Consider the following 54,769-nt stretch of genomic DNA (forward strand, 5'->3'; position numbering starts at 1 on the left):
GGCGTATTCATCCCTTGCCCCCTTTCTGGCTGGCATCCTTGCGACCGATCCGGATCGTCTGCACCACGGGTTCCGGCACATGGCGGCGCAGATCGACGTGCAGAAGCCCGTTCTCCATCGTGGCCCCCGCAACCTCGACCCCATCCGCCAGCACGAAACTGCGCTGAAAGGCCCGGGACGCGATCCCGCGATGCAGGAACACCCTCTCGCCCGCGTCATCCGCCTGGCGGCCGCGCACGACAAGCTGCCGGTCCTCGACGGTGATCGACAGGTCCTCCTCGCGGAAGCCCGCCACCGCGAGGGTGATCCGATAGGCGTTGTCGGCCACCGCCTCGATGTTGAACGGAGGGTAGCCCTCGGCCCCCGATTTCGCGGTGCGTTCGACCAGCCGTTCCAGCTGCTCGAACCCCAGAAGATACGGGTGGGCCCCAAAGCTCAGTTTCGTCATCGGACAGTCCTTGGCATAAGCGACGGTTCGGTTTTCGCGGCCCTGTCACAGGCACCGCTGCGGCTGAATATGGGGCCGGCGGCTGCGCCCCGCAAGCCCCGGAGGGGCCGGGAAATCCGGCGATTTCCACGCGAATTCGCGCAGAAACCTTCACGCTGGAACCCGGCTTCCTATATTCTGTCCGAAAGGCAGAAACCGATTCGTCACAGCCATGAACGCCCCCACCGAACTCAGCCATGAAGAGATGCTGGGCATCCGTCTGGAAGTCTTGCGTCGCGAACACCGCGACCTGGACGAGGCCATTCATGCCCTGGAACAGACCGGCCGCCCCGATCAGCTGACCCTGCGCCGCCTGAAAAAGCAGAAACTGGCGCTGAAGGACCAGATCGTGAAGATCGAGGACATGCTGATCCCCGACATCATCGCCTGAGGCTTGCCCCTGTCCTCTGTTCCCGGTAATCGCGCCTGAAACCAGGGGGGCGCGCATGGCGGTATCCGTCGGACTCATCATGGGGTCGCAAAGCGACTGGCCCACCATGAAGGCCGCCGCCGAGATCCTCGACGACCTCGGCATCCCCTACGAGACGAAGATCGTCAGCGCCCACCGCACCCCGGACCGCCTGTGGGACTATGGCAGGACTGCCGTCGCAAGGGGCCTCAAGGTCATCATCGCGGGCGCGGGCGGGGCGGCGCATCTGCCGGGCATGATGGCCTCGAAGACCCGGCTGCCCGTGATCGGCGTGCCGGTCCAGACCAAGGCGCTGGCGGGCGTCGATTCGCTCTATTCGATCCTCCAGATGCCCAAGGGCTACCCCGTCGCCACCATGGCCATCGGCGGCGCGGCCAATGCAGGCCTGATGGCGGCGGCGATCCTGGCCACCTCCGACCCCGCCGTGGCCGCCCGCCTTGACGCCTGGCGCGAGGCGCTCTCTGCCTCGATCCCCGAGGAGCCTTCGGATGACTGACCTGCCGCAGGGCGCGACCATCGGCATCCTCGGCGGCGGGCAGCTCGGCCGGATGCTTTCGGTCGCCGCCAGCCGCCTGGGCTACCGCTGCCACATCTTTGAACCCGGCGCCGCGCCTGCGGGCGATGTGGCCTTTGCCGTGACGACCGCCCCCTACGAGGACGAAGCCGCCTTGCGCGCCTTCGCCGCCAGCGTCGATGCCATCACCTACGAATTCGAGAACGTCCCCACCTCCGCTCTCGACCTGCTGGAAGCGCTCAAACCCATCCGCCCGAACCGCCGCGCCCTTGCGATCAGCCAGGACCGCATCGCCGAGAAGTCCTTCCTGAACGACCTCGGGTTGCAGACCGCGCCGTGGGCCGCAGTGAACTCCGAGGCCGACCTGCGCGTCGCCGCCGACCGCCTTGGCCTGCCCGCGATCCTCAAGACGACGCGGCTGGGATATGACGGCAAGGGTCAGGTCAAGCTGGAGGACGTGGCCGCCATCCCCGCCGCCTGGGCCGCCATGAACGGCGCCGCCTGCATCCTGGAAGCCTTCGTCGCCTTCGACCGTGAGGTCAGCGTCATCGCCGCGCGCGGCCTTGACGGACAGGTCGCCTGCTACGACCCCGGCGAGAATACGCACCGCGAGGGCATCCTGCGCACGACCACGGTGCCCGCGCGCCTGACCCCCGGCCAACGCTCCGACGCCGTCCTGATCGCCGCCCGCATCCTGAACGCGCTGGACTATGTCGGCGTGATGGGGGTGGAGCTGTTCGTCACCCCGCGCGGCCTTCTGGTGAACGAGATCGCCCCCCGCGTCCACAACTCCGGCCACTGGACGCAACAGGGCTGCACCGTGGACCAGTTCGAACAGCACATCCGCGCCGTGGCGGGCCTGCCCCTGGGCGAAGGCAACCGGTACGCCGATGTGGTGATGGAGAACCTGATCGGCGACGATGTGCTGAAGGTCCCCGACCTTTTGAAAGCCCGCGACACCGCTGTCCACCTCTACGGCAAGGGCGCGCCCAGACCGGGGCGCAAGATGGGCCATGTGAACCGGATCATCCGGGGATAGCCCCGTCTTCGGTTTCCCGGCGAGCGGCCCCTATCTCTCGAACCGCCCGTGCCGCAGGAAGTGGATCACCTGCCGGATCACCGTCGGGTTGACCATCATCCAGGTATGGCTGACCGGAAGCTCCAGATGATCCGTCATCCCCTCCAGCCGCGTCGAGGCCACCGTCACCTTGCCATCATCCGGCCCCGGCAACAGCTGGCTGAACCAGGGGCTGACCGACCGCGTCCCGGCGATGATCCCCAGCGGATAGTCCGCGGGTGGCAGACGGTTCGGCCAGCTGTCCGGTCCGGTGCCCAGGCTCATCCCCGCCGGGCCGTTCACCATCTCGAACACCTTCCAGTCGCCCAGCCGGTCCACCAGTTCCGATCCATGGTTCGGCGGCGCCAGCATCACCACGCGGCCCAGCCCCGGCGGATGCCCCCGCGCCAGCAGGTCCCGCACCAGGATGCCGCCCATCGAATGGGTCACGAAATGCGTCCTCCCCGCGAAGGGCACCGCGACCGCCTCGGCCACATGGGCCACCAGCTGATCCGGCGTCAGCGTCGTCGAAGGATAGGCCGCATGGCTGACCGCATAGCCCGCGCCGCGCAGGGCCAGCCCCAGCGCCGCCAGCGATCGCGCCGACCGGGCCAGCCCGTGGACGAGGATCACCCTCTCGGACGGGACCCCGCCGGTGGCGGCATCGGGCGGGGCAGGGAACGGCAGGCGCAAGCGGATCATGCCGCGATCATCGCGTGGGCCGCAGGGCATGGAAAGGGTCGCCTTCCCTGACCTTGCGTCACGACCCCGGCCTTACGCGTCGGGCACGTCGGTGTCGGGCAGACCCTGCGCCTGCCGGTCCCGCGCCTCGCGCGCGAGCCTTTCGTACCGTGCCCGGAAACCTTCCAGCATCTTCTCGTCCAGTTCCTCCAGGTCCAGAAGCGCATTATGCGCCCCCTGGGTCGCCCGGATCAGTTCGTCCAGCTTCAGCTGGATCGCGGCCGTGTCGCGGTTCTGGGTGTTCTGGATCAGGAACACCATCAGAAAGGTGACGATCGTCGTGCCGGTGTTGATGACCAGCTGCCAGGTGTCGGAAAAGCCGAAAAGCGGTCCGGTCACGATCCAGACCAGGATCACCCCCAGCGCCAGAAGAAAGGTCGTCGGCCGCCCGCACCAGCTCGACACCCGTTTCGCCACCTCGCCGTAAGCCATCGCAGCCTCCCCTGTTCGTCCGCACTCTGGACAAAGCCGCCCGCCCCGCGCAACCCTGCCTGGGCCATGGCCCGCTTAAAACCCCGCATCGCCGCCCGCGCGCTGATCCTGCATCAGGACCGGCTTCTTCTGGTCAACGCCTATCCCGGTGCGCGGCTTGGCCTCTGGTGCGCCCCGGGTGGCGGCTGCGAGGCGGGGCAGTCGCTTCCCGACAACCTCGCCCGCGAGGTGAGGGAGGAGACAGGCCTTTCCATCTCCGTCGGCCCCCCGGCGCTGGTGAACGAATTCCACGACCCCGACAGCGGGTTCCACCAGATCGACATCTTCTTCCGCTGCACGCTTGTGTCCGGCGACCTCGACCCCCACTGGACCGACCCCGAAGGCGTCGTCACCGACCGCCGCTTCTTCAGCCGCGCCGACCTCGCCACGATCCGCTTCAAGCCCGACAGCCTGCTAAAGGCCGCCTGGGGCACCGGGGCCGCGCTCTACGACCCGCTGGAAGTGATCCTGAAATGAGCCGCGCCTTCGTCAACGAGGATGCCGGGGCCGACCGCCCCGACCTGCCGGAGCTTCCCGTTCCTCCCGGCCCGAACATCGTCACCCCGCGGGGCCTTGCCGACCTGCAAGCCCGGATCGCCCGGCGCAAGGCCGATCTTGCGGCCCTGAAAGCCCGCGCCGACCGGCTGGACAAGCTCCCCGAAGCCGCCGCTGAGCGGGACTTGCGCTGGCTGGAAGCCCGCCTCAAGGCTGCCGTTGTGATCGACCCTTCGACTCACGACCTTACCGAAGTCGCCTTCGGCCTGGCCGTCACCGTCGCCGACGAGGACGGGCGCGAGACCACCTACGAAATCGTCGGCGAGGACGAGGCCGACGCCAGCCGAAACCGAATCGCGCCGAACTCTCCCCTTGCCCGCGCCCTTCTCGGCGCGCGGGTCGGCGATGTCGTGACCTGGCGCCGCCCCGCCGGGGCCGTCGATCTGGAAATCCTAAGGATCGCCCATGCGGATCCGTGAGCTTTTCCCCTCCGAAACCGCCCTTGTCGCGCAATTCTACCGCGAGGCGCCGGACTACTGGCTTCTGGCCGAGGGCCGCTGCGACCCCGCCGCCCAGGCGCAGGACTTCTTTACCGACGCGCCGCCGAACTGCGACCCGGCGACCAGCGACCGGCTGGGACTGTTCCTCAACCACCGCCTCTCCGGCGTGGCCGAGGTCTCCTACGGCTTCCCCGACCCTTCCGACGCCTATCTCGGCCTGATGATCCTTGGCCCCTGGGCGCAAGGCGCGGGGCACGGTCGGGCCTTCCTTGCCCATGTGGAAACCCTCGCCCGCAAGCGCCACGCCCCCCGGCTGTATCTCGCCGTCCTCGACGTGAACCCCCGCGGGCGGGCGTTCTGGGAACGGGAAGGCTTCTCCGGCACCGGCCTGACCCGCCGTGACGCGATCACGGGTCACCTGATCGAACGGCTGGTGAAACCCCTGTAAGGCAGGCTCGCCAGCGCCACGCCGCCCAGCACCAGCACTGCCGCCAGCCAGAAGCGCAGGCCCGGCATCTCTGCCAGCAGCACCGCCCCGCCCAGGGCCGCGATCACCGGCACGGTCAGCTGCGCCACCGCCGCCCGCGCTGCCCCCAGGCGGGGCAGGATCGCATACCACAGCGCATAGCCCAGCCCCGAGGTGACTGCCCCGGACATCACGGCCAGCAGCGCGCCCATCCCGTCCGGCGCCGCCACCCCGGCCAGCAGCCCCAGCGGCAGCACCAGCGGCACCGACAGAAGGAAGTTCCACGCCGTCGCGGCGAGGGGGTCCACCGCGCCCCGGCCGGCCAGCGAATAGACGCCCCAGCCGACACCCGCGCAGGCCATCAGCAGCAGCGGACCCAGGGCGGTCGCTCCGGGTGCCGCAATCAGCGCAAGGCCAACCAGCGCCAGCCCCGCCCCTGCCCAGCGCCGGGGGGGCACGACCTCGCGCGAGACAAGCGCGCCTGCGAACATCGTGACCTGCACTGTCCCGAACAGCACCAGCGCCCCCGTCCCGGCATCCAGACCGCGATAGGCCAGCGAGAACCCAAGAAGATAGGCCGCAAGCCCAGCCACCCCGGCGACCCGGTCCCTGCCTCCGGCCCAGGCCAACCCGCCCCGCTGCCAGAGAACCAGCGCCGCCAGCGTCACCGCCCCTGCCGCCAGCCTCAGCATCGCAAACTCCACCGCGCCGATATGCCCCGGCCCCACCGCCCAGCGGTTCAGCACGGAATTGGCCGCGAAGGCCAGCATGGTCAGGGAGGTCAGCAGGAAAAGGCGCATGGGTCGCACCATGACTGCCCCCGGTAGGGTGGGCAATACTGCCCACCCTACGAACGGAAGTGAAAAAGGGCGCCCGAAGGCGCCCTTTCCCGTAAAGCGACAGGCGTGGATCAGAAGTCCATCCCGCCCATGCCGCCGCCGCCCGGCATCGCCGGAGCAGCTTTCGGCTCGGGACGGTCCGCGATCATCGCCTCGGTGGTGATCAGCAGCGAAGCCACCGATGCCGCATCTTCCAGCGCGGTCCGCGTCACCTTGGCCGGGTCGATCACGCCGAACTTGAACATGTCGCCATATTCTTCGGTCTGGGCGTTGAAGCCGAACGAAGTGTCCTTCGACTCGCGCACCTTGCCGGCCACGACAGCGCCGTCCACGCCGGCGTTCTCGGCGATCTGGCGCAGCGGGGCTTCCAGAGCACGGCGGACGATGGCGATACCGGCGTCCTGATCGGGGTTGGCCCCCTTCAGCCCGTCCAGAGCCTTCGAAGCCTGGATCAGCGCCACGCCACCGCCGACGACGATGCCTTCCTGCACGGCCGCACGGGTCGCGTTCAGAGCGTCGTCAACACGGTCCTTGCGCTCTTTCACTTCGACTTCGGTCATGCCGCCGACGCGGATGACGGCCACGCCACCGGCGAGTTTGGCCACACGCTCCTGCAGCTTCTCGCGGTCGTAGTCCGAGGTGGTCTCCTCGATCTGCGTGCGGATCTGGGCCACGCGAGCCTCGATCTCCTTCTTGTCGCCGGCGCCGTCGATGATCGTGGTGTCATCCTTCTTGATGACGACCTTCTTGGCGCGGCCCAGCATGTCAAGGCCGACATTCTCCAGCTTCATGCCCAGATCGTCGCTAATGACCTGGCCGCCGGTGAGGATGGCGATGTCCTGGAGCATGGCCTTGCGGCGGTCGCCGAAGCCGGGGGCCTTGACGGCGGCGATCTTCAGGCCACCGCGCAGCTTGTTGACAACCAGCGTCGCCAGAGCCTCGCCTTCCACGTCCTCGGCCACGATGACCAGCGGTTTCTGCGACTGGATGACGGCTTCCAGCAGCGGGACCATCGGTTGCAGCGACGAGAGCTTCTTCTCGTGCAGCAGGATGTAGGCGTCTTCCAGTTCCGCGACCATCTTGTCGGCGTTGGTCACGAAATAGGGCGACAGGTAGCCACGGTCGAACTGCATGCCTTCGACGACAGTGGTTTCCGTCTCGAGGCCCTTGTTCTCTTCGACGGTGATGACACCCTCGTTGCCGACCTTCTGCATCGCTTCGGCGATCTGACGGCCGATTTCCGCCTCGCCGTTGGCCGAGATGGTGCCGACCTGCGCGACTTCGGCGCTGTCCTTCACGGGGCGGGCCATCGCCTTGATCTGCTCGACGACCTTGGTGGTCGCCAGGTCGATCCCGCGCTTGAGGTCCATCGGGTTCAGACCGGCGGCCACCGACTTCATGCCCTCGCGGATGATGGCCTGGGCCAGCACGGTCGCGGTGGTGGTGCCGTCACCGGCTTCGTCGTTGGTGCGGGAAGCGACTTCCTTCACCATCTGCGCGCCCATGTTCTCGAACTTGTCGGCCAGTTCGATTTCCTTGGCGACGGTGACGCCGTCCTTGGTGATGCGCGGGGCGCCGAACGACTTGTCGATCACCACGTTGCGGCCTTTCGGACCGAGCGTGACCTTCACGGCGTCGGCCAGAATGTTGACGCCGCGCAGCATGCGGTCGCGGGCGTCGGTGTCGAACTTGACGTCTTTAGCAGCCATTATGATAGCTCCTTGAATGGGTTGATGTCAGGAAAGGCTTGGGCCGGGGTTCGGCCCCACTGCGCCTCAGGAGATGATCCCGAGGATGTCGCTTTCCTTCATGATCAGCATCTCTTCGCCGTTCAGCGTCACTTCGGTGCCCGACCATTTGCCGAACAGGACGCGATCGCCGGCCTTGACCGACGGTGCGATCAGTTCACCCGAATCCTTGCGTGCGCCCTCGCCCACGGCGACGATCTCGCCCTCGGCCGGTTTTTCCTTGGCGGTGTCGGGGATGATGAGCCCGCCCTTGGTCTTTTCGTCCGAGGCGATACGCTTGACCAGAACACGGTCATGCAGCGGTTTGAAAGCCATCTGGGGTACTCCCTTGAGTTTCCAGGTTTGATCTCGATTAGCACTCAGCCTGCCCGAGTGCTAACGGCTTTTCAGGTAGGCGATGCCCCCGCGCGAGTCAACACCCGCGACCCGGCTTTTCGCTTTGCCTTTTGCCGGTGCGATGCCACGATGGGGCGAACCGTTCCAATTCCGCAAGGTCGCATGTCCCGCCTTCTCTCCGCCATCGCCTCCCTCACCCTGTCCCTGATCCTTGCCTTCCCCGTGACCGCCGCCTGTGCCGGCCGCAATCTCTTCGACACGATGGAACCGGCGCGGCTGGCCGAGATCAGGGCCGCCGCCGCCGCCGTCCCCTTTGCCAGCGGCAATTTCTGGCGCGCGACGCGCGGGGACGAGGTCATCACCCTTGCCGGGACCTACCACTTCGACGACCCGCGCCACGCCGCCAACATCGCCGCGCTGACGCCATATATCACGGCCGCCAGCACCGTCCTTGTCGAAGCGGGCCCCGAAGAGGAAGCGGCGCTGATGCGGAAGATCGCCGACGACCCCTCGGCCATGGTCATCACCCAAGGCCCCACGCTGAACCAGCGCCTCCCTCCCGAAGTCTGGGCGCCGCTGAAGGATGCCCTGTCTGCCCGCGGCATCCCCGCCTTCATGGCCGCCAAGTTCCAGCCCTGGTATGTCCTCACCCTCCTCTCCATCCCGCCCTGCGCGATGACGTCGATGGCGGAACAGCCGAAGGGCCTGGATGGCGCGGTCATCGACACCGCGCTTGCGGCGGGCATTCCCGTGCGCGGGCTTGAACCGTTCGACACGCTTTTCGGCATCTTCGACGCCATGACGCCCGAAGAGCTGACCGAGATGCTGATCTCTACCCTCGCCATCGAGGACATGAGCGAGGACTACTTCACCACCCTCGTCGACAGCTACTTTGCCGGAGAAAGCCGCCTCGCCTGGGAACTCATGCGCTTTGCCGCCTATGACATGCCCGGCTACACCCGCGCCCGGATCGACGCCGACTTCGCGCGGATGGAGGACCTCGTCGCGTCCCGCCGCAACCGGGCGTGGATCCCGGTCCTGACCGAGGCTTCGGCCAAGGGCCCGGTGTTCAGCGCCTTCGGCGCCCTGCATCTGTCGGGCGAGGATGGCGTGCTGAACCTGCTGAAGAAGGAAGGCTTCACTGTAGAGGAGCTGCCCCTGTGATCCTTCCCGGCAGACTTGAACGGCTCTACATCCTTGACCTCGGCCTGTTCGACGTCCGCAACGGGGAACGGATCATCGGCATCCCGGGCTATCTGATGCAGACCGACCGTGGCCAGAACATCCTGTTCGACACCGGCTTTCCGCCCGACTACCTGACCGACCCCGACCGCCCGGCCCGGGACGGCCTGCCCCGCTTTGGCCGCCTGATCGACTTCCGCCCCGACCAGACCGCCGAAGGGGCCCTCGCCCTCCTCGGCCTGGCACCCGGGGACATCGACCTTGTGATCCTGTCGCACGGCCACATCGACCACGTCGGCTCGCTGCCGCTTTTCGCCCACGCCCCCATCGTCCTGACCGCCCGCGAACGGGCCGAGCCGGCACCGCTTTATTTCGGCAGCGTCCGCCCGATCGTCTGGCCCGACGCCACCTATCACCGGATCGACACCGACACGCCCGTCTGCGAGGGCCTGACCCTGATCCCCACCCCCGGCCACACACCCGGCCATCTCTCGGCCCTTGTCACCCTGCCCGACGGCCGTCGGGTGATCCTGGCCGCCGACGCGATCAACCGCGCCTCGGAACCGGCCGAGGCTTTCGCCGATTCGATGGACCCAGCCGCCTCGCAGGCTTCGGCCAACTACCTTCTGTCGCTGGCCGATCCTGACGCCGTGCTGATCTACGGTCACGAACCCGCGCAATGGCCGCTCCTGCCCAAGGCGCCCCGGCCATGGTAGGCAGCCGCCACCGCGCCCCCGCGTGACAATCGCCGCGCCCTCGCCTATACCGCCCGCGAACCGCGAAACCTTTCAAGGGCATCCCATGACCACCCTCGTCTTCGGCCACAAATCCCCTGACACCGATTCCACCGGCTCGCCGATCATCTGGGCCTGGTATCTGAATGAAACCGGCACCCCGGCGAAACCCGTCCTTCTGGGCGAACCCAACACCGAAACCGCCTTCGTGCTGCGCCACTGGGGCCTGGAAAAGCCCGAGATCATTTCGGACGTCACCGCCGAGGACAAGGTGGTGATCGTAGATACCAACAACCCGGCGGAACTGCCGCCTTCCATCAACGAGGCCAGGATCCAGGGCATCATCGACCACCACCTTCTGGTCGGCGGCCTCAGGACGAAAAACCCGATCGACATCACCATCCGCCCGCTGGCCTGCACCGCCACGATCCTGCACGACCTGATGGGCGATGCCGTGGCCAAGGCGCCGAAGCACATCAAGGGCGCGATGCTGTCCTGCATCCTGTCCGACACGCTGGAGTTCCGCAGCCCCACCACCACCCCGCACGACCGCGCGGTGGCCGAGAAACTGGCCGCCGACCTTGGGGTCAACATCAACGAACTGGCCACCAGGATGTTCGAGGCGAAATCCGACGTCTCCGCCTTCTCGGATGCCGAACTTCTGAGGATGGACTCCAAGGAATACACCGTCGCCGGCAAGGAACTGCGCGTCTCGGTGCTGGAGACCACCGCGCCCAAGGTCGTCCTTGACCGCAAGGACAGCCTGATGCGATCCATGGTGGAAGTGGCGAAAGAGGACGGCGCCGATCAGGTGCTCCTGTTCGTCGTGGACATCCTGAAGGAAGAGGCGACGCTTCTGGTTCCGAACGATCTGGTCAAGCAGCTTGCCGAAGCCTCCTTCGGCGTGAAGGTCACCGGCGACACGGTCGTCCTGCCCGGGATCATGAGCCGCAAGAAGCAGATCATCCCCGCGCTGAAGCTCTGATTTCAGCCGCCGTTGCGCAACCGTCCGTGCATGCGCGCGTATGCATGGACGGGCTCTGCGACGCAAACGGGTTGCAGACCGCCGTTCCAGTCCCGAAAGGACCCCAGAATGACCCAGATCATCCGCGCGCTTGCTGATCTGACAGGCCGATACGACGCCGTTTTCTGCGATCTCTGGGGCTGCCTGCACAACGGGAAAGCCGCCTATCCGGCCGCCGTTGCGGCCCTGCAAGGCTTTCGCGCAACGGGTGGGAAGGTCGTTCTTCTGACCAACGCGCCTCGGCCGAAATCCAGCGTCATCGATCAGTTGGATGGCCTTGGCGTGCCCCGCGACGCCTATGATCTGGTGGTCACCTCGGGCGATGCGGCGCAGATGGGGATGCTCTCGGGCGCCGTGGGCCGCCGCGTCCACCACATCGGCGCGCCGAAGGATGAGGTTTTCTTCACCGATTTCGCCGAGGATCTCGCCGCCTACGCCGCCACGCAGCCCCCGATCACCCGCGTCCCGCTACAGGAAGCCGAGGGGATCGTCTGCACCGGCCTGCGCGACGACCTGACCGAAACCCCGGAGGATTACCGCGCAAGCCTGCTTCTTGGAAAGACCCTTGGCCTGCCCATGCTTTGCGCCAACCCGGACATCGTTGTCGACATGGGCGACAAGCGGCTCTACTGCGCCGGGGCGCTGGCCAAGGCCTACGAGGACATGGGCGGCACCGCGCTTTACTTCGGCAAGCCGCACCCCCCGATCTACGACCTCGCCCGCCGCCGCCTGGCCCAGACCGGGCTGACCGACGCGCAGATCCTCTGCATCGGCGACGGAATTTTCACGGATATTCAAGGCGGTATCGGTGAGGGCCTCGATACCCTGTTCATCACCGGGGGGCTTGAGGCCGACCGCTTCGGCCCCGACGTCGAAAACCCCGATCCGGCGCGTCTTGACGCCTGGCTTGGGGCGAAGGAACTGTCGCCGACCTTCGCCATGGGCCGCCTGCGCTGATCCGCGCGGTAATTTTCAGTCTCATACTATCGTCTACTTGAACTATTCTTGCGCAAACGATTGTGCCGCAGCGCAGCATGTGCTAGCGTTTCGCCACGCAAGGTAGGGAATCGAAAACCATGCTGGACAACATGCCCCGTGGGACGATCTGCATCGAGGACATCGAAATCGGCATGTCCCGTCATCTGATGAAGGTCGTAACCGACCGGGATATCGAGCTTTTTGCCGAGGTCTCTACCGACCGCAACCCCGTCCATCTGGATGAACAATACGCCCGGGACACGATCTTCGAGGGCCGCATCGCCCACGGCATGCTGACCGCGGGCCTCATCTCCGCCGTCATCGGCGAGCAACTGCCCGGCCACGGCACCGTCTATCTGGGCCAATCCTTGCGCTTCATGGCCCCCGTCCGCCCCGGCGACATGGTCCGGGCCGAGGTCACCGTCACCGCCATCGACCATGCCAAGCGCCGAGTCACCCTTGAAACCCTCGCCTCGGTCGGTAAAACCGTTGTGGTGAAGGGTGAGGCGCTGGTTCTTGCGCCCAGCCGCAAGTTCGACTGACGGGGCAGACGCCCCCTTGAAGGGCGCGGATGCAGATTCATCAGGATTTCCAGTGGCTTGACCCCTCTGCCCGGGGTGCATCCTGCGCGATGGGCAATTTTGACGGCGTTCATCTCGGCCACGCTTCCGTCATCGACCTCGCGCGTGGCCGTGGCCCGTTGGGCGTCATCACCTTCGAACCCCATCCGCGCCAGTTCTTCGCCCCCGACGCCCCGCCCTTCCGCCTGATGAACGCCGAAGCGCGGGCGAACCGGCTGGCCAAGCTGGGGGTCGAGCACCTGTTCCAGCTGCCCTTCAACCGCGCGCTCGCCGCCCTGACGCCCGAGGAATTCGCCCGCGACGTGCTGGCCGAAGGTCTTGGCATCTCTCATGTCGTGGTCGGCGCCGACTTCTGCTTCGGCAAGGGCCGCTCGGGCACGGCCCATGACCTCCGCGCCCTGGGCGAACGCTTCGGCTTTGCCACCACCATCGCGCCGCTGGTGCAGATCGCCGGGCGCGAGGTCTCCTCGACCGCCATCCGCCAGGCCTTGACCGAAGGCCGCCCGCGCGACGCCGCCGCCATGCTGGGTCACCTCCACCGGATCGAGGGAGAGGTGATCCATGGCGAAAAGCGGGGCCGCGAACTTGGCTATCCCACGGCAAACATGGCCCTTTCCGGCCTGCACCTGCCACGCTTCGGCGTCTATGCCGTCAAGGTCGATGTCCTTACCGGCCCCCACACCGGGGCCTACATGGGCGCCGCCAGCCTTGGAGTGCGGCCCATGTTCAACGGCGAGGTGCCGAACCTGGAAACCTTCCTCCTCGACTTCAAGGGCGACCTTTACGGCCACCACCTGTCGGTCGCGCTGGTCGAATTCCTGCGGCCCGAGATGAAATTCGACGGCCTTCCCGCCCTCATCGCCCAGATGGAGGCCGACTGCGCCCAGGCTCGCGCAATCCTGGCGACCGCATGACGCTCCGCCCCCGGTTCTGGGAAACCGTCCCCCTGTCGAAGATGACGCAAGCCGAATGGGAGGCGCTGTGCGACGGCTGCGGCAAGTGCTGCCTGAACAAGCTGGAATATGAGGACACCGGCGAGGTCGCCTATACCCGCATTGCCTGTCGCCTGTTCGACGGCGACACCTGCCGGTGCCGCGACTATCCGAACCGCAAGCTGCACGTCCCGGAATGTGTGGTCCTGACGCCGAAGACCCTGCCGAAGATCGCCTACTGGATGCCCGCGACCTGCGCCTACAAGCTGCTGTTCCAGAAGAAGAAACTGCCCGACTGGCACCCGTTGTTGACCGGCGACCCGGACAGCACGCACAAGGCGGGCGCGTCGATCAGGGGGTTGACGCTCTCGGAAGCCGACATCCCCGAGGACGACTGGGAAGACTACCTGATCGAGGAAACCCCCTGATGCGCTTTGCCTCCGACAACACCTCGGGTGCGGCCCCCGAGATCATGGCCGCGATCCTGAAGGCCAATGAAGGCTATGAGCGCAGCTATGGCGCCGATGCGGCGATGGCGCGCGTGACCGATCTGGTGCGCGAGATCTTCGAAGCGCCAGAAGCCGAGGTCCGCCTTGTCGCCACAGGCACTGCCGCCAATGCGCTGGCCATCGCGACCCATGTCCAGCCCTGGGACGGCGTGTTCTGCCACCAGCACGCCCATATTGCCGAGGACGAATGCAATGCGCCAGAGTTCTACTCCGGCGCCAAGCTGGTCCTGATCCCGGGCGAACACGGCAAGATCACGCCTGACGCCCTGGCCGAGGCCCTTGCCACCACCGGCGAAAGCGGCGTCCACGGCGTGCAGAGGGGCATGCTGTCGCTGACCAATGTGACCGAGGCCGGCACCGTCTACACCCCCGCCGAGATCGCGGCCCTGACCGCGCTTGCCAAGGCAAAGGGCATCCCCTGCCACCTGGATGGCGCCCGGTTCGCCAATGCCCTGGTCGCCACCGGGGCAAGTCCGGCCGAGATGACCTGGAAAGCGGGGATCGACGTCCTGTCGCTGGGCGGGACGAAGAACGGCTGCCTGGGGGTCGAGGGCGTGGTCCTTTTCAACCCGGCAAAGGCCTGGGAGCTGGAGCTGCGGCGCAAGCGGGGCGGGCACCTGTTCTCCAAGCACCGCTTCCTGTCGGCGCAGATGGAGGCTTACCTCACCGACGGTCTCTGGCTGCGGCTGGCAGCGCAGGCCAATGCGATGGGTCAGCGCCTGGTGCAGGGGCTGCGTGACCGGCAGGCGCATGTTCCCCCTGCCGACGCCAACATGCTGTTCCCCGAATGGCCCACCGGCCACCACGACCGGCTGGAGGCTGCGGGCGCGCATTACTACCGCTTTCCCGCCCCACAAGGCCGCGAGAGGGCGCGCCTTGTCGCGTCGTGGTCCACGACCGAGGCCGATGTCGACGCCTTCCTGAACGCCTTCTGAACAGTGGATTTCGCGGCCTCTCACCTCGCGCCGGGTTGCATTCGCTTGGCCGGGTGATAAGCGGTGCCCATCCCGAATCCGCTGCCCGGAGCCGCCATGCCCGCTGTCACCGAACCGAAGCTCATCGCCGGTAACGCCAATCTTCCCCTTGCCAAGGCCATCGCCCGGCGGATGTCGATGCACCGGGGGATGAGCGTGAACCTCGTGGACGCGCGGGTCGAACGGTTCAACGATCAGGAAATCTTCGTCGAAGTGTTCGAAAACGTCCGGGGCGAGGACATGTATGTCATCCAGCCGACCTCGAACCCGGCGAACGACAATCTGATGGAACTGCTCATCATGGTCGATGCGCTGCGCCGGTCCAGCGCCAGCCGCATCACCGCCGTGATCCCCTATTTCGGCTATGCCCGCCAGGACCGCCGCGCCAAGGCCCGCACGCCGATCAGCGCCAAGCTGGTGGCGAACCTGATCGAGACCGCCGGGGTGGACCGCGTCCTGACGCTGGACCTGCACGCCGCGCAGATCCAGGGCTTCTTCGACATCCCGGTGGACAACCTTTACGCCGCACCGGTCTTTGCGCTGGACATCGAGCACCACTTCAAGGGCGCGATGGACGACATCATGATCGTCTCGCCCGACGTGGGCGGCGTGGCGCGCGCGCGGGAACTGGCCAAGCGGATCAACGCGCCCCTCGCCATCGTGGACAAGCGGCGCGAGAAGGCGGGCGAGGTCGCGGGCATGACCGTGATCGGCGATGTGAGGGGCCACAAGTGCATCATCGTCGACGACATCTGCGACACGGCCGGAACGCTGTGCAAGGCGGCCGAAACGCTGATGGAGGCCGGCGCGACCGAGGTGCACAGCTACATCACCCACGGCGTGCTGTCCGGCCCGGCGGTGGAACGCGTCGCTAATTCGGTGATGAAGTCCCTGGTCATCACCGATTCCATCGCCCCGACCGAGGCGGTGAAGGCCGCCAGGAACATCCGCATCGTGCCCACCGCGCCGATGTTTGCCCAGGCGATCCTGAACATCTGGGGCGGCATGTCGGTGTCCTCGCTGTTCGAGACCGACACCCTGGTCCCGATCTACGAGGGACTCTATCAGCGCAGCTGACGCGAAACGGCGCGGCGATTGCCATAAAGTCAGCCCAATTTGCGGCTAAGGCTGCGATTGTTGCGGGCCTGCGTCAGAATCTGGGCCCGGGTCGGTATGGGCGGGCGTCTGATGTGGTCAAAGGCCGAGATGGTGGGACAGGGGTCGAACCGGCTGGTCCGGGTGTTGCCGACCGAGGCACGGCTCCTGTGGTTCATCGGCTTCGTCGGAGTGCTTGCGGTTGGGCTGGCCATCGCCATGCAACGGCAGGTGAACTGGCCGCCGTTCCTTGGCGGCTATGCCGCGACGCTGGGACTGGCCGCCATCGGTGCCTATGTGCGGCAGGCAAAGACGGCCCCCAGGGTGGCGCTGGCGCTTATCGGCACGGCGATCTTCACCGGCTTTACCGCAGTATCCTCGCTGTTCATCTTCGTGCTGTTTCCTCTGCCGAACCCGCTGATCGACCCCCTGCTCATCCAGGTCGACGCGGTTCTCGGATATCACTGGCCCTCGGCCGTGGCGCTTTTGGCCCGGTATCCCGCCTTTGCGGCTGTGCTGGGCTACATCTATCATTCCTCGCTGGCGCAGATCCTGCTGACCATCGTGCTGCTGGCCGCCCTGTCGCGCGACCTGGTCCTGCACCGCTTTCTGGTGGTCGGGATCATCACCCTGATCTTCGCCGTCGCGATCTGGTGGATCATCCCCAGCGTCGGCCCCTCGGCCTTCCAGTCCATCCCCGAGGCAGATCGGCTGGCGACCGGGCTCTACTTCAACCCGGCCTATGGCGCGCATCTGAAGAACCTGGCAGAGATCGGCCCGCGCCGGATCAGCCCCGAGGTCATCACCGGCGTCGTCGCCTTTCCGTCCTACCACATGATAATGGCACTGATGGTGGTCTGGTTCCTGCGCGGCACCTTTGCCTTCCTGCCCGCAGCCGCCATCAACACCGCCATGATCCCCGCCACGCTGACCCATGGCGGCCACCATCTGGTTGATCTCTTCGGCGGCCTCGCGGTCTTTGTGCTGTCGGTCTGGATCGCGAACCGTCTGATCCGGCCGCCGCAGGGTGCCCAGGGCACATCCCGGAAGTCCTCGGCGCGCGCCTGACCCGCCGCCAGCCAATCGGCCCGGATGCGCGCGATCCGGGTGTCGGCTCGGGTGCGGAACACGATCTCGAACCAGGTGGCGGTGATCGACCCGGCGCTGATGTCGACGCGAAGGTTCGTCTTTTGGTCGATGTCCCGCCCCGAAATGCCCGCGCTCACGGCTGGCGAGGCCGGAAACGGCTTTTTCAGCAGCTGCGCCCGCCGGACTTGGCACCACCCTTGGCCCGTCCACATCGCGCAGTCATGCGCAAAATCCGAAAACAGGATCGTCGGGCCCTGCTCGTTGCCGACAACGCCAGAAATCCGCAGCGTGATATGACGAACAGCGCCCTTCGGACCAGATCATGCCGGTTCCTGTCGCCTTGAGCCAGAAAAATGCGGTTCGGCGGCTTCTAGCCGACCGAGGCGCGCCGAATCGGCAGGTCGGCGCAGGGGTAGGGATCGTCCCACTTCGCGCGTTGGTCGATTCGGTGTAGCTTCATGCCACCTGTGGTCGCGCGCCCTTTTTGATGGCACGCAAGATACAGGCGCATTTTCCGACACATTCATTCCCTGGAGATTTTCATGGACAAGAACACCATTTCCATCAGCGACCTGCCCTGCTGCCCCGAAGTCACGAAGGAACCCTGCTGCGAGCGGCTTCGGTTTTCCTACCGCCTGACCAACCGGCTGCACGACGTCCCGGTCGAGATCACCATCGTGGCCGAGCTGGAACGCTGCCCCGGACCGCTGTCGCTGGGCGACGTGGTCTATTCCACCACGCTGCTCCCGGGCGAAAAGGTCCGGCTTTTCACCTCGACCCGCAACACGCGGTTCACCTACGACTCGGAGTCTAAGGTCAGCTACCGGCACGAACAGTCGTCGGAAGAAACCTACTACATGCGGGCGATGGACCGCTATGCCTCGGACCTCACGGCCACCGACCGGGGGTCGTCTGCCTCCACCTCGCATTCCGACTTCGAGACGGATGTCGACGCCTCCTACGCCTCGATCGGCTTTGCCGGGGGCGGCAGCGTCAATGTCGAGGGCAACTTCAACTCGCGCAGCGCCTCGTCCTTCATGCGCGAACTGTCCAGCCATGTGCGCACCTCGCACGACCGCTCGGTGCAGGCCACCCGGGCGGCGAACGCGGTGCAGATCGGCGAGGTGCAAAGCCGGACCCATACGACCGGCGAAAGCGAGGACGCCTACGAGGCCTCGACCCGCACCTTCGAGAACAGGAACGACTGCCACGCCGTCACCTACTTCGCCTATCAGCTGGTCAAGCAGCAGACGCTGAAATTCCGCATCGTGTCGGTCCTGCGCCGGATCGTCGATCCTGCGGGCGACAGCTCGGTCGAGGCGCGGCCGGTGCGACCGGCCACCGGGGTAAAGGTGCTGCCTGCGGGCATCCTTGCCACCCAGGCCGGGCGGATCAACGTCCAGGCCGAAGCGCGCACCGCGGCGGTCGCCCAGCAGGCGAACGTGCTGGGCAACGCGGGCGTTATCGGCAACGCGGGCGGCTTCGCGGGCGGCTTCGCGGGCGCGTTCTCGCCGGTGCTCAGCCCGATGCGCTTTGCGGTCAGCGCCCAGCCGGTGCCCGCCGAGACGCAGGACGCGGTGATGAAGAAGGTCGATGCCGAACTGGTGCGGGACGGGGTTCTGGCCCAGGTCGGGTCTGACGCCGTGGGGGCCAGACTTGCGGCCGAGCTGAACTTCGAACGCACCTTCTGTCTGCCGACGCAAGGGATCGTGGTGAAGGGCTGCCTCGACAAGTGCAGCACCTGCGAGGAGAGCCGCGAAAAGGCGATCGCGCTCGACCTGGAGCGCAAGGCGCTGGAGAACAAACTTCTGGCCCGGCAGATCGACCTGCTGGACAAGAGCCAGGAATACCGCTGCTGCCCGGTGGGCGAGGCCGAGCCGGTCGACGCCTGAACAGTCGGCCCTGAAAAGCGCAAAGGCCCCGGGTAGATCCGGGGCCTTTGTCAAGGAACCAGGCCAGAGGCGGTCAGATGCCCGCAGCGGCCCGCATCGCGTAAAGGTCGGCAACCGCCTTGTCCGCCGCATCCTTGTCCGAGTTGACGGCTGCGGCTTCACACGCATCGGCCACCAGCGCATCCAGCGTCGCCGCGGTCAGCTCGTTCAGCGGCACGGCCTGTTCTGCCAGGACCGACACGCCGGTTGCGCTGATCTCGGCGAAGCCGCCGGTCACGATGAAGGACTTCTCGCCATCGGCCGCGACCACACGCAGGACGCCCGGCCGCAAGGAGGTGATGGTGGCCGCATGACCCTCCATCGCCGTCATGTCGCCGTCCGCGCCGGGGATCTGGACCTCGGTCGCCGCGAACGACGCAAGGCGCCGCTCCGGGCTGACGAGGTCGAATTGAACCGTGCTGGCCATGTCGCCCCCTTACGCCGCAGCTGCCGCGAGTTTGGCTGCCTTGGCTTTCACTTCCTCGATGTCGCCGACCATGTAGAAGGCGGCTTCCGGCAGGTGGTCGTATTCACCGTTCACCACCGCCTTGAACGAGGCGATGGTCTTTTCCAGCGGAACCTGCACACCGTCCGAGCCGGTGAAGACCTTCGCAACGTCGAACGGCTGCGACAGGAAGCGCTGGATCTTCCGGGCGCGGGCCACGGTCAGCTTGTCCTCTTCGCTCAGTTCGTCCATGCCCAGGATGGCGATGATGTCCTGCAGCGACTTGTAGCGTTGCAGGATACCCTGCACGGCCCGGGCGACGTTGTAGTGCTCTTCCCCGATGACCGCCGGGTCCAGAAGACGCGAGGTCGAGTCGAGCGGGTCCACCGCCGGGTAGATGCCAAGCTCCGAGATCGCGCGCGACAGAACCGTGGTCGCGTCGAGGTGGGCGAAGGACGTCGCAGGCGCCGGGTCGGTCAGGTCGTCGGCCGGAACGTAGATCGCCTGCACCGAGGTGATCGAGCCCGCCTTGGTCGAGGTGATGCGTTCCTGAAGCGCGCCCATGTCGGTCGCCAGCGTCGGCTGGTAGCCCACGGCCGAGGGGATACGGCCGAGGAGAGCCGACACTTCCGAACCCGCCTGGGTAAAGCGGAAGATGTTGTCCACGAAGAACAGAACGTCGGTCCCGGACTGGTCACGGAACTGCTCGGCCAGCGTCAGGCCGGTCAGGGCCACGCGGGCACGGGCCCCCGGGGGTTCGTTCATCTGGCCATAGACCAGCGCCACCTTCGAGGCGGTCAGGTCGTCGATCTTGATGACGCCCGATTCGATCATCTCGTGGTAAAGGTCGTTGCCCTCACGGGTCCGTTCGCCCACACCGGCGAAGACCGAATAGCCCGAGTGCACCTTGGCGATGTTGTTGATCAGTTCCATGATGAGAACCGTCTTGCCCACGCCGGCGCCGCCGAACAGGCCGATCTTCCCGCCCTTGGCGTAAGGCGCCAGCAGGTCGATGACCTTGATGCCGGTGACCAGAACCTGCGACTCGGTCGCCTGCTCGCTGAACGACGGCGCAGGCTGGTGGATCGGGCGCATTTCCTTGGCCACGACCGGGCCCTTTTCGTCCACCGGCTCGCCGATGACGTTCAGGATGCGGCCCAGCGTCGCGTCACCCACGGGAACGCTGATCGGCGCGCCCAGGTCCTTGACCGCGGCACCGCGCACGAGGCCCTCGGTCGCGTCCATCGCGATGCAGCGGACGGTGTTTTCGCCAAGGTGCTGGGCCACTTCCAGGACCAGACGCTTGCCGTTGTTGTCGGTCTCCAGCGCGTTCAGGATCGCGGGAAGCGCGCCGTCGAACTGCACGTCGACGACCGCGCCGATGACCTGGGTCACCTTGCCAGCGCCAGCAGAGGCTTTCGGGGCTTTTGCCATTGTTGTCTACTCCGGGTTCGTCAGAGCGCCTCGGCGCCCGAAATGATTTCGATAAGCTCTTTGGTGATCGCGGCCTGACGGCTCCGGTTGTACTGGATCGTCAGCCGGTTGATCATGTCGCCTGCGTTGCGGGTGGCGTTGTCCATCGCGGACATCCGCGCGCCCTGCTCGCTGGCGCCGTTTTCCAGAAGGGCGGTGAAGATCTGCGTGGCAACCCCGCGCGGCAGAAGGTCGGCAAGGATCGCCTCCTCGCTGGGTTCGTAGTCATACAGCGCAGTCGCGCCGGTGGCTTCGAACCTGGCCGGGATCACCTGCTGTTCGGTCGGGATCTGGCTGATGACCGACTGGAAGCGGTTGTAGAAGATCGTGACCACATCCGCCTCGCCCGCCTCGAAGGCCGCCATGACTTCGCGCGCGATGTTCTGAGCATTGGCATAGCCGATGCGCTTCACTTCGCTCAGGTCGACATGGCCGACGAAGGCATGGCCCCAGTCGCGGCGCAGCTGCTCTCGGCCCTTCTTGCCGACGGTGAGGATCTTCACCGTCTTGCCCGCCGCCACCAGTTCGTTGGCGCGCGTGCGCGCCAGCTTGACGATCGACGAGTTGAAGCCGCCGCAAAGGCCGCGTTCGCTGGTCATGACCACCAGAAGATGCACCTGATCCTTGCCGTTCCCGGCCAGAAGTTTCGGCGCACCCTCTCCGGTGCCCACGCCCGCCGCCAGCGCCGACATGACCGCCGTCATGCGTTCGGCGAACGGACGGGCGGCCTCGGCAGCTTCCTGCGCACGGCGCAGTTTCGCCGCCGCGACCATCTGCATGGCCTTGGTGATCTTCCGCGTGTTCTTCACGCTTCCGATCCGGTTCTTGAGGTCCTTCAGGCTGGGCATCTGCCTACTCCTTCAGGGGGCTCAAGCGAAGGTCTTGGCGAAGGCGTCAAGTTCCGCGCGGATCGCTTTCTCCAGATCGCCCGCCACCTTGCGGTCGTTCTTGGTGATGTCCTCCAGAAGCGCCTTCCCATGGGTGCGCAGATGCTTCAGCAGCCCCTGCTCGAAGCGGCCCACGTCCTTGACCGGGATCTTGTCGAGATAGCCGTTGGTGCCGGCATAGATCACGCAGACGATTTCCGCGTTGGTCAGCGGCGAATACTGCGGCTGCTTCATCAGCTCCGTCAGGCGCGCGCCGCGGTTCAGCAGGGCTTGCGTCGAGGCATCGAGGTCGGACCCGAACTGCGCAAACGCCGCCATCTCACGATATTGCGCCAGTTCCAGCTTCACCTTGCCCGCCACCGACTTCATCGCCGACGTCTGGGCCGAGGAGCCCACGCGCGACACCGACAGACCGGTGTTCACGGCCGGACGGATGCCCTGGTAGAACAGTTCGGTTTCCAGGAAGATCTGCCCGTCGGTGATCGAGATCACGTTCGTCGGGATGAAGGCCGACACGTCGCCGCCCTGCGTCTCGATGATCGGCAGCGCCGTCAGCGACCCGGCACCGAAATCCTCGTTCAGCTTCGACGACCGCTCCAGCAGGCGCGAGTGCAGATAGAACACGTCGCCCGGATAGGCCTCGCGCCCCGGCGGACGGCGCAGAAGCAGCGACATCTGGCGGTAGGCCACGGCCTGCTTGGACAGGTCATCATAGATGATGAGGGCATGACGGCCATTGTCGCGGAAATACTCCGCCATCGCGGTCGCGGCATAGGGCGCCAGGAACTGCAGCGGCGCCGGGTCCGAAGCGGTCGCGGCGACGACGATGGTATAGGCGTCGGCGCCGGTTTCCTGCAGCTTCTTCACCAGCTGCGCCACGGTGGACCGCTTCTGCCCGATGGCGACATAGACGCAGTACAGCTTCTTCGATTCGTCCGAACCGGCCGCGTCATTGTAGGACTTCTGGTTCAGGATCGTGTCCAGCGCCACGGCGGTCTTGCCGGTCTGGCGGTCGCCGATGATCAGCTCGCGCTGGCCGCGGCCAACGGGGATCATCGCGTCCACGGCCTTCAGGCCGGTCGCCATGGGTTCATGCACCGACTTGCGCGGGATGATGCCCGGAGCCTTCTGGTCGGCGATCCGACGCTCGGTCGTCACGATCGGGCCCTTGCCGTCGATCGGGTTGCCCAGGCCGTCCACGACCCGGCCCAGAAGGGCGTCGCCCACCGGCACGTCCACGATGGACTTGGTGCGCTTGACGATGTCGCCTTCCTTGATGTCGCGGTCATCGCCGAAGATCACGATACCGACGTTGTCGATTTCCAGGTTCAGCGCCATGCCCCGGATGCCGCCGGGGAACTCGACCATCTCGCCGGCCTGCACGTTGTCAAGGCCATGCACACGGGCAATCCCGTCGCCGACCGACAGCACGCGGCCGACTTCGGCCACTTCCGCGTCCTTGCCGAAGTTCTTGATCTGCTCCTTCAGGATCGCAGAGATCTCAGCAGCCTGGATTCCCATCACCCAACCTCTTTCATTGCATTTTGCAGGGCCGCGAGCTTTGCCTTGACCGAGGTGTCGATCATGGTCGAGCCCAGCTTGACGACAAGACCGCCGATGAGGCTCTCATCGACGGTCGTTTTCAGTTTCACGGTCTTGCCGACGCGGGCCTTCAGCGTCTCGGCAAGTTTCTTGGACTGGGCCGCCGACAGGGCGCGGGCGGCGGTGACCTCGGCGGTCACTTCGCCCTTCTCGGTCGCGATCATGTCGGTCAGCGACGCCAGAAGCTGCGGCAGAACGAACAGGCGGCGCTTGTCGGCCATCAGGGCCAGGGTGTTCGACATCAGCGTGCTCAGGCCCATCTTCGCGGCGATCGCCCGCATGGCGTTGGCCTGATCCTCGCGGCTGACCATCGGGGACGCGATCATCTCGCGCAGGTCCGCGCTGCCGGCAAGTGCCTCGGAAAGCGCCGAAGTATCGGATTCCAGTGCCTTCAGCGCACCGTCTTCCTTCGCCAGCTCAAACAGGGCCGAAGCGTAACGCGACGCTATGCCCAGAGAGATCGAAGCAGATTCTGACACGTCAACCCTTCCGCTGTCTTGTGCCCCGGGCTCTTCACGAACCGGGCGTCCCTTCGGCGCAGACCTCGACAATCGTCTGGGCGGCACCATCCGTCGCGGGGTCCTTAGCAGAGGCTTTCCCACCCCGCAACCGGGTTGCACACGCTTTCTTTACCTGCGCAAGCGGCCAGAATGTCGCTGTTGGCGCAAACGTCGTCGCGGGGCCCGCAACCGGCCCCCTGCCCTCTCACGCCCGACGGGGAACCGGTCAGCTCCGGCCGCGTTGCCCGGACGGCACGCCCGAGAGATTCGCGGGCTCACGGCAGGTCACATGGCCGTCAGCCCGCGCCGCTGCCGGTTGCGCCGGGCGCCCTGCGGCGGAATACGGGGGCGGCAGAACAGAAGAAAGCAGGCACATGACGCTCACCAGACGCGGACTTCTTGGCGCAGCCCTCGGCGCGCCCTTCCTGACCTCGGCGGCGTTTTCCAACGGGGCCGCGGTGCGCAGCAACATTTCCAGCTTCGCAATGCAGGATTGGCGCGACCACTTCGACGGGCTGGGCCGCGCGATGATCGTCGCCGACACCGTCTCGCGCGCGCTGCATTACTGGAACGCCGAAGGTGCAGACCATCGCATCTATCCGACCTCGGTGCCGATTTCGGACGAACTGACCAGGCGCGGCTATACCGAGATCGTCCGCAAGAAGGTCGGCCCCAGCTGGACGCCCACGCCGTCACAGATGCAACGCTACCCCGACTGGAAGCCGATCGGCCCCGGCCCGGACAATCCGCTTGGCACCCATGCGATGTATCTCGGCTGGCCCGCCTACATCATCCACGGCACCCACGACACGCGGAAGATCGGGCGACGCTCCTCGGACGGCTGCATCGGCCTTTACAACGAGAACATCGCCGAGCTGTTCGCGCTCTGCCCCATCGGCACCCGGGTCCGCGTGATCTGACGCCGGACGGCCCGGCACCCGATCGGCCCCCCTGGTCTTGCTCTTTTCCCAAATACTCCCGCCGGAGGCATCGACAGCGGCCGCAGGGCGCCGCCGTTGCGCGGGGGCGCGCTATTCCCGGTTCATCGCCGGTTCCGGTGCGCCCTTGCCCACGCCTTCCAGCACCCGCAACGGCTTTTTCACTGCGGCCCGCAACCCCCCTTGCGTCGGCGCATAGACCTGCTTCGAGGCCTCGACCATCAGCACGCCCCCGGCCAGCCAGGGCATTTTTCGCCCGAAGGCTTCCCAGAAATCCGCCGAGCGCAGCCAGAACCGCGTCCCCAAGGGCGGGGCGAACAGCACCGAACAGTTGCGTTCGGGGGTGAACCCGTGCCGCTTCAGCTGCGCCTCGAGCTGCGCCACCGAATAGGGTCTGCCATAGCCGAACGGGGTTTCGTCCCGCCGGGACCACAGACCGCCCCGGTTCGGCACGATGAACAGCGCCCGCCCCCCCGGCCCCAGCACGCGATGCGCTTCTTCCAACACGGCCGAGGGGTTCTCCGAGGTCTCCAGCCCGTGCATCAGCACCAGCCGGTCGACCAGCCCCGTGGGCAAGGGCCAGGCCGTGTCCTCGCACAACACGCTGACATTCTCCATTCCCGCGGGCCAGGGCATCACCCCCTGCGGCCCCGGCATCAGCCCGATCACCCGCCGCGCCTCGCTCAGGTACGGGCGCAGAAGCGGCACCGCAAAGCCGAAGCCCACCACCGTCTCGCCCGTTTTCGGCGGCCACAGCCGCACGACCTGATCCCGGATCGCCCGCTGCGCCACCCGGCCCAGCTGGGTGCGATAGTAGAAATTCCTCAGGTCCAGCACATCAAGGTGCATTGCAGCGCCGCGTCCTTCCAGTCAGGCTGTTCCAACCTAGTCGCTCGAAGGCCGAAAAACCATGGCGCTGACCCTCGTCACCATCCCCTGCCTGGCCGACAACTATGCCTATCTGGTCCACGACACGGACAGCGCCCAGACCGCCGTGATCGACGTGCCAGAGCCCGGCCCGATCCTCGCCGCGCTCGAGGCGCAGCAGTGGCGGCTGACCGACATCCTCATCACCCACCACCACAACGACCACATCCAGGGCGTCGAGGCGCTGCGGGCCCACACCGGCGCCCGCGTCCATGGCGCCCTCGCGGATGCCCACCGCCTGCCCCCGCTGGATCAGAGCCACGGCGAAGGCAGCCGGTTTCCCCTTGGCGCAACCGAGGTCCGGGTGATCGAGGTCCCCGGCCACACCATCGGTCATGTCGCCTATCTGATGCCCGGCCTTGCCTTCACCGCCGACAGCCTGATGGCCGGAGGCTGCGGCCGCCTGTTCGAAGGCACCGCCCGCCAGATGCACGCCTCGCTGCAGAAGCTGGCCGCGCTGCCACCCGACACGCTCATCTGTTCGGGCCATGAATATACTGCCGCGAACCTGCGCTTTGCAGCCACCCTTGAACCCGACAATCCACAGCTTATCTCTCGCATGTCCGAAGCCGCCGAGAGGCGCGCCAAGGGCCTTCCGACCGTCCCCGTTCCCCTTGCGAAGGAATTGGCGACGAACCCCTACCTGCGGGCCCACCTGCCCGCGATCAAGACAGCTGTCGGCCTCCCAGATGCCGACGATGTCACGGTTTTCGCCGAAATCCGGGCCAGAAAAGACAAGTTCTAGGCGTCCCGTATCACAATCGGCGTGAGACTTCGGGGGAAACCCCAAAATCTGGAAAATTGCGCTTGAAGTGCGGGAAAGAAAACCGAACTTTAAGCATATGAGGCCACGGTCGGCATGGGGCCACACCCCTCCCGGCCCGCAGGACAGGAGCACGCACCGTGCCATCGTTTTCGACCACGCTTGAACAGGCCATCCACAGCGCGCTGGCCCTTGCAAACTCCCGCCGCCACGAACTGGCGACGCTGGAGCATCTGCTGCTGGCGCTGATCGACGAACCCGACGCGGCCCGCGTGATGAAGGCCTGCGCGGTGAACCTCGACGAATTGCGCAAGACGCTGACCGATTTCATCGACGACGATCTGTCCACTCTGGTGACGGATGTCGAGGGGAGCGAGGCCGTTCCCACCGCCGCCTTCCAGCGCGTGATCCAGCGCGCGGCGATCCACGTCCAATCCTCGGGCCGCACCGAAGTCACCGGCGCGAACGTGCTGGTGGCGATCTTCGCCGAACGGGAATCGAACGCCGCCTATTTCCTCCAGGAACAGGACATGACCCGCTATGACGCGGTAAACTTCATCGCGCATGGCGTGGCGAAGGACCCGTCCTATGGCGAGGCGCGTCCCGTCCAGGGCGCGGATGAGCAGCAGGAGACGCCCAAGGCCGAGGCCGGCGAGGCGAAGGAATCCGCCCTGTCGAAATACTGCGTCGATCTGAACGTGAAGGCGCGCAAGGGCGACGTCGATCCCCTCATCGGCCGCGAGGCCGAGGTGGAACGCGCGATCCAGGTCCTCTGCCGCCGCCGCAAGAACAACCCGCTTCTGGTGGGCGACCCCGGCGTGGGCAAGACCGCCATCGCCGAGGGCCTTGCCCGCAAGATCGTGAATGGCGAGACGCCGGAGGTCCTGTCCAGGGCCACGATCTTCTCGCTCGACATGGGCGCACTTCTGGCCGGGACCCGCTACCGCGGCGATTTCGAGGAACGGCTGAAGCAGGTCGTGAAGGAGTTGGAAGACCACCCCGACGCGATCCTCTTCATCGACGAAATCCACACCGTGATCGGCGCCGGGGCCACCTCGGGCGGCGCGATGGATGCCTCGAACCTGCTGAAGCCCGCGCTTCAGGGCGGCAAGCTGCGCTGCATGGGCTCGACCACCTACAAGGAATTCCGTCAGCACTTCGAAAAGGACCGGGCGCTGTCCCGCCGCTTCCAGAAGATCGACGTGAACGAACCCTCGGTGCCGGATGCGATCAAGATCCTGATGGGCCTCAAGCCCAGCTTCGAGGAACATCACGACCTGAAATACACCAACGACGCGATCAAGTCGGCGGTGGAACTGGCCGCGCGCTACATCCATGACCGGAAACTGCCGGATTCGGCCATCGACGTCATCGACGAGGCCGGGGCGGCTCAGCACCTTCTGTCCGAGTCCAAGCGCCGCAAGACGCTCGGGATCAAGGAGATCGAGGCCGTGGTGGCCAAGATCGCCCGCATCCCGCCCAAAACCGTGTCCAAGGACGATGCCGAAACCCTGCGCGATCTGGAAAAGACGCTGAAGCGCGTGGTCTTCGGCCAGGACAAGGCGGTCGAGGCGCTGTGTTCGGCGATCAAGCTCGCCCGCGCCGGCCTGCGCGAACCCGAAAAGCCGATCGGCAACTATCTCTTTGCCGGGCCCACGGGTGTCGGCAAGACCGAGGTGGCAAAGCAGTTGGCTTCGTCGCTCGGGGTTGAACTGATCCGCTTCGACATGTCGGAATACATGGAAAAGCACGCCGTTTCCCGCCTTATCGGCGCGCCTCCGGGCTATGTCGGCTTTGACCAGGGCGGGATGCTGACCGATGCCATCGACCAGCATCCGCATTCCGTGCTGCTGCTGGACGAAATGGAAAAGGCCCATCCGGATGTCTACAACATCCTGCTGCAGGTGATGGACCACGGCAAGCTGACCGACCACAACGGCCGGACGGTGGATTTCCGCAACGTGATCCTCATCATGACCTCGAACGCCGGGGCTGCGGACATGGCGAAGGAAGCCATCGGCTTTGGCCGGGAACGGCGGACGGGCGAAGACACCGCCGCGATCGAGCGGACCTTCACGCCCGAATTCCGCAACCGTCTGGATGCCGTGATCAACTTCGCGCCGCTGGGCAGGGAGACCATCATGCAGGTGGTCGAAAAGTTCGTGCTCCAGCTCGAAGCGCAGCTCATGGACCGCAACGTCCATATCGAACTGTCGCCCGAAGCCGCCGCCTGGCTGGGCGAAAAGGGCTATGACGACAAGATGGGCGCGCGGCCGCTGGCTCGGGTGATCCAGGAATATATCAAGAAGCCGCTGGCCGAAGAGCTTCTGTTCGGCAAGCTCGTCAAGGGCGGCGTGGTCCGCGTGAAGGTCAAGGACGACGCCATCGTCCTTGATATCGAGGAACCGCAGAAGCCGCGTCTGACGGGGCAGAAGCCACCGCTCCTGACCGCCGAGTAATCCGGCAAGACCACCGAAACCCCCGCCCTTTACCGGCGGGGGTTTTTCCTTGACGACCGCACGGCTGCGACTTCGTCACGCCTCGCCCCGCCTCAGCGACGAGAAGCCGAAGGCTTACGAGGAGCGGCCCAGATGGTTACGATTCCCTGAAGGTCCTCAGGCAAGTCATTGAAATCGCTTGCCCCAAACAAACCGCCGCGCGCGGCGCGTCAGACCACCGCCGCCCGGTACAGATGCCAGGTCGCGTGCCCCAGCACCGGCAGCACCACCACCAGCGCCAGAAGCAGGGGCAGCATCCCCAGCACCAGCCCCCCCGCCACGATCAACCCCCAGGCGGCGATCACCCCAGGGTTCTCCCGCGTGACCCGGACCGAGGTCATGACCGCGACCGGTAGCGTCACGTCCCGGTCCAGCAGCAGCGGGAACGAGACCACGCTGACCGCCAGCACCGCCGCCGCCAGCACGAACCCGACCGCCGTCCCCACCACCGTCATCACCCAGCCCGCCGGCGTGGTCAGCGCGGCGCTTATCAGGGCCATCAGGCTGACCGGCCGCTCGGTCCCCAGCGTCGCCGCATGGATCGCATCGGCCAGCAAGAGCCAGGCCATGAAGATCACCCCGTTGAACAGGCTCAGCATCAGGATCCGCGGAAAGTGCGGGTTTCGCAGCACGTCGAACATCGCCCCCCAACTGACCTCCTGCCCCGCCTCGCGCCGCCGGCTCAGCTCGTAAAGCCCCAGCGCCGCCACCGGCCCGACCAGCGCAAAGCCGGACAGCACGGGAAACAGCAGGTGGTTCAGGTCGCCCCGGCTGGCAAGGGCCAGCAGCACCGCCCCCATCGCCGGGTACAACATGCAGGCGAACAGCACGTCCGACCGCATCGCGGTCAGATCGTCCCATCCCTTGCGCAGGGCCTCCTTCAGATCGCCCAGGACCAGCACCCGTGTTTCCGGCCGCACATCGGGATCGGCCGTCCCGTGGGTCGCAACCTCTGCGGCATAGCCCGCGGCCGAGCCCAGCGCGCCAAAGGTCCAGGACAGGGGGTTTCCAATCGTCTTCGGCATCAGGGGTCCTCCCGCAAAGGGGGCGCCCCGGCTGGTCCTGCCTTGGGACGTCCCAGTGGCGACGACGGCAAGCACGACTAGTTGAAGGTGCAGCCTAGCACGGATCGCGCGGCTGCGCAGTCACGGATTGGTGCGCGCTCAGCGCTCGGTCAGCTTCAGCTCGATCCGGCGGTTCAGCGCCCGCGAGGCCTCGTCATTGCCCGGCGCGACGGGCCGGTATTCGCCGAACCCCGTGGCGGCCAGCCGTTCGGGCGGAAAGCCAAGCTCGTTCTGCATGTAGCGCACAACCGACAGCGCGCGGGCCTGGCTAAGCTCCCAGTTGTCGGCGAACCGGCCCCCGGTGATCGGCACGTTGTCGGTATGTCCGTCCACCCGGATGATCCAGTCGATCTCGGGCGGGATCTTCGCCCGCACCTCATCGAGGATCCGCACCACCCCGGCAATCTGGGCCTGCCCCTCGGGCGCCAGGTCGGCCGAGCCCGGATTGAACAGGACTTCGGAGGAGAAGACGAAGCGGTCGCCCACCACGCGGACCCCTTCGCGGCCCTGCAAGAGGCTGGACAACTGGCCGAAGAATTCGGACCGGAAGCGGGAGAGATCCCTGTTCTCTTCGGCCAGCCGCGCGGCTTCGGCGGCCTCCAGCTCCGCCCGCCTGCGCTGCTCGGCGGCGACCTGCGCCAGGGCGGCGTTCAGGTCCTTGCCAAGCGAGTCCAGCTGCACCTTCGCGGCCTCGTCCCGCGCCTTCGACTCGTCCAGCACCGATTGCAGGCTGCCCAGCTGGCTGCGCAGGGCGGCGACCTGCCGGTTCAGCAGTTCGACCTCGCGCGCGGCGGCCAGGGTCTTTTCCTGTTCGGCCAGCAGCGCCGTCCTGGCTGCGGCAAGCGCCGCGTCCTTCGCAGTCGCGCCTTCGGCAGCGGCACGGGCGCCGGCCAGAAGGGTCAGCGTCTCCTCGGCCCGCTTGCGTTCTTCTTCCAGCGCCAGGGTCATCGCGGTCAGTTCGGTCTCCGAGTTCGCCAGCTTCTCGCGCAGGGCCTGCAACGCCGCCGCATCGGCCAGACGCGCCGCCTCGGCCTCGCTTACCCGCTCCTGCGCGGCCTTCAGCGCGGCTGCGTCGGTCTCGGCCCTGGCCTTTTCCTGCGCCAGCAGCGCCTCGAGCGCGTCGCGGCGGGCGGCGGCAAGGCGGGCGGCCTCGGCATTGGCATCCACTTCTTCGCGCGCCTTGGCCAGGGCAAGCGTCATCGCTTCGGCCTCGGACATCAGCCTGGCCTTGGCGGCCTCCAGATCGGCGACCGAGGCGCTCAGCCGTTCCGCATCGCCGCGCGCCCTGTCGCGTTCGACAAGCAAAGCCGCGACCTGCGTCTCGAAATCGGTGATCCGCGACTTTGCCGCGTCCAGCTCGCCCTGCCGCGCAGCCAGATCGGCGGTCAGCGAGGCGATGAGGCCGGCCCGCCGTTCGCCCTCGGCCAGGGCCGAGGACAGCCCGGCCTGCAATTCTGCAACCCTTGTCTCAAGCCCGCTCGCCCTTGCCCGTTCCAGCCCCAGCGCGTCGGCCAGTTGCGCGACCTGGGCCGTGAGGGACTCCAGCTCGCTGTCCTGCGTGGTGATCGTGTCGCGCAGGACCGACTGCATCACGGTGAAGATGGTCAGGACGAACATCAGCACCATCAGCAGGGTCGTCACCGCATCGACGAAGCCCGGCCAGATCAGGCTTTGGTCCCGACGTCTGGTCCGCGCGACCATCTCAGGCCCGCCCGGCGCCGCGGCCCAGCTGGCGGATGGCGCTGGTCAGCTGGCCGATGTCGGTTTTCAGGTCGTTCAGGGTTTCCTGCCGACCCGCTGCCATTTCCTCCAGAATCCGCAACAGCTGCACGTCGATGGACCGCAGCCGCATCCGGCTTTCCGGGTCGCTGCCGCCCCCGGCCTCGCCGGTTTCCAGAGCGGTCAGCAGCCGTTCCTGCCCCTCGGCGATCCGGCGCAGAAGGGCAGACTGACCGCGTTCGGCGTCGATGCGGTCGGTCAGCTGCGTGATGGCAGCCACCAGTTCGTTGATCTTCATCTCGGACTGGAAGCGGCTGTTCTCCGTCTGGGTCTGCAGCGCCTGAAGCTCTTCCAGCTGCTGCGCCATGTGGTCGACCAGCAGGCCAAGCGCATTCTGGTCGACACCGTCGCCGTCGCCGGCATAGCCAAGCCGGGTGATCGAGGAGAGCCACTCCTCCAGCTCGCGTATGAAACGGTTCTGGCCGTGGCCCGCGAACAGCTCCAGCAGGCCCAGCACCAGCGACCCCGCCAGCCCCAGAAGCGAGGACGAAAACGCCGTGCCCATCCCGCCCAGCTGGCTTTCAAGGCCGCCCATCAGCTTGCCGAAGACGTCGAGGCCGCTTTCCCCTTCCTGCGGGGCCAGGGACCGGATGGTCTCCACCACGGCGGGGACCGTGGTCGCCAGCCCCCAGAAAGTGCCCAGAAGCCCCAGGAACACCAGCAGGTTGATGAGATACCGCGTGATGTCGCGCGCCTCGTCGATGCGCTGGACGACCGACTCCTGGATCGAGCGCGAGGACGAGGCCGAGATCGACATCCGGGCCGAGCGTGACCTGAGCAACGCCGCCAGCGGGGCCAGCAGGCGCGGCGGGGTTTCGTTCTCGCTGCCCGGTGTGCCACGGACGAAATTCTCGATCCAGTAGACCGACTGGGCCAGGATCCAGACCTGCCAGAAGCAGGACAGCACGCCGAACAGGAACACCAGCCCGATGATCCCGTTCAGAACCGGGTTCGTGCGCAGGATGCCGATGATCTGGGCATGGATCAGCCAGGCCCCGCTGCCGACCAGAGCGCAGACCAGAAGCATCGTGGTGATCGCGCGAATCGGCTGCGAGAAGGTGGTCGAAACCTCGGTCGCCCGCTGGTCTGTCTGGGACATGCTTGTCCTCTGTCTGCCCTCTGGTTCCTGCCTTGCGGCCAAGACTAGCAGGCTGGCGGAAACTGCCAAGCAAAAGGTCAGCTCAGATCGCGGACCCGTGTTGCCAGCCATTCCAGGTCTGGGTCCGCGATGCCAAGTTCGGCCAGATGCGCGGCGGTGGACCACAGATAGTCGCGGTTCGCGCCTCTCCCACCAGTGGCGGTGGCGATGATCTGCGCCTGATCCTCGGGGTCCAGATGGCAATACTGCGCGTGATCGGGGTCGATCACATAGGTCAGCGCATCCAGCGGACCTTCCGCGGTAAGGACCGGCAGGGTCACTTCCAGATAGGCCGAGGACACCAGCTCACGTTCGCGCAGGGCGGCGAGGGTGGCTTCCTCCTGTCCCGCAGCGACGCGGAGGGCGACCCCGGTGCAGGAGGCGCGCTCGGCCCGGTCCAGCGCAAGGACAAGGCCGGGCTTTTCCACCGTGCCGCGATGGTGGATGGACCGCATGCAGAAGCTGCGGTGCCAGCCGTCCAGCCGGGCGATGCGGCGTTCGGCAACGGCAAAGCCGGGGTCCCAGATCAGCGATCCGTAGCCGAAGACCCAAAGCGGTGCGTGCATGGCTGGCCCTGTAGCGTTTCGCCCTGTAAACACCGGGCCGTAGGCAATGAAAAGGGCCGGGCGATGCGCAAGTTGCTGTTCCTCCTCCTTCTGGGCAGCGGGCTATGGTCGGGCTACTGGGTCGTCGGCTCGCGCGCGATCCGGCAGGGGATCGAGGACGGCTTCACCGATGCCACCGCACAGGGGCTGGTGGCCGAGAAGTCGGGCCTGACTGTCGCCGGTTTCCCGAACCGCTTCGATGTGACGGTCGAAGGGCTGCGCCTGATGGACCCGGCAACAGGTGCGGGCATCGAGGCGCCGTTCCTGCAAATCTTCGCGATGACCTGGAAGCCCTGGCATGTGATCGCGGCGCTGGCGCCCGAGCAGAAGCTGGCTCTGCCGGATCAGGCCGTGACCCTGACGTCGGAAGGGCTGCGCGCCAGCTTCCGCTCCCGGCCCTCGACCGATCTGCCATTGGCCGCCATCGTGTTCGAGACCGACCGCATTGCGGCGCTGTCCTCGGCGGGCTGGACTGTCGGCGCAGGCCGCAGCGTGGTCTCGTTCAGCGCCGACGAAGAGGTGACCGGCGCCGGCGATGCGCCGAACACCTACCTGTTTTCGGCCGATCTGGCGGCAATCACGCCGGACCCGGACTTCATGGCCGCCGTCAAGGCCGTGACTGTCCCCGACCTGCCTGCGTCCGACCTGCCCGAGGTGATCGACAGCCTGCGCGCTGCCGTCTTCCTGACCTTCACCGCACCGCTCGACCGCCATTCGGGCGAAAAGCGGCCGCTTTTGACCGGGGTCGACGTCAGCAAGTTCGTCGTCACCTGGGGGCAGCTTTCAGCGACTGCCAAGGGCCTGATCCAGGCCGACGATCAGGGTTTTGCGGCAGGCGAGATCACCGTCGAGGTCACCAACTGGAACCGCCTGCCCGCGCTTCTGGTCGCGGCCGGAGTGGTCAAGCCCGAAATGGCCCCGACCATCGCGCGCGGCATGCAGGCCCTTGCGGCACAGACGGACGACCTGTCGGTGCTGACGCTGAAACTGACGCTGGCCGAGGGTCGGATGAGCTTTGGCCCCTTCCCGCTTGGCCCAGCGCCGCTGATGATCCCGCCGTCGGGCTGATCAGCGGCAGTAGGCTCCGCCCGAACGGGCCGAGGTGTCGAAATGGAAGTGGTCCTCGTGATAGCCGTCCGAGCCGGGGCCCAGCGTGGTCCTGAAATAGCCGCAGCCGGCCTTGTAGATGCGCCGCAAGAGCCTGTTGTAATCCTGCGCCACGGTCAGCACCTTGCCGTTGGACAGGATGAAGGCCGAGATGTCGATGGCCCGGCCCTTGCCATGCTCGCTGATCCTGGCGCCCTTCACATTGTTGCGGCTGCGGCAGATGTAATGCGCGGCGACCTGCAACTCGACCAGCCTGCCGTCAAAGGCCGGTTGCGCGACCTCGTCCACCCAGGAATTCAGCGCCTTGGCAATCGAACAGTCCACCGTCGCCGCCTGGCTGAGCCTGACGCCCGCCACCGAAGTCACCCGCACCGGGTCTTCCACGCCGCAGCCCGACACCTTGGAGCTGATGCGCGCGATCGGCTCTCCCTTGATGGCGGACACGCCGCAGACCGACCCCGCCATCGACGCCTTCTCGCGTCGCTTCTTGCGTTCTTCCTTGCGGGTCGGTGGCGGGATGGCGGCCAGATCGACCTCGTTGTCGGGCTCGCGCCCCGACAGGTCGAGCCCCGGCGCATTCGAGGCCGCTTTCAGCCCGGCCAGCCGCGTCGTCAGGGCCTCGGGTCTTGGCATCGGGCGCAAGGAGCGCGCCACCGCATCCGGCGGACCGGCATCGGCACCGGCCGACACGACGGCTGACGGCGCCAATGCCTCGGCCTGCGATTGCAGGTCCCCCGTCGGCTGGGCAAGCAGGACCGCCCCGACAAGGCGCGGGTTGACGGGGGGGCGGGGAGAGCGGTCGATCTCCTGCGCGAAAGCCCCCTGCGCAAGGCAGAGGCCAAGCGCCAGAACCAGCCCGCGCACCGGTGTCACCCTTGCGTTCCGGGCGGCGCGGCGCGACCGAAATCCGGCGCGGCAGTGTCCTGGCCGGCCTCGATGATCCCCCGCCGGATCGCCCGCGTCCGGGTGAAATAGGCGTGCAGATGGTCGCCGTCGCCCATACGGATCGCGCGTTGCAGCACGAACAGCTCTTCGGCAAAGCGGCCAAGGATGTCCAGCACCGCGTCCTTGTTGGTCAGGAACACATCGCGCCACATCACCGGGTCCGAGGCCGCGATCCGGGTAAAGTCGCGGAACCCCGAGGCGGAATACTTGATGACCTCGGATTGCGAGACGCGCCGCATATGGTCGGCCACGCCCACCATCGTGTAGGCGATGGCATGGGGCACATGGCTGACCACGGCCAGCACCAGGTCGTGGTGCTCGACATCCATCTCTTCGACATTCGCCCCCATGGCTTCCAGAAGAGTGCGCAACTGCGCCACCGCCTGGGGGTCGGCCTCCGGCCCGGGCGTGAGAAGCCACCAGCGGTTCTGGAACAGCGTCGCAAAGCCCGACCGCGGCCCGGAATACTCCGTCCCCGCCAGCGGGTGGCCGGGAATGAAATGGACGCCTGCGGGCAGATGCGGCGCCACTGCCTCGACCACCGCCCGCTTGACCGAGCCGACGTCCGTCACCGTCGCCCCCGGCTTCAGATGCGGCCCGATCTCGGCGGCAATCTCGCCCATCGCGCCGACGGGAACCGCAAGCACCACGAGGTCGGCGTCCCTGACCGCCTCGGCCGCTGTCTCGGTGACGCGGTCGCAGAACAGATCCTTCGCCACCGCCCGCGTCTCGGGCGATCTGGCGTAGCCGACGATCTCGCCCGCCAGCCCGCCCGCCCGCATGGCATGGGCCATGGACGAGGCGATCAGTCCCAGGCCGATCAGGGCGACGCGCCGGTAGATCATTTGACCCCCTTGAACTGCGCCACCGCATGGGCGACCTGACGGCAGGAGGATTCATCGCCGATGGTGATCCGCAGACAATGCGGCAGCTTGTAGCCCGCGACGCGCCGCACGATCAGGCCCTGGTTCTGCAGGAAGGCATCGCAGGCCTCGGCCTCTTCCTGGCTGGCAAAGCGCGCCAGGATGAAATTGGCCATCGAGGTGTCGGACGGCACCCCGATCTCGGCCAGGGCATTGGCCAGCCAGCTGCGCATACGCGAATTTTCGCTGCGGCAATGGGCGACGAAGGCCTGATCCCGAACGGCAGCCTCGGCCGTCTCAAGCTGGGTCGTCGACAGGTTGAACGGCCCCCGGATGCGGTTCAGCACGTCGATGACATGGCGCGGCCCGTAGCCCCAGCCGATCCGCAACCCGCCCAACCCGTAGATCTTCGAGAACGTCCGCGTCATCACCACATTGTCGCGCGCATCGACCAGCGAAGCGCCGCCGTCATAGCCTTCGACATATTCCGCATAGGCCCCGTCCAGCACCAGCAGCGCCTGCGGCGGCAGGTTCTCGGCCAACCGCGCGATCTCGGCGCCCGAGATCATCGTGCCGGTGGGATTGTTCGGGTTGGCAAGGAAGACCAGCCTCGTCCGCCGGTTGCAGGCAGCCAGGATCGCGTCGACATCCGCCGTCCGTTCACGCTCCGGCACCTCGACCGGGGTCGCGCCCACCGCCATGGTCGAAATGCGGTACATCAGAAAGCCGTGCTCGGTGAACACGACCTCGTCGCGCGGGCCGGCATAGGCCTGGCAGAGGAAGGTGATGATCTCGTCCGACCCGGCACCGCAGATGATGCGGGAAGCATCCAGCCCGTGCACGTCGGCAATGGCCGCGCGCAGGTCGGCGTGGTCGGTCACCGGATAGCGGTGCAATGTGTGAACCGTGCGGCCAAACGCCTCTTTCGCCTTGTCCGAGGCGCCGAAGGGGTTCTCGTTCGACGACAGCTTCACCACATTTGCCACGCCCGCCACATGCGCCTTGCCGCCCTCGTAAAGGGCGATGTCAAGAATGCCTGGCTGCGGCTTGATCTGGTCGTTCATCCTGGCCCCCGCGATTGCCGCCCCGTTTACCCGGCTAAGCGCCTCAAGGCCAGAGGCTTCCACCCGAACCCGACGTCGACAAGCGGAGCGGCATGCGCCGCAAGTCTTTTGTCTCGTCGTCGGCCTGCGCCTCCTCCTCGGACGTGCCTCCGGCGGGAGTATTTGGAGAAAAGAGCAATTGCACTTGCCCTTTTCGCAAATACTCCGGGGGATTGGGGGCAGCGCCCCCAGCAGCCGAGGAGGAGGCGAAGCCCGACGACGAGACAAGAGACTTGCGCGCCAGCGCTCCGATTGAGGGGCCGGTCAGACCGCGAGGAAGTTGGTGAACTGCCAGGGGTCGTCCTCGTCCCGGTCCTCGGCAAAGCGGTTGATCCGGTTTTGCAAGGGCGTCCAGTCCGTATAGTGGCACTCGATGGACCCCAGGTAGGGACGCTGGACCTCGAGGCAGCGGACATGGTCCATCTCGTCGGCCTCGACGAAGCCCGCCTTCGGGTTCTCGGCCGCCCAGACCATGGCCGCCAGCACCGCACTGGTCACCTGCATCCCGGTCGCGTTCTGATAGGGCGCGAGCCGGCGCGCCTCCTCGCAGGAAAGCCGCGAGCCATACCACATCGCGCCCTTGGCGTGGCCGTAAAGCAGCACGCCAAGATCGTCGCCGCCGCTGGTGATCTCGTCCGCTGTCAGGATGTGCTGCGCCTCGGCCAGCTTTCCCGCTCCGTTGATCTCGTGCAGCGAAAGGATCGCGTCGTTGCAGGGGTGGTAGGCGTAATGGCAGGTCGGGCGGTAGACCGCTTTGCGCCCCTCCCAGACGGTGTAGTAATCCGGAATCGACAGCGCCTCGTTGTGGGTGATGACATAGCCGAACTGCGGCCCGACATCCGGGCACCAGCTCCGCACCCGCGTGTCCGCGCCCGGCCGGTCGATCCAGATCGCATAGCCCGGCCCGTGGTCGAAGGCGTGCCCGTTCGGCGGCAGCTTCTTCTCATGCGTGCCCCAGCCCAGCTCGGCGGGCTGATAGCCTTCGGACAGAAGCCCGTCCACCGACCAGGTGTTCACGAAGACCCCCAGCGGCTTCGGCCGGGCCGCGACCTGGGTATCGCGCTCGGCCACATGGATGCCCTTCACGCCCAGGCGCTGCATCAGCCGCGCCCAGTCCTCGCGCGATTTCGGAGCGGCGGCGACCCCGGTATCCGCCGCCAGTCGCAGCAGAGCCTCCTTCAAGAGCCAGGACACCATCCCCGGGTTCGCCCCGCAGCAGGACACCGCCGTCGGCCCGCCGACATAGGCCTTGCCCAGCTCCCGCACCTTTTCGCGCAAGGGATAGTTCGTGCGCTCGGCATTCGGCAGGGTCGAGCCGAAGTAGAACCCCGGCCAGGGCTCCACCACCGTGTCGATGTACTGGACCCCCATCTCCTGAGCCAGCTTCATCACTTCGATCGAATCGACATCGACCGACAGGTTCACGATCATGCCCCGGCCCTCCGGGAACAAGCTGCGCAGCACGTCGGCGTAGTTGTCGGGCGTCAGCGCGACCTGAAGATGGCGGATGCCGTGGTCGCGCAGGATATGGGCGAAGTCGCCCGAAGGCTCGATCACGGTGAACCGGCTGCGGTCAAAGCCGATGTGGCGTTCGATCAGCGGCAGCGTGCCGCGCCCGATCGAGCCGAAGCCGATCATCACCAGAGCGCCGTCGATATGGGCGTGAACAGTCGTGGTGGTCATGGTCCTTGGGTCCCCCCGGTTACAGAAGGGCGCGAAAGGCGCCGGAACGGAAAAGGCCGCGCCGGGTGGCGCGGCCTCGGGTCACGATCCCCGCAGGGATCAGTTCTTCGCGTAGTATTCGACGACCAGGTTCGGCTCCATCTGCACCGGATAGGGCACGTCGCCCAGGCCGGGGGTGCGCACGAACTTCGCCGTCAGCTTGCTGTTGTCCACTTCCAGATAGTCCGGCACGTCGCGTTCGGTCAGCGCGATGGCCTCGGCGATGGCCGCCATCTGCTTCGACTTCTGGCGCACTTCGATCACGTCGCCCTCCGACACCCGGTAGGACGCGATGTTCACCCGCTTGCCGTTCACCAGCACATGGCCGTGGTTCACGAACTGACGCGCCGCGAAGATGGTCGGGACGAACTTGGCACGATAGACCACCGCATCCAGACGCCGCTCCAAGAGGCCGATCAGCATTTCGCCGGTGTCGCCGCGCACCCGCTCGGCCTCGGCATAGATCTTGCGGAACTGCTTTTCGGTCAGGTCGCCGTAATAGCCCTTCAGCTTCTGCTTGGCGCGCAGCTGAGTGCCGAAGTCCGACAGCTTGTTCTTGCGGCGCTGGCCGTGCTGGCCGGGGCCGTACTCGCGCTTGTTGATCGGGGATTTCGGACGGCCCCAGATGTTTTCGCCCATCCGGCGGTCGATCTTGTACTTGGCAGAGGTGCGTTTCGTCACCGCTGATCTCCTTCAATTGTGGCTCTTTCGGCTTGTCCGAAAAGCGGTTCCCACTTTTCGGGCCTCAGAGTGTTACGAAGGGCGTTGTCCTTTGACCTTTCGGCCTGACAGGCATCCCCTTGCGGGGGCCACCAACACCAATGAAAAGCCCCGGGACCGGCCCGGGACTGGCGGGCTTATACAGGGGAAAGCGGGGGAGTCAACAGGCCCGCTTCAGCCGATCCTGCCGCGGACCCCGCCGGTCTGGGCGCGGTCCATAAGCAGATGGTCCAGGATCACGCAGGCCATCATCGCCTCGCCCACCGGCACGGCGCGGATGCCGACGCAGGGGTCGTGGCGGCCCTTGGTCACAAGGTCGGTCTCCTGCCCGGCTGCGGTGATCGTCCGGCGCGGCGTCAGGATCGAGGAGGTAGGCTTCACCGCGAACCGGCACACCACCGGCTGCCCGGTCGAGATGCCGCCGAGGATGCCCCCGGCATGGTTCGACAGGAACTCCGGCCCGTCCGGCCCCATGCGGATCTCGTCGGCGTTCTCCACACCCGTCAGCGCCGCCGCCGCCATGCCCTCGCCGATCTCCACGCCCTTGACCGCGTTGATCGACATCATCGCCGCCGCCAGATCGCTGTCCAGCTTGCCATACAGCGGCGCGCCGAGGCCCGGAGGCACCCCCTCCGCCACCACCTCGATCACCGCGCCGACCGAGTTGTGCGCCAGCCGCAGCCCGTCCAGATAGTCCGCCCATTCCACGGCGGCCACCGGATCGGGTACCCAGAACGGATTGCGCTCGATCTCTCCGGCATCGAACCGCGCCCGGTCGATCCCCTTCGTGCCCATCTGCACCATGTAGCCGGTGATCCTCAGCCCCGGCACCAGCGCCGCCAGCACCGCCCGCGCCACCCCACCCGCGGCCACCCGCGACGCCGTCTCGCGCGCACTGGACCGCCCGCCGCCGCGATAATCCCGGATGCCGTACTTCTGGTGATAGGTGATATCGGCATGACCCGGCCGGAACGACTGGGCAATCTCGCCATAGTCCTTCGACCGCTGATCCGTGTTCTCGATCATCAGCTGGATCGGCGTGCCCGTTGTCCTGCCTTCGAACACCCCCGACAGGATGCGCACCTCGTCCGGCTCTTTCCGCTGGGTGGTGAACTTGGTCTGCCCCGGCTTCCGGCGGTCCAGCCAGGGCTGGATGTCGGCTTCCGACAGGGCCACCCCGGGGGGGCACCCATCCACCGTGCAGCCGATGGCGGGCCCATGGCTTTCGCCCCAGGTGGTGACACGGAAGAGATGTCCGAATGTGTTCAGGCTCATGGGCGTATCCTCGCTTCAGGTCGGCATACAGGCCGCGCCCGCCCTGCCACAAGCCCTCGCGCAGCGGAAAACCGCCGCCAAAGCCTGCCGCGAACACGCATCCGTGACCTTTCTGCCACCTCGGGGGTTGAAACCGCGACATCAGGCCCCACTTGCTGCCAGCGGGCCGGGCCCCTCTGACGACGCCAAACGGATCTGGCGCTCGTGATGTCGGACCGCATCGAGAAAACGTGCTCGATGTCATGCCCGGCACCCTTCGCCCCGATGCAGGCTGACCTCTCGACGCACTCATGAACGAGGGACGACGGGATGGACTTCCTGTTTCTGCTGTTTCTGGGCAAGCCCATCTGGATGTGGCTTGTCTTCCTGGGCATCGTGATCGCGCTGATGGTGTTCGACCTTGGCGTCCTGCACAAGGACGACCACGAACTCGGCGTCGCCGAAAGCCTGAGGCTCACCGCCTTCTACATCTTCATCGCGATCCTGTTCGGCGGCTACATCTGGTGGTCCTGGTCAACCGGAGTGCTGGTGACGAGCGACGGCTCGAACCCGGTCACCGCCTATTTCCAGGGCTACATCATCGAGAAGGTCCTCTCGATCGACAATGTCTTCGTCATCTCGCTGATCTTCGGCTATTTCGCCATCCCGCCAAAGTATCAGTACCGCGCGCTGATCTGGGGCATCATCGGTGTGATCGTGCTGCGCGGCCTGATGATCGCCATCGGGACCGAGCTGATCGCGTCCTACAAATGGGTCTCGCTGGTCTTCGCCGCCTTCCTCGCCTTCACCGGCATCAAGATGCTGCTGGTCTCCGAAACCGAGATGGACGTGTCGAAGAACCCCGTGGTCCGGCTGGTGTCGAAATACATGCACGTCACGCCTGACCTGCACGGCCACAAGTTCTTTGTCCGCCTGCCGCATCCGGTGAAGAACAGGACGGTGATCCATGCCACGCCGCTCCTCGTCGCACTGATCGTCATCAACTTCGCCGACCTGATCTTCGCGGTGGATTCGGTCCCGGCGATCTTCCTCATCACCACCGACACCTTCATCGTCTATACCGCGAACATCATGGCCATCCTCGGCCTGCGCGCGCTGTATTTCGCGCTGTCAGCCCTGGTGCACCGCTTCCACTACCTGAAATACTCGCTGGCCGTGGTGCTGGTCTTCATCGGGATGAAGGGCTTCTACAGCTATTTCCTCGGCAAGCCGGACCCCTACCTGTCGCTGGGCATCACCGTCACCATCATCGCGGCCGGCATCTTCTACTCGCTGTGGAAGACGCGGGACGGCGACGAAGTCGTCAAGAACAAGGCCGTCCGCACCGCCGAATGACCGGGAGGCGCTCAGGTCCCCTGCCGGATCTGCGAGGAAACATCATGGTCGCCGGGCACTCCGGCGATCCGCAGGACCGAAAGGCCCAGCGTCACGTCCACCGCCCCATCGGCGCGGCGCACAATCCGGGGCGGCTTCGGCCAGGCGCTCAGATCATAGACCTGTTCCGCCCGCCACTGGCTGACATGCGTCACCCCGCCATAGGCCAGCACGAACACCACCGCCCCCGGACCCGGGTCGATCAGGTTGATCCCGGTCCCCGCATGGACCGTGTCATTGCCTCCCCCCAGCCGCACCTTGTTCCGCCCCGGCCCGGTATGCACCACCGACGACCCATCGCCATCGATGATCTCGTCATTGCCATGCCCGCCGTAGATCCGGTTCCGCGCCGCGATGCCGATGATCGTGTCGTCGCCCGTGCCGCCATCCAGCACGTCGCGCCCGCCGCCACCGATCAGCCGGTCATTCCCCGCCCCGCCGTAGAAGTAGTGGCGCGAGCTTTCGCTGACCGAAATCGCCCGCAGCGTATCGTCCCCCTCGCCGCCGTAGAACGTCGCGCCACCATACTTCGGCCCGATCATCACGTCGTTCCCGCGCGAGCCGCGGACATCGACCATCACCCGCTCTGTCGTCTCGAAAGTGATCGGGCTGTCGGGATGCGCCACGATCCGCAGCACGCGGGGCGATTTCTTCGCCGCCTCCGCATCCTCATGCCGGGCCAGCACCGTGGCGATGCGAATGTTTTCGACGTTCATCGGACAGTGCAGGATGTATCCATCCGGCCCGCCCAGATACCAAAGCGTATCGTTGCCGCCGTCCCTGGTCTCGTGGATCTTCTCGGCCTCGGCGCCATAGGCCCAGTAGTTGTCGTTGCCGCGCCGGCCCTCCAGCACCACGGACCCATCGACCGCCATCATCGCGTTGACCCCGTCGGCCGGATTCTCGAACCCGCGCAGGTCAAGGCCCAGTTCCAGAGCGCCCTTCACCAACTCGCCCCGCAGCACATCCATCGGGGCCGTCGCCACAAGGTTCTCCGTCTCGCCCGGATCGGCGACCACGTCGTAGACATGCTCTTCGCCGTTCGGATAGCGGAAATAGCGATACTGGCTGAACCCCTCGATCGAGGGCCGCACCGAAAGGGTCCCAAAGACCGAGGTGATCGGCGATTTCGTGGTGTCGAAACTGCCGAAACTCGGGTCGATCAGCGGCAACAGGCTTTGCCCCGACACCCAGTCCGGGCGCGGCGGCAGCCCGGCCAGCTGCATGATCGTCTTGGGGAAGTTGTGCAGGCTGACCGGCAGGTCCACGACCCGGCCTCCCTCCATCCGCGGTGACCATATCCCCAAAGGCACATGCGCCGCCGAATCCCACTGGCTCATCTTGTGGAAACTGTCGTGGTTCCCGAGGTTGAAGCCGTTGTCCGACAGGAAAACCACCGTCGTCCGGTCGCCCAGCGGCGACGCCTCCAGCGCCCGCAGGAACCGCCCGATCTCGTGATCCACATGGCTGATCGCCGCGAAATAGGCGCGGACGACCTGCCGCCAGCCGTCATCCCCGCCCTTCTCGGGCGTCCAGTTGCCGTTGGCGATATAGGCGGCCTCGTAGACCGCGAAACCGGGGGGCGGGCCGTAGTAATCCTCGGGAGCGGCGATGTCGGGCCAGCGGATCGCGGCGGGATCGTAGAGCTGGTAAAAGCGGTCCGGACATTCCAGATTGTAATGCGGATGCTTGAAGCCCAGCTGGATCAGATGCCTGCGTCCAGGGTCGGCCCGGCCCAGAAAGTCGATCGCATTCTGCGCCACGGTGAAATCGTAGAACAGATGGTCCTGCGACCCGTCATCGTCGGGATGATTGATCCCCGCGATCCCCGGCCCCCGGTCGAGGTAATGCTTCACCTTCGTCCGCCCGCCGCTGTCGAAGGCCGGGACATCCTCGTGGAACAGCACCCGCCGGTAACGTTCCGGCATCGGCTTGTAGGTCGCATCCACCTTGCCGGTGGTGAAGGTGTAGAACCCCGCCCGGCGCAGGTCGTAGGCCCAGGCCTTCTGCGGCGGCAGCACTTGGCGCCAGAATCGGTTCAGATCCACCAGCCCGGTGCGGAAGGGCGACAGGCCGGTGGCCAGTTCCGCGCGGCAGGGGGCGCAGAGCGGGATCGTCGCATAGGCATTGCCGAACCGCACCCCGGCATTCAGCAGCCGGTCCAGGTTCGGCGTCTGGATGCGCAACCCGAAGGTCTCTCGCCAGGTGAAGACGTCGATCATGTCATCGACCCAGATGACACAGATGTTGTCGTCCCGGATCGTCTCTGCCGTGAACGCCATCAGCCCGTCAGCCTCAACCGCGCGGGCAAAGCCCAGCGCCGGACGGCCCCATCCCCGAAATCGCCCCGCAGCGCCCCCCGGTTCGCGGGCCAGGGTCCGTCCCCCGGCGCTGCCGCATGGGCATAGGTGACGAAGACCTCGCCCTCGGGCCGCCTGGAACAGGTCAGCACCACGGCCTTTGCATCCGACGGATCGACCGCGACCGAGGTGATCGTGGCCCCGTTCGTCACCCCCTCCAGCGCGAACCCGGCTAGCGGCCCCGCCCCGAAGGGATCGTCCGCGTCGATCACCAGCGCGTCCTGCGCCTCGCAGATCAACCGGATGTCCGCCCCGCTCCGCTCGGCCAGCTGGATCACCGGGCACCGCCACTTGCCCCCGCCCTGCACCGCCAGAAGAGCCTCGGCCAGCAGCAAGGCCTTCTCGGCCCGCCCCTCGTCCGTCAGCCGCCCCGTGTCATCCATCCGGAACGCATAGGACGGCGCGGCAAAGACCAGCTGATGGTCGCCGTGGTTCCAGGACAGCTCCCACTGCCCCTCCAGCGCCGGCCCGCGCGTCACGCTCTGCGTCCCGCAATCGAAGGCCGTCAGGAAGATCGGCCGCGCAAGACCCTGTTTCGCCATCCCGCGCGTGATCCGCTCCATCAGCGCGATCATCCCGTCGCGGTAGGCCACCGGATCGCCGGACAGGTCCTCCAGCGCATAGTCCAGCACCACCGCCAGCACCCGGGCCCCCACGCCCAGCCGACCCGCCGCCGCGACCAGATTGGCAAAGGCCCGGTCCAGGTTCGCCACCGCCGCGCCGCTGCCCAGGTCATGCGCCGTCGCCGACATGTCGGTCTCGGCCCGCGCGAAGACCAGCGGCAGCGACTGATGCGCCGCCCGCCGCCGCGCCAGGATCTCGTCGGCGATCAGCGCCTCGACCGTCAGCTCGCGCAAGGGCTCCAGCGCGTCGGTCGCCACTGCCTCGCCCTCGCCGCCCATGCCCACCGCACCGATGTCGTCGGCCGGGGCCAGCACATGCCAGCGGAACCGCGCCGGACCGGGCGAGCCCAGCCCAGCCCGCGCCCCGCCGATCCCCAGGATCGCCAGCAAGGGCCCCCGTGCCTCGGCCAGGATCGCCCCGCCCGAGACATGCCGCCGATACCCCCGAGGCCCGTCCGCCCCGACCATGTTCGCCTGAAACACCACCCAGTCCCCCTCGCGCCGGGGCGCCCAGAGGTCCAGATCGTCGGGCAGATCGGGCAGGGGCAAAGCCTCGGCCGGCGCCTGCGGTTTCAGCTCCAGCCGCGCGGCGATGTCGGCGATCACCTTGTCGGACAGCCGCAGCAACAGCCCGGTCTCGTCATAGCGGATCACATCGCCATTCTCGGCCCGGATGATGACGCCTTCGGGGGGGATCTTTTCAGCCATCAGAACAGCACCTTGAACCGCTCGGGCAGCCGGTAGACCCCCTTCGGCCGCGCGCCGCCGGGGGCGAAATAGACCACCTTCTTCTCCCGCCATCCCTCGATCATTTCCTTGCGGAACTCCGGGAAGTCCACCGTCTCGGCCCGCGGCTTTTCCTTCGACAGCGCCTTGTAGGTGTCCCAGGCCGTGTCCCAGCCGGTCTTTTCCCGCTCCACCTCGCCCAGCGCCCCGCTCTGGATCACCCGCTGCTCGCGCCGCCTGGCCAGCCGCGCCTTGGTCATGTCATGATCGATGAAGCGCAGGTGGAAAAGGTAGAGATGCGGGTCAAGATGCAGCTTCGGGTGGTTGGCGAAATGCCCACCGGGGGCAATATCGATCTTGTCGCAGGTGATGCAGGGCTTGGCGTAATTCGCGTTCAGCCGGAAGATCCGCCGCACCTCCAGGATGTTGCGCCCCTCGGTGATCGGCTCGGGCTCCAGCACCGGATTGTGCACCATCTCGATCGCGAAGGGTGTCACCACGCGGGGACCGCCCTTGACGACAAGGCTTTCCATGTAGTCGGGCAGGCTGTCCGACACCGCCGGATCGACGCAGACGATCTCGTCCACATCGCCCACCAGCACCCAGTTGTAGAAATTGGTGAACCCCGAGGTCAGCCGCGACAGCATCTGCCAGCGCCGCTGGTTGAAGCAGTTCCGCGTCTCGTCGAAGGGCAGGTAGATGACGTTGCAGCCTTTGGCGATGCGCTTGTGTTCCGGGTCGCCGCCGTGGGACAGCACAAAGCAGTTCTCGCGCCCCAGCTGGCGGCCGTAATACTCCACCCAGCGCGAGAGGAAGAAGTGATCCTCCCCCACCATCGTCATCGCCATCATCCGGCCGCGTGTCGTATCCATTCACCCGTTCCTGCCTGCCGCCCCCGCATAGCATGAGCGGAAAGCCGGGGCCTAGAGCCTCGTCGAGCGTTACCCCGAACCCGCTTTCAGCGCGTTGACGGCTGCCCGTCGCGCCCGGCGGATGAAGACCTTCTCCTCGTCCGGCAGGTCCGCGCCCAGCCGCAGCAACCCGTCCGCCGCACGCATCACCAGGCCGTGCCGCCCCCGGTTCGCCGCCGCCGCCAGCAGCGCGCGTTGCCATTTGGTCACGCTGCGCCGCGCGCGATAGGCGGCCCAGAACTCTTCCCCGATCTCGTCCGCCTCGACCATCCGGTTGATCAGGATCGGAAAGGTCCCCGATTTCAGGATCACCCGGATCGCTTCGTGCGTGGTGAAGGGCACCCGGACCAGCTGCACGTTCGGCCCCGCCAGCCGCGCGGCATGGGCGCGGTCCTCGGGCACGAAGGGATCATAGACCACCACCGCCCGCCGGATGTAGGGCACCGCCGCCGCCGCATCGAGGAACGGCATCCCCTCCCAGTTCGACTTGCGCACGGCAAAGGGAAACCGCTGCTCGAAGGGCGCGATCACCTTGTTCATCGTCGATTGCGGCGAAAACGCCAGCACCCGCGCCTCGGGGATCAAGGGCGCGAAGTTCAGCGCCCCGAACCCGCCCATCGACGCGCCGGTCAGCAGCACGCGCCGGAATCGCCGGAAGAACCCCCGCTGTTCCAGACCGCGCAGCAGCGCCGGAGCCGTCGGCTGCCGGAACCAGTCCTTGGCATGGCTCTGCACCCCCAGCACCGAATGGCCCAGCGGCTCCAGCCGTTTCCAGGCCCAGGGTCCGCGCGGCCAGCCCTCGTCGATGGTCGCCAGGTTGTCGAAGGACACCACCAGCGCGTCCCCCGCACCCTCGAACCACAGCGAGGCATGGTCCCCCCGGATCAGGAACCGCCGCGCCCTTGCGCCCTCGTCCAGCCCCATCTCGGGCGGCACATCCAGCGCGGGTGCTGCGTCCTCCACGGCCTCAGTAGGTCCAGCGGACATGGGCATTCAGCGTGGCCAGCACGTCCCGGTCCTCGGGGTCGGTCGAGGCCAGAAGACAGCGGTCCGGCCAGAACAGCACCTCGTGCAGCAGCGACCCGCCCAGCGTCTTGGCCAGCCCCGCCCGGTTCGACCGGCAGCCGATGAAGAAATCCGCCGGATGGTCCATCCCGGGAATGACCCCGCTCGCCTCGGCCCGCCGGTCGCCCAGCGCCAGCCGCAGCGACCGGCCATCGAACCCCAGAGCCGCCACCTTGACCTGCCGCCCCGCCGCCACCGGCAAGGACACCTCGACCGAATTCTGCCGGTCTTTCGCCAGCAGCATCCCGTCGCCCTCCGACAGGAAGATCATGTTGTTCGACTGCCCGGTAAAGACGGAAGCCAGCGTCCGCGCCGCCCCCTCCGACCGGTAGACAACCGCCACGGTGAAGGCCTCGACCTCGGGCGCAAAGCCCGGCAGCGTAAACCCGCAGTTCACCCCGTCCTGACAGACCAGAGCCCCCGGCGGCCCGGCCTGGAACCGGCTGTTGCCGCTGTTCGGCCCGGCTGCCACCGCCTCGACCGCCCCATGCTGTTCCCGCCAGCCGGTGATGCTGCCGTTGGTCCAGACGATATCCGCCTCCCGCGCGACAAAGCGCGCGCCGCCCGTGCGCAGGACCGCCTCGGCCAGCAGACGGTCATCGCCCCCGATCAACGCGCCGGGCGGCAGGTTCGCAGCGATCTGAAGCATCGGACCTCCCTCCCTATTCTGCCGACCGCACGGGACTGCCGCAACCCTGTCGCGCCATCCGCACCGCGCGGTCCAGGATCAGCGCGCCATAGGCCGCGTTGCGATGCTCGAAATCCCGCTTCTCGACATGACCCTCCACCGCATAGGCCGGGTCGGTGAACAGCCCCGCCGTCACCGTCTCCTCCGGCTGGCGCAACAGCTGGATGCCATCCTCTGCCGCCACCTCTTCCAGGATCGCCCAGAACCGGGGCACCCGCTCGCGGATCAGCTCAGGGATCGCCGGAGCCAGCACATCGGCAAAGCGGTCCGGGTCGGCGGTGTAATACGCGACAGGAGACAGCAGCACCCGCGCCGTCCCCGTCGCCGCCAGCCCCGCCGCCAGCCGATAGCCCGCCTGTCCCCGCAGCCCGTCGGTCAGGATGCGCCGCACAAGGCCCGAACTCAGGAACGGCCCCTGCGCCATCCCCCGCAACAGCTGGTGGAAAAGCCGCCAGACATAGACCCGCGCCCCGGTGACATGGATCACGTCGAACTCTGCCGCCGGCAGGAACATCCGCCCCTTCGCGTTGAACTTGGCAAAACGGCGGGCCGTGAACTCGTCCAGCGGATGCACCGCCCCGTCCCGGACCTCCAGATACCGGAACCGCCCGCCCACATGGCCCCAATACTCCAGCTCCACGCCCGACACATCGACCAGCCCCTGCACCTCGGCCTGTTTCAGGCAGGCATAGTGACTGTCGCCAAAGATGCACAGCCGGGGCAGGTCAGCCATCGCGCTGACCCGGAGCGAAGGCCGCCAGGATCTCCTCTTCGCAGCGCAATTCCTCGGCCTCGGTCAACTCGGGCTCCGGCACCTCCTCGACCGCCGCAACCGCCGGCACCGGAGCGGGCGCCACCGCGACCTCGCCGCCAAAGGCCGCCGCCTGATCCCGGAAGAACTGCGCCATCACATGATCCACCCCTTCGGGCAGCACCGATCGCAGGTTCGGCGCAAAGAACCGCCCCTTGTAGGCCGGATGCGTGATGATCTCGTAGGACGGGAAGTAATCCACCCGCGCCTGGGTCGCCACCAGCTCGGACGCCACCGCCCGCAAGAGCGATTTCGAATGGCTGGTCGCCGTCAGCACATGGCTCCCCGACGCCGTCGCGGTCAGCGGCACCGGAGACACCGTCAACAGCACGATCAGCCGCCGGTTCGCCCGGAACATCAGCCGCAGCGCCGCCGTCATGTCCCCCATCAGCGCCCCGAACCCGTGGTTCACGAAGACATGGCGCCCGGCATCGAACTGCCCCGCCACCGTCCCCGGACAGACCGCATATTCCACGCCCGTCGCCCTGTCCTGCCACGCTTCCGTCAGCCCCATGGTGAAGACAAAGACATGCGACCCCCGCACAGCCTCGGCAATCGCGCGCAGCGTGTCGCGGCGAGAGGTCCACAACTCCTCCGCGCTCGCAAATCCGCCCGGCTCCACCCCCGGCCGGAACGGGTCATAGAACCGCCCGTCCTTCTCCCACACCTCGCCCGGCGGCTCGGCCTCGGTCAGCGCCCAGGTCAGCCACTGGAGCAGCATCTTCGGCGTGTAGATGTTGCCGGTCCGAAAGCTGAAGGTCCCGTAGTGGTAATCCTTCCGCTGCTCGGGCGTCAGGCCCGCAGGCCCCGGCTCGAAATCCAGCCAGCGATAGCGCCGCGCCAGCAGCGCGCGGGAGAAATGCTGCGCAAAGCACGACCCCGCCGTCACGATCCGCGTCCGCCGCGCAATGGCGTGCTTCGGCTTCCACAGCCCCGTGATCTCCAGCGCGTCGCGTTCGGCGACGGCGGTCCGCCAGAAACGGTCCTCGGGCAGGGTCTGATAGGGATGCGTCATGCGCGACCGGGTCCTGATGCTCGGCTCAGGATAGGACGGAGAGGTTGCAGGAAGGTCAACCGCTTTCCGCGCCACCCTCCACAGCCCCGGAGGACCGTGGTAGCCTCGCCCCATGCCCAGCCTCTGCCGCGACTGCCTGACCCTGACCGAAGCGGCCACCCCCCGCTGCCCGGCCTGCCGGTCCCCGCGCATGGTGGCGCATGACGAACTGACGCAGCATTCCATCGCCCACATGGACTGCGACGCCTTCTACGCCAGCGTCGAGAAACGCGACAATCCGGCCCTGCGCGACCAGCCCGTCATCGTCGGCGGCGGGCAAAGGGGCGTCGTCTCCACCTGCTGCTACATCGCCCGCATCAAGGGCGTCCGCTCCGCCATGCCGATGTTCCAGGCCCTGAAACTCTGCCCCGAGGCCATCGTGGTGAAGCCCCGCTTCCCCGCCTACACCGAAGCCTCCCGCGCCATCCGCGCGATGATGGAGGAGCTGACCCCCGCCATCGAACCCCTTTCCCTCGACGAGGCCTTCCTCGACCTGTCCGGCACCCAGCGCCTGCACGGCGCGCCCCCCGCCGTCCTCCTCGCCCGCCTGACGAAACGGATGGAGGACGAACTCGGCCTCACCGGCTCCATCGGCCTCAGCCACAACAAGTTCCTCGCCAAGATCGCCAGCGACCTCGACAAACCCCGCGGCTTCTCCGTCATCGGCAAGGCAGAAACCGAGTCCTTCCTCAAACCCAAACCCGTCCGCATCATCTGGGGCGTGGGCACCGCCACGCAAACGGCCCTCGAATCCGCCGGCATCCGCACCATCGCCGACCTTTTGCGCTGGGACCGCGCCGACCTCACCGCCCGCTTCGGGTCCATGGGCGACCGCCTCTGGCACCTCGCGCGCGGCCTCGACACCCGCCGCGTGAACCGGGACGAGAAACCGAAGTCGATCTCGAAAGAGACGACCTTCTTCGAGGACACCTCCGACCCAGACCTTCTCGACGGCCACATCTGGCGCCTGTCCGAACAGGTCGCCGACCGCGCCAAGGCAAAACGCCTCTCGGGCCGCACCGTGACGCTGAAGCTGAAACGCAAGGACTTCCAGCTCGTCACCCGCCGCCACGCCCTGTCGGACCCCACCCAACTCACCGACCGCATCTACCGCGCCGCCCGCGACCTTTTCGACCACGCAGGGACCACCGGCCCCTTCCGCCTGATCGGCGTCGGCATCTCCGACCTCGCCCCCGAAGATCAGGCCGACCTCTCCCAGGACCTCCTCGACCCCGACGCCAGCAAACGCGCCGCCGCCGAACGCGCCACCGACGCCATCCGCGCCAGATTCGGAGCGGAAGCCATCATCAAGGGCCGCGCCCTGCGCTGATCCCCTCCTTGCTCGCGTTCCGCATCGCTCCTCGCTGATCCTCCGCGCTCCGATGCGGCCTCGTAGGGTGCGCTACAGCGCACCGTTCCTCCGGAACAATTCATGGTCGCCGGATGACGTCACCCGTGTGGACGCGCCGACAAAGGGGAATGTCTGCCGCGCTTCCCGTGGCCGGGCCGACGGCTGGTTCAGGACATGGACCCGACCACCCCGAAACCCCCCAACCCGGGCAACGCACTCCGACTGACGCCCCCGAACCTGTCATGCCGCACACCAGCCCTTGAGGTCCGGACCGACACCTTTTCATCTGTCCCCAAATATCCCCGCCGGAGGCATCCCGAGCCGGTTGGCCGCAGGCCAGAGGCGAGACAGAAGGCGCGCGCGTCAGCGCTCAATTGCAAAACCGCCCCAACCCGCAACGACGCCGGAACCCGGCAGCGCCAATCCCTAACGCCCGGTAAACGCCCACAGCCAACCCCTTGAAATCCCTCACCCGGAAAACCGCGCCGCGCGCGGCGCGTCACTCCGCCGCCAGCGCCACCCCCGGCGGCTGCACCAGCTCGGCCACCACGCCCGAGATCAGCTCCCGGAACCCCTCGAACCCCGGCAGCGGCTCCACCCGGACCTCGTCCATGTAAAGCGCCCTGTCGATCTCGACCTGCACCACATGCACCCCCCGCGAGGGCCGCCCGTAAGCCTGCGCCACATAGGCCCCGGCGAACGGAGTGTTCCGCCCCACCCGCAGCCCGGCCCCGGCAAAGGCCGCCTCGATCCGGTCCATCACCTCGCGCCCCGCCGTCGCGCCATAGCGGTCGCCCAGCACGACCTCCGGCCGCGGCTGGCCGGGCCGGGTATGCGCCTCGATCGCCTCGTGCGGCATCGAATGGCAGTCGATCAGCACCGCCTCGCCAAACTGCGCCCGCGTCTCCTCGACCAGGGCCGCCAGCGCCTGATGATAGGGATGCCAGAACCGCCCAAGCCGCGCCTCGGCCTCGGCCAGGGACAGCTTGCCGCGGTAGATCGCCCTTCCTCCGGCCACGACGCGGGGAATCACCCCCAGCCCGGAGGAGATGCGCGGATTGTGGGGCGCGCGGAAGATCCCCTCGATCACGCCGGGATCCAGCTCGTCCGCCGACCGGTTCAGATCGACGAAGGCCCGCGGCGCCCGCGCCACCAGAATCGGCGCGCCCAGGCCAGGGGCGCTGTCGAACAGCCGGTCGACAAAGGCGTCCTCCGAGGACCGGATCGTGCTGCGATCCAGCGCAACCTGCCGCAGGAAGTCCGGCGAATAGTCGCGCCCCGAATGTGGCGAGGCGAAGATCAGCCCCGACATCTGCCGCGCCGGGCGGGTCAGGACATAGGCCTCGGTCTGGGTCTGCGACATGGGCATTCTCTGTGGCATGCTCCGGCTTCACATCTTCGATATAGCCGCAGTTTTCCGAAAGCCAAAACCCCTTGCAGCCCCCGACGCTTGTCAGTATAGACCCGCCCTGACCGACGCGGTTCGCCCCGCGTCCTTTTCGTTTCACCGAAAGGGGCGGGGCCATCGCCAAGGACAAGTGGGCGGTTAGCTCAGCGGTAGAGCACTACGTTGACATCGTAGTGGCCACTGGTTCGATCCCAGTACCGCCCACCATTCGCCGTTCCCTCGGGAACACAGGTTCAACACAGGCGCGACTTGCGCCGCGTAGAAGGAGGGCAGACCATGAAAGTCGCCAACTCGCTCCGCTCGCTGAAAACGCGCCATCGCGATTGCCAGGTCGTGCGCCGCAAAGGCCGCGTCTACGTGATCAACAAGACGCAAAAGCGCTACAAGGCCCGCCAAGGCTGAGGCGTTTCCAGCTGACGGAAACAGGGCCGCTCCAGGGAAACCTCGGGCGGCCCTTTCCGTTTGCCCGCTCGTCGATCACTGCGTCGCTCTTCACTGACCCGCGACGAAAAGACGAAGTCGCACGAGAAGCCAGCCTGCCCTTGCGGCTCGAATCCTTTCGGAAGGATCTGCAAGACCCTTCCAGGGGATTTGCCCTCGCCCGGCCGTGCCCTCCCAAGGGAATCACCCATGCACGGCAACCGCCCCGTCCCGCAGGCTGCCCCTGTCCGCAATCCTGCCTGCACCCGGGCAGCACTGCCCGCCCCGGCCTTGCCCGGCGTCTCCGATCCCGATGCCGGTATCTCGCCTGACGCGTGCGGCCCGCAGGACCGGAGTCCCGATCAGGTCCCTACCCCAAGCCACGTCGCGGTCCATCTGCGCGGGGCGATGGAGAGCCCCGGCCCGAAGCCGCGCTGCGCCCGCCTGTCGATGCGCCTCATGCCGGGCGCGAAACCCGAATCACCACCAGGCGCGCCGGATCAGCGCGAAG

The 54,769-nt window shown here is 66.8% G+C and carries 56 protein-coding genes, 1 tRNA gene and 1 pseudogene (2 of these 58 cut by a window edge); 25 read left to right on the forward strand and 33 right to left on the reverse strand.

Annotated features, from left to right (window positions below; translation table 11 throughout):
* Both D5084_RS14115 and D5084_RS14120 read right to left on the reverse strand, forming a co-directional pair.
* Positions 1-11, reverse strand: partial view of a DUF1150 family protein gene (locus D5084_RS14115; RefSeq protein ID WP_128516139.1) — the 5' end (the start) only. 217 nt of this gene lie to the left of the window's left edge; the window shows 11 of its 228 coding nt (coding positions 1-11); its start codon is at positions 9-11; its stop codon lies off the left edge, out of view.
* Positions 8-448 carry an Hsp20 family protein gene (locus D5084_RS14120; protein ID WP_128516140.1) on the reverse strand — a complete coding sequence of 147 codons (441 nt, stop codon included), beginning with the start codon at positions 446-448 and terminating at the stop codon, positions 8-10. The genes D5084_RS14115 and D5084_RS14120 overlap by 4 nt, the downstream gene beginning before the upstream one ends.
* A gap of 211 nt (positions 449-659) precedes the next feature.
* Here D5084_RS14120 and D5084_RS14125 point away from each other — a divergent pair, with 211 nt between their 5' ends.
* From D5084_RS14125 to D5084_RS14135, 3 genes are read left to right on the forward strand one after another with little or no spacing between them, the layout of a single operon-like run.
* On the forward strand, positions 660-878 hold the full coding sequence (locus D5084_RS14125; RefSeq protein WP_128516141.1) for a YdcH family protein: 219 nt from the start codon (positions 660-662) through the stop codon (positions 876-878).
* A gap of 55 nt (positions 879-933) precedes the next feature.
* Entirely contained in the window at positions 934-1,413 is a 480-nt protein-coding gene (gene purE / locus D5084_RS14130) for a 5-(carboxyamino)imidazole ribonucleotide mutase (RefSeq protein WP_128516142.1), read from the forward strand.
* On the forward strand, positions 1,406-2,470 hold the full coding sequence (locus D5084_RS14135) for a 5-(carboxyamino)imidazole ribonucleotide synthase (protein ID WP_128516143.1): 1,065 nt from the start codon (positions 1,406-1,408) through the stop codon (positions 2,468-2,470). Before purE ends, D5084_RS14135 begins: the two co-directional genes overlap by 8 nt.
* A gap of 30 nt (positions 2,471-2,500) precedes the next feature.
* Here the strand turns inward: D5084_RS14135 and D5084_RS14140 are convergent, their stop codons facing one another.
* Positions 2,501-3,190, reverse strand: a complete 690-nt coding sequence (locus tag D5084_RS14140; RefSeq protein ID WP_238382659.1) for an esterase/lipase family protein — start codon at positions 3,188-3,190, stop codon at positions 2,501-2,503.
* Between the two features lie 72 nt (positions 3,191-3,262).
* The gene (locus D5084_RS14145; RefSeq protein WP_128516144.1) at positions 3,263-3,661 is read right to left on the reverse strand and encodes a low affinity iron permease family protein; all 399 of its coding nucleotides are present in this window, start codon (positions 3,659-3,661) and stop codon (positions 3,263-3,265) included.
* A 66-nt stretch (positions 3,662-3,727) separates the two neighbouring features.
* Between D5084_RS14145 and D5084_RS14150 the strand changes: the two genes are divergently transcribed.
* Genes D5084_RS14150 through D5084_RS14160 form a run of 3 tightly spaced genes read left to right on the forward strand, consistent with a single transcriptional unit; the run spans position 3,728 to position 5,143 of the window.
* Positions 3,728-4,177 (forward strand): NUDIX domain-containing protein, encoded by a 450-nt coding sequence (locus D5084_RS14150; protein ID WP_128516145.1) that lies wholly within the window; start codon positions 3,728-3,730, stop codon positions 4,175-4,177.
* On the forward strand, positions 4,174-4,674 hold the full coding sequence (locus D5084_RS14155) for a GreA/GreB family elongation factor (RefSeq protein ID WP_128516146.1): 501 nt from the start codon (positions 4,174-4,176) through the stop codon (positions 4,672-4,674). The genes D5084_RS14150 and D5084_RS14155 overlap by 4 nt, the downstream gene beginning before the upstream one ends.
* On the forward strand, positions 4,661-5,143 hold the full coding sequence (locus D5084_RS14160) for a GNAT family N-acetyltransferase (RefSeq protein ID WP_128516147.1): 483 nt from the start codon (positions 4,661-4,663) through the stop codon (positions 5,141-5,143). Before D5084_RS14155 ends, D5084_RS14160 begins: the two co-directional genes overlap by 14 nt.
* Here D5084_RS14160 and D5084_RS14165 read toward each other — a convergent pair.
* The 3 genes from D5084_RS14165 to D5084_RS14175 all read right to left on the reverse strand — a co-directional run bounded on the left by D5084_RS14165 (position 5,110) and on the right by D5084_RS14175 (position 8,063).
* A complete protein-coding gene (locus tag D5084_RS14165) occupies positions 5,110-5,961 on the reverse strand; it encodes a DMT family transporter (RefSeq protein WP_128516148.1) in 852 nt (283 codons plus the stop codon). The two genes, D5084_RS14160 and D5084_RS14165, sit on opposite strands and share 34 nt — an antisense overlap.
* A gap of 110 nt (positions 5,962-6,071) precedes the next feature.
* Positions 6,072-7,709, reverse strand: coding sequence for a chaperonin GroEL (gene groL, locus D5084_RS14170; RefSeq protein ID WP_128516149.1), 1,638 nt, complete (start codon positions 7,707-7,709; stop codon positions 6,072-6,074).
* 66 nt (positions 7,710-7,775) lie between these two features.
* Positions 7,776-8,063 carry a co-chaperone GroES gene (locus D5084_RS14175; protein WP_128516150.1) on the reverse strand — a complete coding sequence of 96 codons (288 nt, stop codon included), beginning with the start codon at positions 8,061-8,063 and terminating at the stop codon, positions 7,776-7,778.
* Between the two features lie 183 nt (positions 8,064-8,246).
* Between D5084_RS14175 and D5084_RS14180 the strand changes: the two genes are divergently transcribed.
* The 10 genes from D5084_RS14180 to D5084_RS14225 all read left to right on the forward strand — a co-directional run bounded on the left by D5084_RS14180 (position 8,247) and on the right by D5084_RS14225 (position 17,161).
* Positions 8,247-9,248 (forward strand): TraB/GumN family protein, encoded by a 1,002-nt coding sequence (locus D5084_RS14180; RefSeq protein WP_128516151.1) that lies wholly within the window; start codon positions 8,247-8,249, stop codon positions 9,246-9,248.
* Positions 9,245-9,982, forward strand: coding sequence for an N-acyl homoserine lactonase family protein (locus D5084_RS14185; RefSeq protein ID WP_128516152.1), 738 nt, complete (start codon positions 9,245-9,247; stop codon positions 9,980-9,982). The genes D5084_RS14180 and D5084_RS14185 overlap by 4 nt, the downstream gene beginning before the upstream one ends.
* An 85-nt stretch (positions 9,983-10,067) precedes the next feature.
* Positions 10,068-10,985, forward strand: a complete 918-nt coding sequence (locus tag D5084_RS14190; protein WP_128516153.1) for a manganese-dependent inorganic pyrophosphatase — start codon at positions 10,068-10,070, stop codon at positions 10,983-10,985.
* Between the two features lie 108 nt (positions 10,986-11,093).
* Positions 11,094-11,981 (forward strand): TIGR01459 family HAD-type hydrolase, encoded by an 888-nt coding sequence (locus D5084_RS14195; protein WP_128516154.1) that lies wholly within the window; start codon positions 11,094-11,096, stop codon positions 11,979-11,981.
* Positions 11,982-12,100: 119 nt separating this feature from the next.
* Positions 12,101-12,544 carry a MaoC family dehydratase gene (locus tag D5084_RS14200; RefSeq protein ID WP_128516155.1) on the forward strand — a complete coding sequence of 148 codons (444 nt, stop codon included), beginning with the start codon at positions 12,101-12,103 and terminating at the stop codon, positions 12,542-12,544.
* 29 nt (positions 12,545-12,573) lie between these two features.
* A complete protein-coding gene (locus tag D5084_RS14205) occupies positions 12,574-13,497 on the forward strand; it encodes a bifunctional riboflavin kinase/FAD synthetase (protein WP_128516156.1) in 924 nt (307 codons plus the stop codon).
* Positions 13,494-13,943, forward strand: a complete 450-nt coding sequence (locus D5084_RS14210) for a YcgN family cysteine cluster protein (protein WP_128516157.1) — start codon at positions 13,494-13,496, stop codon at positions 13,941-13,943. Before D5084_RS14205 ends, D5084_RS14210 begins: the two co-directional genes overlap by 4 nt.
* Positions 13,943-14,959 carry a threonine aldolase family protein gene (locus tag D5084_RS14215; protein WP_128516158.1) on the forward strand — a complete coding sequence of 339 codons (1,017 nt, stop codon included), beginning with the start codon at positions 13,943-13,945 and terminating at the stop codon, positions 14,957-14,959. The genes D5084_RS14210 and D5084_RS14215 overlap by 1 nt, the downstream gene beginning before the upstream one ends.
* 96 nt (positions 14,960-15,055) lie before the next feature.
* Entirely contained in the window at positions 15,056-16,075 is a 1,020-nt protein-coding gene (locus tag D5084_RS14220) for a ribose-phosphate pyrophosphokinase (RefSeq protein WP_128516159.1), read from the forward strand.
* A 96-nt stretch (positions 16,076-16,171) separates the two neighbouring features.
* A complete protein-coding gene (locus D5084_RS14225; RefSeq protein WP_128516160.1) occupies positions 16,172-17,161 on the forward strand; it encodes a phosphatase PAP2 family protein in 990 nt (329 codons plus the stop codon).
* Positions 17,162-17,178: 17 nt separating this feature from the next.
* Here the strand turns inward: D5084_RS14225 and D5084_RS14230 are convergent.
* Positions 17,179-17,394: pseudogene (locus tag D5084_RS14230) on the reverse strand (H-type lectin domain-containing protein); the annotation flags it as partial.
* A gap of 330 nt (positions 17,395-17,724) precedes the next feature.
* Here D5084_RS14230 and D5084_RS14235 point away from each other — a divergent pair.
* A complete protein-coding gene (locus D5084_RS14235; RefSeq protein ID WP_128516161.1) occupies positions 17,725-19,074 on the forward strand; it encodes a hypothetical protein in 1,350 nt (449 codons plus the stop codon).
* Positions 19,075-19,147: 73 nt separating this feature from the next.
* Here the strand turns inward: D5084_RS14235 and D5084_RS14240 are convergent, their stop codons facing one another.
* From D5084_RS14240 to D5084_RS14260, 5 genes are read right to left on the reverse strand one after another with little or no spacing between them, the layout of a single operon-like run.
* Complete coding sequence (locus D5084_RS14240) at positions 19,148-19,540, reverse strand: F0F1 ATP synthase subunit epsilon (protein WP_128516162.1); 393 nt, start codon at positions 19,538-19,540, stop codon at positions 19,148-19,150.
* Positions 19,541-19,549: 9 nt separating this feature from the next.
* Positions 19,550-20,992, reverse strand: coding sequence for a F0F1 ATP synthase subunit beta (gene atpD, locus D5084_RS14245; RefSeq protein ID WP_128516163.1), 1,443 nt, complete (start codon positions 20,990-20,992; stop codon positions 19,550-19,552).
* A gap of 20 nt (positions 20,993-21,012) precedes the next feature.
* Positions 21,013-21,879 (reverse strand): F0F1 ATP synthase subunit gamma, encoded by an 867-nt coding sequence (locus D5084_RS14250; protein ID WP_128516164.1) that lies wholly within the window; start codon positions 21,877-21,879, stop codon positions 21,013-21,015.
* Between the two features lie 21 nt (positions 21,880-21,900).
* Positions 21,901-23,439: a F0F1 ATP synthase subunit alpha gene (atpA, locus tag D5084_RS14255; protein ID WP_128516165.1), complete on the reverse strand. Its 1,539-nt coding sequence runs from the start codon at positions 23,437-23,439 to the stop codon at positions 21,901-21,903.
* Complete coding sequence (locus D5084_RS14260; protein ID WP_128516166.1) at positions 23,439-23,999, reverse strand: F0F1 ATP synthase subunit delta; 561 nt, start codon at positions 23,997-23,999, stop codon at positions 23,439-23,441. The genes atpA and D5084_RS14260 overlap by 1 nt, the downstream gene beginning before the upstream one ends.
* Positions 24,000-24,394: 395 nt before the next feature.
* Here D5084_RS14260 and D5084_RS14265 point away from each other — a divergent pair, with 395 nt between their 5' ends.
* A complete protein-coding gene (locus D5084_RS14265; protein WP_128516167.1) occupies positions 24,395-24,940 on the forward strand; it encodes a L,D-transpeptidase in 546 nt (181 codons plus the stop codon).
* A 111-nt stretch (positions 24,941-25,051) separates the two neighbouring features.
* Here the strand turns inward: D5084_RS14265 and D5084_RS14270 are convergent, their stop codons facing one another.
* The gene (locus D5084_RS14270; RefSeq protein WP_128516168.1) at positions 25,052-25,807 is read right to left on the reverse strand and encodes a class I SAM-dependent methyltransferase; all 756 of its coding nucleotides are present in this window, start codon (positions 25,805-25,807) and stop codon (positions 25,052-25,054) included.
* 61 nt (positions 25,808-25,868) lie between these two features.
* On the opposite strand from D5084_RS14270, the gene gloB reads away from it, so the two are divergent.
* Both gloB and clpA read left to right on the forward strand, forming a co-directional pair.
* Positions 25,869-26,630 carry a hydroxyacylglutathione hydrolase gene (gene gloB, locus D5084_RS14275; protein WP_128516169.1) on the forward strand — a complete coding sequence of 254 codons (762 nt, stop codon included), beginning with the start codon at positions 25,869-25,871 and terminating at the stop codon, positions 26,628-26,630.
* A 158-nt stretch (positions 26,631-26,788) separates the two neighbouring features.
* Positions 26,789-29,107: an ATP-dependent Clp protease ATP-binding subunit ClpA gene (clpA, locus tag D5084_RS14280; RefSeq protein ID WP_128516170.1), complete on the forward strand. Its 2,319-nt coding sequence runs from the start codon at positions 26,789-26,791 to the stop codon at positions 29,105-29,107.
* A 209-nt stretch (positions 29,108-29,316) separates the two neighbouring features.
* Here clpA and D5084_RS14285 read toward each other — a convergent pair whose 3' ends face one another.
* The 4 genes from D5084_RS14285 to D5084_RS14300 all read right to left on the reverse strand — a co-directional run bounded on the left by D5084_RS14285 (position 29,317) and on the right by D5084_RS14300 (position 33,693).
* Entirely contained in the window at positions 29,317-30,171 is an 855-nt protein-coding gene (locus tag D5084_RS14285; RefSeq protein WP_128516171.1) for a DUF2189 domain-containing protein, read from the reverse strand.
* 138 nt (positions 30,172-30,309) lie between these two features.
* Positions 30,310-31,911, reverse strand: a complete 1,602-nt coding sequence (locus D5084_RS14290) for a peptidoglycan -binding protein (RefSeq protein WP_128516172.1) — start codon at positions 31,909-31,911, stop codon at positions 30,310-30,312.
* A 1-nt stretch (position 31,912) separates the two neighbouring features.
* Positions 31,913-33,088, reverse strand: coding sequence for a biopolymer transporter ExbB (locus tag D5084_RS14295; RefSeq protein ID WP_128516173.1), 1,176 nt, complete (start codon positions 33,086-33,088; stop codon positions 31,913-31,915).
* A 77-nt stretch (positions 33,089-33,165) separates the two neighbouring features.
* Complete coding sequence (locus D5084_RS14300; RefSeq protein ID WP_128516174.1) at positions 33,166-33,693, reverse strand: gamma-glutamylcyclotransferase; 528 nt, start codon at positions 33,691-33,693, stop codon at positions 33,166-33,168.
* A gap of 63 nt (positions 33,694-33,756) precedes the next feature.
* On the opposite strand from D5084_RS14300, the gene D5084_RS14305 reads away from it, so the two are divergent.
* Positions 33,757-34,800, forward strand: a complete 1,044-nt coding sequence (locus tag D5084_RS14305; RefSeq protein WP_128516175.1) for a DUF2125 domain-containing protein — start codon at positions 33,757-33,759, stop codon at positions 34,798-34,800.
* Here the strand turns inward: D5084_RS14305 and D5084_RS14310 are convergent, their stop codons facing one another.
* From D5084_RS14310 to aroC, 6 genes are all read right to left on the reverse strand, one after another.
* The gene (locus D5084_RS14310; RefSeq protein ID WP_128516176.1) at positions 34,801-35,712 is read right to left on the reverse strand and encodes an extensin-like domain-containing protein; all 912 of its coding nucleotides are present in this window, start codon (positions 35,710-35,712) and stop codon (positions 34,801-34,803) included. It abuts the gene before it with no gap.
* Positions 35,709-36,629 (reverse strand): prephenate/arogenate dehydrogenase family protein, encoded by a 921-nt coding sequence (locus D5084_RS14315; protein WP_128516177.1) that lies wholly within the window; start codon positions 36,627-36,629, stop codon positions 35,709-35,711. Before D5084_RS14315 ends, D5084_RS14310 begins: the two co-directional genes overlap by 4 nt.
* Positions 36,626-37,711 carry a histidinol-phosphate transaminase gene (gene hisC / locus D5084_RS14320; protein ID WP_128516178.1) on the reverse strand — a complete coding sequence of 362 codons (1,086 nt, stop codon included), beginning with the start codon at positions 37,709-37,711 and terminating at the stop codon, positions 36,626-36,628. Before hisC ends, D5084_RS14315 begins: the two co-directional genes overlap by 4 nt.
* A gap of 303 nt (positions 37,712-38,014) precedes the next feature.
* Complete coding sequence (locus tag D5084_RS14325) at positions 38,015-39,433, reverse strand: homospermidine synthase (protein WP_128516179.1); 1,419 nt, start codon at positions 39,431-39,433, stop codon at positions 38,015-38,017.
* A gap of 99 nt (positions 39,434-39,532) precedes the next feature.
* Positions 39,533-40,153 (reverse strand): 30S ribosomal protein S4, encoded by a 621-nt coding sequence (gene rpsD, locus D5084_RS14330; protein ID WP_128516180.1) that lies wholly within the window; start codon positions 40,151-40,153, stop codon positions 39,533-39,535.
* A 213-nt stretch (positions 40,154-40,366) separates the two neighbouring features.
* The gene (gene aroC / locus D5084_RS14335; RefSeq protein ID WP_128516181.1) at positions 40,367-41,467 is read right to left on the reverse strand and encodes a chorismate synthase; all 1,101 of its coding nucleotides are present in this window, start codon (positions 41,465-41,467) and stop codon (positions 40,367-40,369) included.
* A gap of 309 nt (positions 41,468-41,776) precedes the next feature.
* Between aroC and D5084_RS14340 the strand changes: the two genes are divergently transcribed.
* Positions 41,777-42,802 carry a TerC family protein gene (locus D5084_RS14340; protein ID WP_128516182.1) on the forward strand — a complete coding sequence of 342 codons (1,026 nt, stop codon included), beginning with the start codon at positions 41,777-41,779 and terminating at the stop codon, positions 42,800-42,802.
* 11 nt (positions 42,803-42,813) lie between these two features.
* Here the strand turns inward: D5084_RS14340 and D5084_RS14345 are convergent, their stop codons facing one another.
* From D5084_RS14345 to D5084_RS14375, 7 genes are all read right to left on the reverse strand, one after another.
* Positions 42,814-45,123: a sulfatase-like hydrolase/transferase gene (locus D5084_RS14345; protein WP_128516183.1), complete on the reverse strand. Its 2,310-nt coding sequence runs from the start codon at positions 45,121-45,123 to the stop codon at positions 42,814-42,816.
* Positions 45,123-46,532, reverse strand: coding sequence for a hypothetical protein (locus tag D5084_RS14350; protein WP_128516184.1), 1,410 nt, complete (start codon positions 46,530-46,532; stop codon positions 45,123-45,125). The genes D5084_RS14345 and D5084_RS14350 overlap by 1 nt, the downstream gene beginning before the upstream one ends.
* The gene (locus tag D5084_RS14355; protein WP_128516185.1) at positions 46,532-47,422 is read right to left on the reverse strand and encodes a glycosyltransferase family protein; all 891 of its coding nucleotides are present in this window, start codon (positions 47,420-47,422) and stop codon (positions 46,532-46,534) included. Before D5084_RS14355 ends, D5084_RS14350 begins: the two co-directional genes overlap by 1 nt.
* Positions 47,423-47,491: 69 nt before the next feature.
* Positions 47,492-48,424: a hypothetical protein gene (locus D5084_RS14360; RefSeq protein ID WP_128516186.1), complete on the reverse strand. Its 933-nt coding sequence runs from the start codon at positions 48,422-48,424 to the stop codon at positions 47,492-47,494.
* A 4-nt stretch (positions 48,425-48,428) separates the two neighbouring features.
* The gene (locus D5084_RS14365) at positions 48,429-49,175 is read right to left on the reverse strand and encodes a hypothetical protein (RefSeq protein WP_128516187.1); all 747 of its coding nucleotides are present in this window, start codon (positions 49,173-49,175) and stop codon (positions 48,429-48,431) included.
* A 13-nt stretch (positions 49,176-49,188) separates the two neighbouring features.
* Positions 49,189-49,947 carry a hypothetical protein gene (locus D5084_RS14370; protein ID WP_128516188.1) on the reverse strand — a complete coding sequence of 253 codons (759 nt, stop codon included), beginning with the start codon at positions 49,945-49,947 and terminating at the stop codon, positions 49,189-49,191.
* Positions 49,940-51,040 carry a GSCFA domain-containing protein gene (locus tag D5084_RS14375; protein WP_128516189.1) on the reverse strand — a complete coding sequence of 367 codons (1,101 nt, stop codon included), beginning with the start codon at positions 51,038-51,040 and terminating at the stop codon, positions 49,940-49,942. Before D5084_RS14375 ends, D5084_RS14370 begins: the two co-directional genes overlap by 8 nt.
* Before the next feature lie 112 nt (positions 51,041-51,152).
* Here D5084_RS14375 and D5084_RS14380 point away from each other — a divergent pair, with 112 nt between their 5' ends.
* The gene (locus D5084_RS14380) at positions 51,153-52,409 is read left to right on the forward strand and encodes a DNA polymerase IV (RefSeq protein ID WP_128516190.1); all 1,257 of its coding nucleotides are present in this window, start codon (positions 51,153-51,155) and stop codon (positions 52,407-52,409) included.
* Between the two features lie 520 nt (positions 52,410-52,929).
* Here the strand turns inward: D5084_RS14380 and D5084_RS14385 are convergent.
* Positions 52,930-53,799, reverse strand: coding sequence for an N-formylglutamate amidohydrolase (locus D5084_RS14385; protein WP_238382660.1), 870 nt, complete (start codon positions 53,797-53,799; stop codon positions 52,930-52,932).
* A 171-nt stretch (positions 53,800-53,970) separates the two neighbouring features.
* Here D5084_RS14385 and D5084_RS14390 point away from each other — a divergent pair.
* Both D5084_RS14390 and ykgO read left to right on the forward strand, forming a co-directional pair.
* Positions 53,971-54,045, forward strand: a tRNA-Val gene (locus tag D5084_RS14390).
* A 69-nt stretch (positions 54,046-54,114) separates the two neighbouring features.
* Entirely contained in the window at positions 54,115-54,240 is a 126-nt protein-coding gene (ykgO, locus tag D5084_RS14395; RefSeq protein WP_023666132.1) for a type B 50S ribosomal protein L36, read from the forward strand.
* Positions 54,241-54,738: 498 nt separating this feature from the next.
* On the opposite strand, the gene D5084_RS14400 is transcribed toward ykgO, so the two are convergent.
* Positions 54,739-54,769 carry the final stretch of a hypothetical protein gene (locus D5084_RS14400; protein WP_128516191.1) on the reverse strand. 191 nt of this gene lie beyond the right edge of the window, so only the last 31 of its 222 coding nucleotides appear in the window; its start codon lies beyond the right edge, outside the window; the stop codon is at positions 54,739-54,741.

This window comes from Tabrizicola thermarum (assembly GCF_003574395.1).
GTDB lineage: Bacteria > Pseudomonadota > Alphaproteobacteria > Rhodobacterales > Rhodobacteraceae > Tabrizicola > Tabrizicola thermarum.

What these genes read in the sequence shown, in the direction of transcription:
- D5084_RS14120 (WP_128516140.1), bottom strand. Translation starts at nt 448, where the DNA reads ATGACGAAACTGAGCTTTGGGGCCCACCCGTATCTTCTGGGGTTCGAG.
- D5084_RS14125 (WP_128516141.1), top strand. Translation starts at nt 660, where the DNA reads ATGAACGCCCCCACCGAACTCAGCCATGAAGAGATGCTGGGCATCCGT.
- purE (WP_128516142.1), top strand. Translation starts at nt 934, where the DNA reads ATGGCGGTATCCGTCGGACTCATCATGGGGTCGCAAAGCGACTGGCCC.
- D5084_RS14135 (WP_128516143.1), top strand. Translation starts at nt 1,406, where the DNA reads ATGACTGACCTGCCGCAGGGCGCGACCATCGGCATCCTCGGCGGCGGG.
- D5084_RS14140 (WP_238382659.1), bottom strand. Translation starts at nt 3,190, where the DNA reads ATGATCCGCTTGCGCCTGCCGTTCCCTGCCCCGCCCGATGCCGCCACC.
- D5084_RS14145 (WP_128516144.1), bottom strand. Translation starts at nt 3,661, where the DNA reads ATGGCTTACGGCGAGGTGGCGAAACGGGTGTCGAGCTGGTGCGGGCGG.
- D5084_RS14150 (WP_128516145.1), top strand. Translation starts at nt 3,728, where the DNA reads ATGGCCCGCTTAAAACCCCGCATCGCCGCCCGCGCGCTGATCCTGCAT.
- D5084_RS14155 (WP_128516146.1), top strand. Translation starts at nt 4,174, where the DNA reads ATGAGCCGCGCCTTCGTCAACGAGGATGCCGGGGCCGACCGCCCCGAC.
- D5084_RS14160 (WP_128516147.1), top strand. Translation starts at nt 4,661, where the DNA reads ATGCGGATCCGTGAGCTTTTCCCCTCCGAAACCGCCCTTGTCGCGCAA.
- D5084_RS14165 (WP_128516148.1), bottom strand. Translation starts at nt 5,961, where the DNA reads ATGCGCCTTTTCCTGCTGACCTCCCTGACCATGCTGGCCTTCGCGGCC.
- groL (WP_128516149.1), bottom strand. Translation starts at nt 7,709, where the DNA reads ATGGCTGCTAAAGACGTCAAGTTCGACACCGACGCCCGCGACCGCATG.
- D5084_RS14175 (WP_128516150.1), bottom strand. Translation starts at nt 8,063, where the DNA reads ATGGCTTTCAAACCGCTGCATGACCGTGTTCTGGTCAAGCGTATCGCC.
- D5084_RS14180 (WP_128516151.1), top strand. Translation starts at nt 8,247, where the DNA reads ATGTCCCGCCTTCTCTCCGCCATCGCCTCCCTCACCCTGTCCCTGATC.
- D5084_RS14190 (WP_128516153.1), top strand. Translation starts at nt 10,068, where the DNA reads ATGACCACCCTCGTCTTCGGCCACAAATCCCCTGACACCGATTCCACC.
- D5084_RS14195 (WP_128516154.1), top strand. Translation starts at nt 11,094, where the DNA reads ATGACCCAGATCATCCGCGCGCTTGCTGATCTGACAGGCCGATACGAC.
- D5084_RS14200 (WP_128516155.1), top strand. Translation starts at nt 12,101, where the DNA reads ATGCTGGACAACATGCCCCGTGGGACGATCTGCATCGAGGACATCGAA.
- D5084_RS14205 (WP_128516156.1), top strand. Translation starts at nt 12,574, where the DNA reads ATGCAGATTCATCAGGATTTCCAGTGGCTTGACCCCTCTGCCCGGGGT.
- D5084_RS14210 (WP_128516157.1), top strand. Translation starts at nt 13,494, where the DNA reads ATGACGCTCCGCCCCCGGTTCTGGGAAACCGTCCCCCTGTCGAAGATG.
- D5084_RS14215 (WP_128516158.1), top strand. Translation starts at nt 13,943, where the DNA reads ATGCGCTTTGCCTCCGACAACACCTCGGGTGCGGCCCCCGAGATCATG.
- D5084_RS14220 (WP_128516159.1), top strand. Translation starts at nt 15,056, where the DNA reads ATGCCCGCTGTCACCGAACCGAAGCTCATCGCCGGTAACGCCAATCTT.
- D5084_RS14225 (WP_128516160.1), top strand. Translation starts at nt 16,172, where the DNA reads ATGGGCGGGCGTCTGATGTGGTCAAAGGCCGAGATGGTGGGACAGGGG.
- D5084_RS14235 (WP_128516161.1), top strand. Translation starts at nt 17,725, where the DNA reads ATGGACAAGAACACCATTTCCATCAGCGACCTGCCCTGCTGCCCCGAA.
- D5084_RS14240 (WP_128516162.1), bottom strand. Translation starts at nt 19,540, where the DNA reads ATGGCCAGCACGGTTCAATTCGACCTCGTCAGCCCGGAGCGGCGCCTT.
- atpD (WP_128516163.1), bottom strand. Translation starts at nt 20,992, where the DNA reads ATGGCAAAAGCCCCGAAAGCCTCTGCTGGCGCTGGCAAGGTGACCCAG.
- D5084_RS14250 (WP_128516164.1), bottom strand. Translation starts at nt 21,879, where the DNA reads ATGCCCAGCCTGAAGGACCTCAAGAACCGGATCGGAAGCGTGAAGAAC.
- atpA (WP_128516165.1), bottom strand. Translation starts at nt 23,439, where the DNA reads ATGGGAATCCAGGCTGCTGAGATCTCTGCGATCCTGAAGGAGCAGATC.
- D5084_RS14265 (WP_128516167.1), top strand. Translation starts at nt 24,395, where the DNA reads ATGACGCTCACCAGACGCGGACTTCTTGGCGCAGCCCTCGGCGCGCCC.
- D5084_RS14270 (WP_128516168.1), bottom strand. Translation starts at nt 25,807, where the DNA reads ATGCACCTTGATGTGCTGGACCTGAGGAATTTCTACTATCGCACCCAG.
- gloB (WP_128516169.1), top strand. Translation starts at nt 25,869, where the DNA reads ATGGCGCTGACCCTCGTCACCATCCCCTGCCTGGCCGACAACTATGCC.
- D5084_RS14285 (WP_128516171.1), bottom strand. Translation starts at nt 30,171, where the DNA reads ATGCCGAAGACGATTGGAAACCCCCTGTCCTGGACCTTTGGCGCGCTG.
- D5084_RS14290 (WP_128516172.1), bottom strand. Translation starts at nt 31,911, where the DNA reads ATGGTCGCGCGGACCAGACGTCGGGACCAAAGCCTGATCTGGCCGGGC.
- D5084_RS14295 (WP_128516173.1), bottom strand. Translation starts at nt 33,088, where the DNA reads ATGTCCCAGACAGACCAGCGGGCGACCGAGGTTTCGACCACCTTCTCG.
- D5084_RS14300 (WP_128516174.1), bottom strand. Translation starts at nt 33,693, where the DNA reads ATGCACGCACCGCTTTGGGTCTTCGGCTACGGATCGCTGATCTGGGAC.
- D5084_RS14305 (WP_128516175.1), top strand. Translation starts at nt 33,757, where the DNA reads ATGCGCAAGTTGCTGTTCCTCCTCCTTCTGGGCAGCGGGCTATGGTCG.
- D5084_RS14315 (WP_128516177.1), bottom strand. Translation starts at nt 36,629, where the DNA reads ATGATCTACCGGCGCGTCGCCCTGATCGGCCTGGGACTGATCGCCTCG.
- hisC (WP_128516178.1), bottom strand. Translation starts at nt 37,711, where the DNA reads ATGAACGACCAGATCAAGCCGCAGCCAGGCATTCTTGACATCGCCCTT.
- D5084_RS14325 (WP_128516179.1), bottom strand. Translation starts at nt 39,433, where the DNA reads ATGACCACCACGACTGTTCACGCCCATATCGACGGCGCTCTGGTGATG.
- aroC (WP_128516181.1), bottom strand. Translation starts at nt 41,467, where the DNA reads ATGAGCCTGAACACATTCGGACATCTCTTCCGTGTCACCACCTGGGGC.
- D5084_RS14340 (WP_128516182.1), top strand. Translation starts at nt 41,777, where the DNA reads ATGGACTTCCTGTTTCTGCTGTTTCTGGGCAAGCCCATCTGGATGTGG.
- D5084_RS14345 (WP_128516183.1), bottom strand. Translation starts at nt 45,123, where the DNA reads ATGGCGTTCACGGCAGAGACGATCCGGGACGACAACATCTGTGTCATC.
- D5084_RS14350 (WP_128516184.1), bottom strand. Translation starts at nt 46,532, where the DNA reads ATGGCTGAAAAGATCCCCCCCGAAGGCGTCATCATCCGGGCCGAGAAT.
- D5084_RS14355 (WP_128516185.1), bottom strand. Translation starts at nt 47,422, where the DNA reads ATGGATACGACACGCGGCCGGATGATGGCGATGACGATGGTGGGGGAG.
- D5084_RS14365 (WP_128516187.1), bottom strand. Translation starts at nt 49,175, where the DNA reads ATGCTTCAGATCGCTGCGAACCTGCCGCCCGGCGCGTTGATCGGGGGC.
- D5084_RS14370 (WP_128516188.1), bottom strand. Translation starts at nt 49,947, where the DNA reads ATGGCTGACCTGCCCCGGCTGTGCATCTTTGGCGACAGTCACTATGCC.
- D5084_RS14375 (WP_128516189.1), bottom strand. Translation starts at nt 51,040, where the DNA reads ATGACGCATCCCTATCAGACCCTGCCCGAGGACCGTTTCTGGCGGACC.
- D5084_RS14380 (WP_128516190.1), top strand. Translation starts at nt 51,153, where the DNA reads ATGCCCAGCCTCTGCCGCGACTGCCTGACCCTGACCGAAGCGGCCACC.
- D5084_RS14385 (WP_238382660.1), bottom strand. Translation starts at nt 53,799, where the DNA reads ATGCCCATGTCGCAGACCCAGACCGAGGCCTATGTCCTGACCCGCCCG.
- ykgO (WP_023666132.1), top strand. Translation starts at nt 54,115, where the DNA reads ATGAAAGTCGCCAACTCGCTCCGCTCGCTGAAAACGCGCCATCGCGAT.